The 55935-nt window shown below is 67.5% G+C and carries 50 protein-coding genes, 2 tRNA genes and 1 pseudogene (2 of these 53 cut by a window edge); 28 read left to right on the top strand and 25 right to left on the bottom strand.

Annotated elements, in window-relative coordinates; translation table 11 throughout:
* Positions 1 to 1171, bottom strand: partial view of a signal peptide peptidase SppA gene (gene sppA, locus ASG37_RS13535; protein WP_055761200.1) — the 5' portion only. It extends 716 nt beyond the left edge of the window; the window shows 1171 of its 1887 coding nt (coding positions 1-1171); it begins with the start codon at positions 1169 to 1171; its stop codon lies beyond the left edge, outside the window.
* A gap of 154 nt (positions 1172 to 1325) precedes the next feature.
* Here sppA and ASG37_RS13540 point away from each other — a divergent pair, with 154 nt between their 5' ends.
* The 3 genes from ASG37_RS13540 (at position 1326) to groL (ending at position 4996) form a co-directional block, all read left to right on the top strand.
* Complete coding sequence (locus tag ASG37_RS13540) at positions 1326 to 2717, top strand: MATE family efflux transporter (protein WP_055761203.1); 1392 nt, start codon at positions 1326 to 1328, stop codon at positions 2715 to 2717.
* A gap of 258 nt (positions 2718 to 2975) precedes the next feature.
* Positions 2976 to 3263, top strand: a complete 288-nt coding sequence (gene groES / locus ASG37_RS13545) for a co-chaperone GroES (protein ID WP_055761206.1) — start codon at positions 2976 to 2978, stop codon at positions 3261 to 3263.
* Positions 3264 to 3349: 86 nt separating this feature from the next.
* Positions 3350 to 4996 carry a chaperonin GroEL gene (groL, locus tag ASG37_RS13550; RefSeq protein WP_055761209.1) on the top strand — a complete coding sequence of 549 codons (1647 nt, stop codon included), beginning with the start codon at positions 3350 to 3352 and terminating at the stop codon, positions 4994 to 4996.
* A 190-nt stretch (positions 4997 to 5186) separates the two neighbouring features.
* On the opposite strand, the gene ASG37_RS13555 is transcribed toward groL, so the two are convergent.
* Genes ASG37_RS13555 through ASG37_RS13565 form a run of 3 tightly spaced genes read right to left on the bottom strand, consistent with a single transcriptional unit; the run spans position 5187 to position 6362 of the window.
* Complete coding sequence (locus ASG37_RS13555) at positions 5187 to 5645, bottom strand: hypothetical protein (RefSeq protein WP_055761212.1); 459 nt, start codon at positions 5643 to 5645, stop codon at positions 5187 to 5189.
* Positions 5646 to 5673: 28 nt separating this feature from the next.
* The gene (locus tag ASG37_RS13560; RefSeq protein ID WP_055761215.1) at positions 5674 to 6084 is read right to left on the bottom strand and encodes a DUF2147 domain-containing protein; all 411 of its coding nucleotides are present in this window, start codon (positions 6082 to 6084) and stop codon (positions 5674 to 5676) included.
* Positions 6081 to 6362, bottom strand: a complete 282-nt coding sequence (locus ASG37_RS13565; RefSeq protein ID WP_055761217.1) for an ETC complex I subunit — start codon at positions 6360 to 6362, stop codon at positions 6081 to 6083. The genes ASG37_RS13560 and ASG37_RS13565 overlap by 4 nt, the downstream gene beginning before the upstream one ends.
* 301 nt (positions 6363 to 6663) lie before the next feature.
* Here ASG37_RS13565 and mdh point away from each other — a divergent pair, with 301 nt between their 5' ends.
* The 8 genes from mdh to ASG37_RS13605 all read left to right on the top strand — a co-directional run bounded on the left by mdh (position 6664) and on the right by ASG37_RS13605 (position 16000).
* Positions 6664 to 7626: a malate dehydrogenase gene (gene mdh, locus ASG37_RS13570; protein WP_055761221.1), complete on the top strand. Its 963-nt coding sequence runs from the start codon at positions 6664 to 6666 to the stop codon at positions 7624 to 7626.
* A 100-nt stretch (positions 7627 to 7726) separates the two neighbouring features.
* Positions 7727 to 8014, top strand: coding sequence for a GIY-YIG nuclease family protein (locus tag ASG37_RS13575; RefSeq protein WP_055761225.1), 288 nt, complete (start codon positions 7727 to 7729; stop codon positions 8012 to 8014).
* A 38-nt stretch (positions 8015 to 8052) separates the two neighbouring features.
* Entirely contained in the window at positions 8053 to 8937 is an 885-nt protein-coding gene (sucD, locus tag ASG37_RS13580) for a succinate--CoA ligase subunit alpha (protein ID WP_055761229.1), read from the top strand.
* A 75-nt stretch (positions 8938 to 9012) separates the two neighbouring features.
* Positions 9013 to 11976 carry a 2-oxoglutarate dehydrogenase E1 component gene (locus ASG37_RS13585; RefSeq protein WP_082448477.1) on the top strand — a complete coding sequence of 988 codons (2964 nt, stop codon included), beginning with the start codon at positions 9013 to 9015 and terminating at the stop codon, positions 11974 to 11976.
* A gap of 42 nt (positions 11977 to 12018) precedes the next feature.
* Entirely contained in the window at positions 12019 to 13269 is a 1251-nt protein-coding gene (odhB, locus tag ASG37_RS13590) for a 2-oxoglutarate dehydrogenase complex dihydrolipoyllysine-residue succinyltransferase (RefSeq protein ID WP_055761232.1), read from the top strand.
* Between the two features lie 22 nt (positions 13270 to 13291).
* Positions 13292 to 13783 (top strand): DUF1877 family protein, encoded by a 492-nt coding sequence (locus tag ASG37_RS13595; protein WP_162233477.1) that lies wholly within the window; start codon positions 13292 to 13294, stop codon positions 13781 to 13783.
* A gap of 16 nt (positions 13784 to 13799) precedes the next feature.
* Positions 13800 to 15200 (top strand): dihydrolipoyl dehydrogenase, encoded by a 1401-nt coding sequence (gene lpdA, locus ASG37_RS13600; protein WP_055761237.1) that lies wholly within the window; start codon positions 13800 to 13802, stop codon positions 15198 to 15200.
* Between the two features lie 128 nt (positions 15201 to 15328).
* Positions 15329 to 16000 carry a hypothetical protein gene (locus ASG37_RS13605; protein ID WP_156349209.1) on the top strand — a complete coding sequence of 224 codons (672 nt, stop codon included), beginning with the start codon at positions 15329 to 15331 and terminating at the stop codon, positions 15998 to 16000.
* 63 nt (positions 16001 to 16063) lie between these two features.
* Here the strand turns inward: ASG37_RS13605 and ASG37_RS18095 are convergent, their stop codons facing one another.
* The 5 genes and pseudogenes from ASG37_RS18095 to hisS form a co-directional block, all read right to left on the bottom strand.
* Positions 16064 to 16297, bottom strand: a complete 234-nt coding sequence (locus ASG37_RS18095) for a hypothetical protein (protein ID WP_235514997.1) — start codon at positions 16295 to 16297, stop codon at positions 16064 to 16066.
* 504 nt (positions 16298 to 16801) lie between these two features.
* Positions 16802 to 16984: pseudogene (locus tag ASG37_RS18100) on the bottom strand (DUF4167 domain-containing protein); the annotation flags it as partial.
* A gap of 244 nt (positions 16985 to 17228) precedes the next feature.
* Entirely contained in the window at positions 17229 to 18047 is an 819-nt protein-coding gene (gene prmC, locus ASG37_RS13615; protein WP_055761247.1) for a peptide chain release factor N(5)-glutamine methyltransferase, read from the bottom strand.
* A 246-nt stretch (positions 18048 to 18293) separates the two neighbouring features.
* Positions 18294 to 19367, bottom strand: coding sequence for a peptide chain release factor 1 (gene prfA / locus ASG37_RS13620; protein WP_055761250.1), 1074 nt, complete (start codon positions 19365 to 19367; stop codon positions 18294 to 18296).
* The gene (gene hisS, locus ASG37_RS13625; RefSeq protein WP_055761252.1) at positions 19364 to 20662 is read right to left on the bottom strand and encodes a histidine--tRNA ligase; all 1299 of its coding nucleotides are present in this window, start codon (positions 20660 to 20662) and stop codon (positions 19364 to 19366) included. Before hisS ends, prfA begins: the two co-directional genes overlap by 4 nt.
* A gap of 113 nt (positions 20663 to 20775) precedes the next feature.
* On the opposite strand from hisS, the gene ASG37_RS13630 reads away from it, so the two are divergent.
* A tRNA-Gly gene (locus ASG37_RS13630) sits at positions 20776 to 20849 on the top strand.
* A gap of 10 nt (positions 20850 to 20859) precedes the next feature.
* Here ASG37_RS13630 and ASG37_RS13635 read toward each other — a convergent pair.
* On the bottom strand, positions 20860 to 21213 hold the full coding sequence (locus ASG37_RS13635) for a YnfA family protein (protein WP_162233478.1): 354 nt from the start codon (positions 21211 to 21213) through the stop codon (positions 20860 to 20862).
* Between the two features lie 12 nt (positions 21214 to 21225).
* Positions 21226 to 21312, bottom strand: a tRNA-Tyr gene (locus ASG37_RS13640).
* A 137-nt stretch (positions 21313 to 21449) separates the two neighbouring features.
* Here ASG37_RS13640 and ASG37_RS13645 point away from each other — a divergent pair.
* Entirely contained in the window at positions 21450 to 23045 is a 1596-nt protein-coding gene (locus ASG37_RS13645) for a M20/M25/M40 family metallo-hydrolase (protein ID WP_055761254.1), read from the top strand.
* Between the two features lies 1 nt (position 23046).
* Entirely contained in the window at positions 23047 to 23796 is a 750-nt protein-coding gene (gene rlmB / locus ASG37_RS13650) for a 23S rRNA (guanosine(2251)-2'-O)-methyltransferase RlmB (RefSeq protein WP_055761257.1), read from the top strand.
* A 106-nt stretch (positions 23797 to 23902) separates the two neighbouring features.
* Here rlmB and ASG37_RS13655 read toward each other — a convergent pair whose 3' ends face one another.
* Positions 23903 to 24220: a 2Fe-2S iron-sulfur cluster-binding protein gene (locus tag ASG37_RS13655; protein ID WP_055761261.1), complete on the bottom strand. Its 318-nt coding sequence runs from the start codon at positions 24218 to 24220 to the stop codon at positions 23903 to 23905.
* A 62-nt stretch (positions 24221 to 24282) separates the two neighbouring features.
* Here ASG37_RS13655 and ASG37_RS13660 point away from each other — a divergent pair, with 62 nt between their 5' ends.
* On the top strand, positions 24283 to 24927 hold the full coding sequence (locus tag ASG37_RS13660) for a DNA-3-methyladenine glycosylase family protein (RefSeq protein ID WP_055761592.1): 645 nt from the start codon (positions 24283 to 24285) through the stop codon (positions 24925 to 24927).
* 625 nt (positions 24928 to 25552) lie between these two features.
* The gene (locus tag ASG37_RS13665; protein ID WP_055761594.1) at positions 25553 to 26194 is read left to right on the top strand and encodes a TMEM175 family protein; all 642 of its coding nucleotides are present in this window, start codon (positions 25553 to 25555) and stop codon (positions 26192 to 26194) included.
* A 25-nt stretch (positions 26195 to 26219) separates the two neighbouring features.
* Here the strand turns inward: ASG37_RS13665 and ASG37_RS13670 are convergent, their stop codons facing one another.
* From ASG37_RS13670 to ASG37_RS13680, 3 genes are all read right to left on the bottom strand, one after another.
* Positions 26220 to 26534, bottom strand: coding sequence for a hypothetical protein (locus tag ASG37_RS13670; protein ID WP_055761264.1), 315 nt, complete (start codon positions 26532 to 26534; stop codon positions 26220 to 26222).
* A complete protein-coding gene (gene recN, locus ASG37_RS13675) occupies positions 26531 to 28195 on the bottom strand; it encodes a DNA repair protein RecN (RefSeq protein ID WP_055761267.1) in 1665 nt (554 codons plus the stop codon). Before recN ends, ASG37_RS13670 begins: the two co-directional genes overlap by 4 nt.
* 376 nt (positions 28196 to 28571) lie before the next feature.
* Entirely contained in the window at positions 28572 to 29534 is a 963-nt protein-coding gene (locus tag ASG37_RS13680) for an outer membrane protein assembly factor BamD (protein WP_055761270.1), read from the bottom strand.
* 94 nt (positions 29535 to 29628) lie between these two features.
* On the opposite strand from ASG37_RS13680, the gene ASG37_RS13685 reads away from it, so the two are divergent.
* Together ASG37_RS13685 and ASG37_RS13690 are read left to right on the top strand one after the other, a co-directional pair.
* Positions 29629 to 30453, top strand: a complete 825-nt coding sequence (locus tag ASG37_RS13685) for a class I mannose-6-phosphate isomerase (protein WP_082448481.1) — start codon at positions 29629 to 29631, stop codon at positions 30451 to 30453.
* Between the two features lie 96 nt (positions 30454 to 30549).
* The gene (locus ASG37_RS13690) at positions 30550 to 31125 is read left to right on the top strand and encodes a glycine zipper 2TM domain-containing protein (protein ID WP_055761274.1); all 576 of its coding nucleotides are present in this window, start codon (positions 30550 to 30552) and stop codon (positions 31123 to 31125) included.
* Positions 31126 to 31254: 129 nt separating this feature from the next.
* On the opposite strand, the gene rarD is transcribed toward ASG37_RS13690, so the two are convergent.
* Entirely contained in the window at positions 31255 to 32154 is a 900-nt protein-coding gene (gene rarD / locus ASG37_RS13695; RefSeq protein ID WP_055761277.1) for an EamA family transporter RarD, read from the bottom strand.
* A gap of 4 nt (positions 32155 to 32158) precedes the next feature.
* A complete protein-coding gene (locus ASG37_RS13700) occupies positions 32159 to 32380 on the bottom strand; it encodes a hypothetical protein (protein ID WP_055761280.1) in 222 nt (73 codons plus the stop codon).
* A gap of 132 nt (positions 32381 to 32512) precedes the next feature.
* Between ASG37_RS13700 and ASG37_RS13705 the strand changes: the two genes are divergently transcribed.
* Both ASG37_RS13705 and ASG37_RS13710 read left to right on the top strand, forming a co-directional pair.
* Positions 32513 to 33226: a hypothetical protein gene (locus ASG37_RS13705; RefSeq protein WP_055761284.1), complete on the top strand. Its 714-nt coding sequence runs from the start codon at positions 32513 to 32515 to the stop codon at positions 33224 to 33226.
* Between the two features lie 49 nt (positions 33227 to 33275).
* A complete protein-coding gene (locus tag ASG37_RS13710) occupies positions 33276 to 33797 on the top strand; it encodes a hypothetical protein (RefSeq protein WP_055761287.1) in 522 nt (173 codons plus the stop codon).
* A 480-nt stretch (positions 33798 to 34277) separates the two neighbouring features.
* On the opposite strand, the gene ASG37_RS13715 is transcribed toward ASG37_RS13710, so the two are convergent.
* The 3 genes from ASG37_RS13715 to ASG37_RS13725 are packed head-to-tail and all read right to left on the bottom strand — an operon-like array spanning position 34278 to position 40153.
* On the bottom strand, positions 34278 to 35738 hold the full coding sequence (locus ASG37_RS13715; RefSeq protein WP_055761289.1) for an efflux transporter outer membrane subunit: 1461 nt from the start codon (positions 35736 to 35738) through the stop codon (positions 34278 to 34280).
* The gene (locus tag ASG37_RS13720) at positions 35735 to 38908 is read right to left on the bottom strand and encodes a multidrug efflux RND transporter permease subunit (protein WP_055761291.1); all 3174 of its coding nucleotides are present in this window, start codon (positions 38906 to 38908) and stop codon (positions 35735 to 35737) included. Before ASG37_RS13720 ends, ASG37_RS13715 begins: the two co-directional genes overlap by 4 nt.
* A gap of 45 nt (positions 38909 to 38953) precedes the next feature.
* On the bottom strand, positions 38954 to 40153 hold the full coding sequence (locus tag ASG37_RS13725) for an efflux RND transporter periplasmic adaptor subunit (protein WP_414888231.1): 1200 nt from the start codon (positions 40151 to 40153) through the stop codon (positions 38954 to 38956).
* Between the two features lie 114 nt (positions 40154 to 40267).
* On the opposite strand from ASG37_RS13725, the gene ASG37_RS13730 reads away from it, so the two are divergent.
* Entirely contained in the window at positions 40268 to 40471 is a 204-nt protein-coding gene (locus tag ASG37_RS13730) for a hypothetical protein (protein ID WP_055761294.1), read from the top strand.
* On the opposite strand, the gene ASG37_RS13735 is transcribed toward ASG37_RS13730, so the two are convergent.
* The 4 genes from ASG37_RS13735 to ASG37_RS13750 all read right to left on the bottom strand — a co-directional run bounded on the left by ASG37_RS13735 (position 40432) and on the right by ASG37_RS13750 (position 47571).
* Positions 40432 to 43287, bottom strand: a complete 2856-nt coding sequence (locus tag ASG37_RS13735; protein WP_082448483.1) for a TIM-barrel domain-containing protein — start codon at positions 43285 to 43287, stop codon at positions 40432 to 40434. The genes ASG37_RS13730 and ASG37_RS13735 overlap by 40 nt on opposite strands.
* The gene (locus ASG37_RS13740) at positions 43284 to 44912 is read right to left on the bottom strand and encodes a DUF5597 domain-containing protein (protein WP_235525245.1); all 1629 of its coding nucleotides are present in this window, start codon (positions 44910 to 44912) and stop codon (positions 43284 to 43286) included. The genes ASG37_RS13735 and ASG37_RS13740 overlap by 4 nt, the downstream gene beginning before the upstream one ends.
* A gap of 69 nt (positions 44913 to 44981) precedes the next feature.
* Positions 44982 to 46283 (bottom strand): L-fuconate dehydratase, encoded by a 1302-nt coding sequence (locus ASG37_RS13745; protein WP_055761303.1) that lies wholly within the window; start codon positions 46281 to 46283, stop codon positions 44982 to 44984.
* A gap of 496 nt (positions 46284 to 46779) precedes the next feature.
* Complete coding sequence (locus tag ASG37_RS13750; RefSeq protein ID WP_055761603.1) at positions 46780 to 47571, bottom strand: IclR family transcriptional regulator; 792 nt, start codon at positions 47569 to 47571, stop codon at positions 46780 to 46782.
* A 145-nt stretch (positions 47572 to 47716) separates the two neighbouring features.
* Between ASG37_RS13750 and ASG37_RS13755 the strand changes: the two genes are divergently transcribed.
* The 7 genes from ASG37_RS13755 (at position 47717) to aguB (ending at position 55463) form a co-directional block, all read left to right on the top strand.
* Positions 47717 to 49804, top strand: a complete 2088-nt coding sequence (locus ASG37_RS13755) for a TonB-dependent receptor (RefSeq protein ID WP_055761306.1) — start codon at positions 47717 to 47719, stop codon at positions 49802 to 49804.
* Positions 49805 to 50122: 318 nt separating this feature from the next.
* On the top strand, positions 50123 to 51760 hold the full coding sequence (locus tag ASG37_RS13760; RefSeq protein ID WP_055761308.1) for a M28 family peptidase: 1638 nt from the start codon (positions 50123 to 50125) through the stop codon (positions 51758 to 51760).
* Positions 51761 to 51784: 24 nt separating this feature from the next.
* Positions 51785 to 52915 carry a DUF3667 domain-containing protein gene (locus ASG37_RS13765; protein ID WP_055761312.1) on the top strand — a complete coding sequence of 377 codons (1131 nt, stop codon included), beginning with the start codon at positions 51785 to 51787 and terminating at the stop codon, positions 52913 to 52915.
* Positions 52916 to 52919: 4 nt separating this feature from the next.
* Positions 52920 to 53156: a hypothetical protein gene (locus ASG37_RS13770; RefSeq protein ID WP_055761315.1), complete on the top strand. Its 237-nt coding sequence runs from the start codon at positions 52920 to 52922 to the stop codon at positions 53154 to 53156.
* A 2-nt stretch (positions 53157 to 53158) separates the two neighbouring features.
* A complete protein-coding gene (locus ASG37_RS13775) occupies positions 53159 to 53560 on the top strand; it encodes a hypothetical protein (RefSeq protein WP_055761317.1) in 402 nt (133 codons plus the stop codon).
* 66 nt (positions 53561 to 53626) lie between these two features.
* A complete protein-coding gene (locus ASG37_RS13780) occupies positions 53627 to 54592 on the top strand; it encodes an agmatine deiminase family protein (protein WP_055761320.1) in 966 nt (321 codons plus the stop codon).
* 10 nt (positions 54593 to 54602) lie between these two features.
* Complete coding sequence (gene aguB, locus ASG37_RS13785) at positions 54603 to 55463, top strand: N-carbamoylputrescine amidase (protein ID WP_055761323.1); 861 nt, start codon at positions 54603 to 54605, stop codon at positions 55461 to 55463.
* Positions 55464 to 55723: 260 nt separating this feature from the next.
* Here aguB and ASG37_RS13790 read toward each other — a convergent pair whose 3' ends face one another.
* On the bottom strand, positions 55724 to 55935 hold the end of the coding sequence (locus ASG37_RS13790) for a CorA family divalent cation transporter (RefSeq protein WP_055761327.1). Its footprint extends 742 nt past the window's final position; 212 of the gene's 954 nt are visible here — the last part of the coding sequence; its start codon lies off the right edge, out of view; its stop codon occupies positions 55724 to 55726.

Raw genomic sequence — 55935 nt, forward strand, 5'->3', positions numbered from 1 at the left:
CGGCGAGGCCACCCATCGACACCACGACCGGCAACCCCTTGGCCTTCGCCTGGAGGATTGCCTGCCGGATGCGCTCCGACGCCAGCACCGATCCGCCCGGCGAATCGACCCGGACGACCAGCGCCTTCAGATTTTTGGTGGCGAGGCCGTCGAGCAGCAGCTTGGCGATGGTGTCGCCGCCCGCCGTGCCGGCCTTCGCCTCACCGTCGACGATGGTGCCCGCGACGGTGATGACCCCCACCGCATCGCCCCCGGTCGGCAGCGGGTTGGCCGCCAGCCAGTTGGCGTATTTGATCGTGCGGAAGCTGCCGAGCGGCTTGTTCGCCTCGGCCCCGGCGATTGCCGCCACCCGCTGCCCGAAGGCGATGCGATCGCCCAGCCTGTCGACCAGCCCGCCGCGCAGGTTCGCCTGCGCCACGTCGCCGCCCGCCGCCTGCACCGTCTCGGCGGGGCGGGTCAGGAACGCATCGAGCTGCGCCTTGGGCCGCGCCTTCTGGACGGCCGAGCGCCACTGATCGAAGATCGCGCCATACAGCGCCTGATTGGCGGCGCGCGCCGGCTCCGACTGGTCGGCGCGGGTGAAGGGCTCGACCGCCGACTTGAACTGGCCGACGCGGTAGACATGCGCGTTGACGCCCAGCTTGTCGATCAGCCCCTTGTAATAGAGCTGCGACCCGCCCGGCCCGCGAAACATCGTGCCGCCGAACGGGTTCTGCCAGATCTCGCTGGCGTTGGCAGCGATGCGATAGGCGCCATCGGTATAGAGCGTGGCATAGGCCAGCACCGGCTTGCCGCCGGCGCGCACCCGCGCCACCGCGTCGCCCACTTCGGCCAGCGTGGCGGGATAGCCTCCGGCGAAGCGGTCCATGTCGAGCACCACCGCCTTGACCCGATTGTCACCCTTCGCCGCATCCAGCGCGCGGACCACGTCGCGCAGCCGCAGCTCCTGCGCCACGCCCTGTCCCGACAGTGCGGCAAATGGATCGGCTTCGGCGGGCTGTTCGACGATCGATCCCGACAGGTCGAGTACCAGCGCCCCGTCGGTCACGCGGGTATTGGGCCGCGCCGACAGCGCGGCGAACAATCCCCCGAAGAACAGCAGCATGAGCAGCAGCACCAGCGCGTCCTTGATGCCGACCAGCAATTTCCATGCGCCACGTACCAGCTTCACGCGCGTTCCTTCCGGGGAGTTTATCGTGGATCGATAATTAGCGGCGGATGGCGGCGAGTAAAGCGGAGATGGCTCCACGGCGGGCCGGCACGGTGTCCCGTCGCGGGCACGGGAAGGATGTTCCTGCCCGCCCCGACGTTCTACATGGCGCGCCATGACCGATGCCGCCGCCCCTGCCGCTCCGCCCACCGCCCGCGCGGAACTGGCGGCGACGCTGCGGCTCGCCGCACCGCTGGTCGGTGCGAACCTGCTGCAAATGGCGGTCTATGCGGTCGACGTGGTGTTCGTCGCCCGGCTGGGCACGGTCGAACTCGCCGCCGCGACGCTCGGCGTCTATGCCTACAGCGTCATCCTGTTCGCGCTGTCGGGCCTCGTCGGCGCGGTCGCGCCGATCATCGCCGCCGAACGCGGGGCACGTTCGCATGCGGTACGCGAGGTGCGGCGGTCGTTCCGCATGGCGCTGTGGATCGCGGTGCTGGGCAGCGTGCCGTTCATGGCGCTGCTGGCGCATGGCGATGCGCTGCTGCTGGCCACCGGGCAGGACGCGACCGTCGCCGCGCGCGCCGATGCCTTTCTCGACATATTGCTGTGGGCATTGATCCCCGCGCTGGTCGGCACGGTGATGCGGATCACCGCCTCGGCGCTCGGCCGCCCCGGCTGGGCGATGGTCATCACCGCGCTCGGCCTTGCCGTATCGATCCTCGCCAACTGGCTGCTGGTGTTCGGCAACGCCGGCTTCCCTGCGCTTGGGCTGGAGGGATCGGCGATCGCCAGCCTCGTCACCGCCACCGCGATGATGTTCGCCTATGCGGTCGTGCTGGTCGCCGACCGGCGGCTGCGCCGCTTCCGCCTCTTCGGCCGCTGGTGGCGGATCGAGGCGGGCCGGCTGCGCGAGATCGCGGTCCTCGGCCTGCCGATCGCAGCGACGATGACGTTCGAGGGCGCGCTGTTCGCCGCCGCCGGCTTCCTGATGGGCCGCATCGGCGTGACCGAGGTGGCGGCGCACGCCATCGCGCTCCAGATCGCGGCATTTCTGTTCCAGGTGCCGTTCGGCATCGCGCAGGCCGCGACGATCCGCGTCGGCCTCGCCTATGGCGCCGGCGACCGGACATGGATCGCGCGGGCGGGATGGTCGGCGCTGATCGTCGGCACCGGCTTCATGGGGTTCACCGCGCTGTTGCTCTGGGCGTTTCCGCGTGCGTTCCTGTCGGTCTATGTCGATGTCGACGCGCCGGCCAATGCCGCGATGATCGCGCTGGCGTTGCCCTATCTCGCCATCGCCGCGTTGTTCCAACTGGCCGATGGCGCGCAGGCGGTGGCGGCGGGCGTGCTGCGTGGGGTGCAGGATACGCGGGTGCCGATGTTGATCGCGCTGATCGGCTATTGGCTGGTCGGCTTCGCGACATCGGTAGCACTCGGCTTCTGGACGCCGCTCGCCGGGATCGGCGTGTGGATCGGCCTTGCCCTCGGGCTGTTCGTGGTCGCGGTGCTGCTGGTTCACCGCTGGCACCGGCGCGAGGCGCTGGGACTGGTTCGGACCGTCTGACGCGGCTGTTTGAAAACGCACGATCGCGCGTTCTGCGGTGCCGGCCCGCTCCCCCTCCCGACCACCCACAGCGTATCCTTAATGGGTGGTCGGGAGGGGGAGCGGGCCGGCACCGCTTTATCTGATACAGCGCACGTACCGACCGCAAAATTGTTCCGGCGGCGGTTGACGGCGGGTGGGGGGCTCCACATATCCGGAGCGCTGGCACTCCCCCCGGGTGAGTGCCAAGAAATGTTCAACGTAAATAGGGAACCGCGCATGAACTTCCGTCCGCTGCACGACCGCGTACTCGTCCGTCGCGTCGAGGCCGAGGAAAAGACGCTCGGCGGGATCATCATCCCCGACACCGCCAAGGAAAAGCCGCAGGAAGGCGAAGTCGTCGCCGCCGGCACCGGTGCCCGCACCGAAGCGGGCACGATCACGCCGCTCGACGTCAAGGCCGGCGACCGCATTCTGTTCGGCAAGTGGTCGGGCACCGAGGTCAAGGTCAACGGTGAAGACCTGCTCATCATGAAGGAATCGGACATCTTGGGGATCGTCGGCTGAGCCGACGAGCAACAACCCCGGCGAAGGCCGGGGCCCGGATTCAAGACTCCTGACCCACTCCATCTTATTCTGAAAGGGTAGCCACCATGGCAGCCAAGGACGTAAAATTCGGTCGTGACGCGCGTGAACGCATCCTGCGCGGCGTCGACATCCTCGCCGACGCGGTGAAGGTGACTCTGGGGCCGAAGGGCCGCAACGTCGTCATCGACAAGTCGTTCGGCGCGCCCCGCATCACCAAGGATGGTGTGTCGGTCGCCAAGGAAATCGAACTGAAGGACAAGTTCGAGAACATGGGCGCGCAGATGGTGCGCGAAGTGGCCTCGAAGACCAACGACATCGCGGGCGACGGCACCACCACCGCCACCGTGCTGGCGCAGGCGATCGTCCGCGAAGGCATGAAGTCGGTCGCGGCCGGCATGAACCCGATGGACCTGAAGCGCGGCATCGACATCGCCGTCATCAAGGTGGTCGAGGACATCAAGTCGCGCTCCAAGCCGGTGTCGGGCACCAACGAGATCGCCCAGGTCGGCATCATCTCGGCCAACGGCGACCGTGAAGTCGGCGAGAAGATCGCCGAAGCCATGGAGAAGGTCGGCAAGGAAGGCGTCATCACCGTCGAGGAAGCCAAGGGCCTCGAATTCGAGCTGGACGTCGTCGAGGGCATGCAGTTCGACCGCGGCTATCTGTCGCCGTACTTCATCACCAACCCGGAAAAGATGCAGGTCGAGCTTTCCGACCCGTACATCCTGATCCACGAGAAGAAGCTGTCGTCGCTCCAGGCGATGCTGCCGATCCTCGAAGCGGTGGTGCAGTCGGGCCGTCCGCTGCTCATTATCGCCGAGGACATCGAAGGCGAGGCACTCGCCACGCTGGTGGTCAACAAGCTGCGCGGCGGCCTGAAGGTCGCAGCGGTCAAGGCTCCGGGCTTCGGTGATCGTCGCAAGGCGATGCTGGAAGACATCGCGATCCTGACCAAGGGCGAAGTCATCAGCGAAGACCTCGGCATCAAGCTGGAGTCGGTGACGCTGGGCATGCTCGGCACTGCCAAGCGCGTGACGATCGACAAGGACAACACCATCATCGTCGATGGTGCCGGCGATGCGGACTCGATCAAGGGCCGCACCGACGCGATCCGTCAGCAGATCGAAGTCACCTCGTCGGACTATGACCGTGAGAAGCTGCAGGAGCGGCTGGCGAAGCTCGCCGGTGGCGTCGCGGTCATCAAGGTCGGCGGCGCGACCGAGGTCGAGGTCAAGGAGCGCAAGGACCGCGTCGACGACGCGCTGCACGCAACCCGCGCAGCCGTCGAAGAGGGCATCGTCCCCGGTGGCGGCACGGCGCTGCTGTACGCGACCAAGGCGCTCGAAGGCGTCACCGGCGTCAACGACGACCAGACGCGCGGCGTCGACATCGTCCGCAAGTCGCTGACCTCGCTGGTGCGTCAGATCGCGCAGAATGCCGGCCATGACGGTGCGGTCGTGTCGGGCAAGCTGCTCGACCAGACCGATACCTCGTTCGGCTTCAATGCGTCGACCGACACGTACGAGAACCTCGTCGCGGCTGGCGTGATCGACCCGACCAAGGTCGTCCGCACCGCGCTCCAGAACGCGGCCTCGGTCGCCGGCCTGCTCATCACCACCGAAGCGACCGTTTCGGAACTGCCAGACGACGGCAAGGCCTCGGCGATGCCCGCCGGCGGCGGCATGGGCGGCATGGGCGGCATGGACTTCTGATTTTGGACGGGTGCAGCGATGGCTGCACCCGACACAAAATCGGAACGGCCGGCGCCCCGTGCGGGGCGACCGACGGGCGGCGGCTTTGCCGTCGCCGGGTCCAGACAAGAAAAAAGGCCGAGAGGGGGATACCCTTCCCGGCCTTTTCCTGTTCGTTACAGGCCAACCACCATGCCCGACGGCAATCCCGTCAAGGCTCCGCGCAGACCGTCCCGTTCATCGAAATCAGGGTCGGCAATCCACCAGCACGATGATCCATCAGTGCCCATTCGGGATCGCCCGCTTCCGTCGCAAACGACACGACGCATAGATCGTCCGACAAGACCATCTGCAATTCCGGCAAGCGCCCGAACGTCGTCACATCCAGAACGCGCTTGCCGAGCAGCCGTTTCAACGAAGTCTCGATAACGGCATCCTTGCTCGAGCTACCCGACAATATCCGGTGTTCATGCTCGATCCGCCATGTCCATTCGATCATCAGCGACAATTCGCCATCGGGATTATTGGCTGGCGTTCCGTCGCTGCGCAGCTTCGGCGTGAGCGCGCCGAACTCGAACATGATCGCCGTGCCGTGGCCCCGCCAGACGTGCGAGAGCGGCCGTTCGATCAACGCCACCCGGTACTGCTCCAGTATCTGGTTGCCGTTCATTCCGGCGGTCCGCACCGTATCGATCTCCCTACCTCGCCGGCTTCCACAACTGCGTCTGGCAGAAGAACGCGATGCAGCCCTGCACCTTCAGCGACCCGTCGGCATTCTTCGACACGATCGATTTGTAGCTCTTGCCGTTGCGCGGGTCGTAGATCCGCCCGCGCCAATCGCTGCCGGCATCGGCAAAGCCCGACAGGATCGGCATGCCTAGGATCGGGCGCGACCGCAGCGCGGGATCGCTGTTGTTGACGTCGGTCATCGGCGCGCCGGGCGTCGCCTTGATGATGCGGACCAGTCGCCCGCACACCTTGTCGCCGCAACGCGCGACTTCGATCACGCCTGCGCCGTCCTCGGTCAGATAGCGACCCGCGATCGGCGTCGCGGCGACGGCCGGGGTCGCGACTGCTACCGCGGCGAACACCAGCGCGTGCCGCGTCACTTGAAGTTGTCCGCATAGGCTTGCAGCTTCAGCGTGCGCTCGGGCGTGGGTATGACGTGATATTCGATCCCCTCGCGCCGGGCGTACTCGGTCGCGGCATCGAGCGAGGGGAATTTCAGCTTCACCTGATCGCGCGTATCGCCCGATCCCGCCCAGCCAGTCAGCGGATCGGCCTGCTTCGGCTCTGCCGGCTCGAACTCGAGCATCCAGGTGTGCGTCTTGGCACGCCCCGACTGCATCGCGTTCTTGGGAATCTGGTAGATACGGGCGCTGGGCATCGACGAAACCTTCGTGCAGGACAGGATTTATCCCTGCATAGCAAAGCCGGCGCGCCATGCCAGCAGGAGTCGCGACTTGCCGCGACGCTAAATGCGCAGAGCATGGCAGGAATATCATGCCTGATCGGGCATGGCGTTCGCCACGAATGGCCGCATGATCCGATTTCAGCCGTTTCCCTCGCCTATTGCTCTTGCGACTGGTTATCATTAAAGATTGGTTTTCCCTTGTCTCTTCAATCAAAACCGCTTATTGCCCCGCGCGTCGCGGCAGGACCGCGCGTTTGACTGCACGGAGAGAACCTTGGCTCGCAAGAAGATCGCGCTGATCGGCGCCGGCAACATCGGCGGCACGCTCGCCCATCTCGCAGCGTTGAAGAACCTTGGCGACATCGTCCTGTTCGACGTGGCCGAGGGCATTCCGCAAGGCAAGGCACTCGACCTGTCGCAGTGCGGACCCGTCGAAGGGTTCGACGCGAAGATCATCGGCAGCAACGACTATGCCGACATCGCGGGCGCGGACGTCATCATCGTCACCGCCGGTGTCGCGCGCAAGCCGGGCATGAGCCGCGACGACCTGCTCGGCATCAACCTGAAGGTCATGAAGGCCGTCGGCGAGGGCATCAAGAACAATGCCCCCGACGCTTTCGTCATCTGCATCACCAACCCGCTCGACGCGATGGTGTGGGCGCTGCGCGAATTCAGCGGGCTGCCGCACAACATGGTCGTCGGCATGGCCGGCGTGCTCGACAGCGCGCGCTTCAGCCACTTCCTGGCGGACGAGTTCGAGGTGTCGGTCAAGGACGTGACCAGCTTCGTGCTGGGTGGCCATGGCGACACGATGGTCCCGGTCATCTCCTATTCGACCGTGTCGGGCATCCCCGTTCCCGACCTTATCAAGATGGGCCGCTCGACGCAGGAAAAGATCGACGCGATCGTCAAGCGCACCCGCGGCGGCGGCGGCGAGATCGTCGGGTTGCTCAAGACCGGCTCGGCCTATTACGCGCCCGCGACCAGCGGCATCGCGATGGCCGAGGCGTATCTCTATGACCAAAAGCGCGTGCTGCCCGCCGCTGCCTATGTCGATGGCCAGTACGGCGTGAACGACCTGTATGTCGGCGTGCCGGTGGTGATCGGTGCCGGCGGCGTCGAGCAGATCGTCGAGATCGCGCTGGACGACGAAGCAAAGGCGAACCTCACCGTGTCGGTCGACGCGGTCAAGGAACTGCTGGTCGCCTGCAAGGGCATCGACGAGACGCTGGCGTGACCACGTAACGTACCCCCGCGCAGGCGGGGGTCCAGGGTAATGGAGCGTGACGCTTCTGGCTCTGGATCCCCGCCTGCGCGGGGATACGAAAGGCGGCGGGATGAAAGCGGGTTTTGTCTACATTGTCGCCAGTCGCCGTAACGGAACGATCTATACCGGTTCGACCAGCAATCTGATCCAGCGCATTCACCAGCATCGTAACGGGACGGTTGAGGGATTTACCAGCGAACACGATTGCACGCTGCTGGTCTGGTACGAGTGTCATGACGATCTGCAGGAAGCGCGATTACGCGAACGCCGGATCAAGAAATGGAACCGTGACTGGAAGTTGCGGCTGATCGAAGAGAATAACTCCGGCTGGCACGACCTGTTCGAACAGCTGACCTGATTTTCGCTCCGGCAACGGGGCACGCAAGGGAAACGAAGATGAGCATCCTCGTCAACAAGAACACCAAGGTCATCACCCAGGGGATGACCGGCGAAACCGGCAGCTTCCATACCAAGGCAGCGCTGGAATACGGCACGCAGATGGTCGGCGGCGTGACCCCGGGCAAGGGCGGCAGCGAGCACCTCGGCCTCCCCGTCTACAACACCGTCGCCGAAGCCAAGTCGAAGACCGGTGCCGATGCGTCGGTCATCTACGTTCCGCCGCCCTTCGCCGCCGATTCGATCCTCGAGGCGATCGATGCCGAAATCCCGCTGATCGTCGCGATCACCGAAGGCATTCCGGTGCTCGACATGGTCCGCGTCAAGCGCGCGCTGTCGGGCAGCAAGTCGCGCCTCATCGGCCCGAACTGCCCCGGCGTGCTGACGCCGGGCGAGTGCAAGATCGGCATCATGCCCGGCAGCATCTTCAAGCAGGGTAGCGTCGGTGTCGTCTCGCGCTCCGGCACGCTCACCTATGAAGCGGTGTTCCAGACCTCGAACGCCGGCCTCGGCCAGACCACGGCGGTCGGCATCGGCGGCGATCCGGTCAACGGCACCAACTTCATCGACGTGCTGGAGCTGTTCCTCGCCGACGAGGCCACCCAGTCGATCATCATGATCGGCGAGATCGGCGGCGATGCCGAGGAGCAGGCCGCACAGTTCCTGATCGACGAGGCCAAGCGCGGCCGCAGCAAGCCGATGGCCGGCTTCATCGCGGGCCGCACCGCGCCTCCGGGGCGTCGCATGGGTCATGCCGGCGCGATCGTGTCGGGCGGCAAGGGCGATGCGGAAAGCAAGATCGCGGCGATGGAAGCGGCCGGCATCAAGGTCGCGGCGAGCCCCAGCGAGCTGGGTTCGACGCTGCTCGAAGTGCTGAACGGTTGAACTGACACGCCCCGCGCCACGACGCGCGCGGGGCACCGCCCGGTTCGACCGGGCAACAGCGGACGGGAAACGACCATGGGCTACGAAGGCCAGGATTTCGACATCGCCGCCGGCGTCAGCCCGGCATTCGTGGAAACGCTTTATGGTCGCTACCGCGAGAATCCCTCGTCGGTCGATGCCGGCTGGCGTCAGTGGTTTGACGGGCTGGAGGGCGCGACGCAGCATCCGAGCTGGCAGAGCAAGCGCTGGCCGCTGACCGATACCGACGCGCTGACCGCCGCGCTCGACCCGACGCAGATGGAACCGGCCCCCAAGCCGGCCAAGGGCGGCGGCAAGCCGGCTCCGGCGGCGGCTCCGCCCGCGCCCAAGGTCGATGTGGCCAAGGCGGCGGGCGACGCGATCCGCGCGCAGCTCCTGATCCGCACCTACCGGGTGCGCGGGCATCTTGCCGCCAATCTCGATCCGCTGGGCCTCGCACGCCGCGATCTGCCCGAGGATCTGCGCACCGAATATCACGGCTTTTCGGATGCCGAGATCGACACGCCGGTGTATCTCGGCGGCACGCTGGGGCTGGAATGGGCCACGGTGCGCGAGATCGTCGACATCCTGCGCGCCAATTACTGCGGCAACGTCGGCCTCGAGTATATGCACATCGCGGACGTGGAGGAGCGCAAGTTCCTGCAGGACCGGATGGAGGGCCGCGACAAGGCGATCCAGTTCACCGCCGACGGCAAGAAGGCGATTCTCAGCAAGGTCATTGAGGCCGAGCAGTGGGAGAAGTTCCTCGGCCGCAAATACGTCGGCACGAAGCGCTTCGGCCTCGACGGCGGTGAATCGATGATCCCCGCGCTCGAAGCGGTCATCAAGTACGGCGGCCAGATGGGCGTGCGCGAGATCGTGTACGGCATGGCGCACCGCGGCCGCCTGAACGTGCTGACCAACGTGATGGCCAAGCCGTTCCGCGTGCTGTTCCACGAATTCGCCGGCGGCAGCGCCAACCCGGACGACATCGGCGGGTCGGGCGACGTGAAATATCACCTCGGCACCTCGACCGACCGCACCTTCGACGACGTGTCGGTGCATATGTCGCTGGTCGCCAACCCCAGCCACCTCGAAGCGGTCAACCCGGTGGTGCTGGGCAAGGTGCGCGCGCAGCAGACCTTCCGCAGCGACCTCGAAACGCATGAGCAGGTGCTGCCCGTCCTGATCCACGGCGACGCCGCGTTCGCGGGTCAGGGGATCGTGTGGGAATGCCTCGGCTTCTCCGGCATCCGTGGCTACAACACCGGTGGCTGCGTCCACTTCATCATCAACAACCAGGTCGGTTTCACCACCAGTCCGCAGTTCGCGCGCAGCTCGCCCTATCCGTCGGACGTGGCGAAGGGCGTGCAGGCGCCGATCTTCCACGTGAACGGCGACGATCCCGAAGCCGTGACCTTCGCGACCAAGATGGCGATCGAGTTCCGCCAGAAATTCCACCGCGACGTGGTGGTCGACATGTGGTGCTATCGCCGCTTCGGCCATAACGAAGGCGACGAGCCGTCCTTCACCCAGCCGCTGATGTACGCCAAGATCAAGGGTCATCCCGGCGTCAGCGACATCTATGGCAAGCGGTTGCAGGACGAAGGCGTGATCGACGCCGGGTTCGTGAGCGCCAAGACCGGCGAGTTCACCCAGCACCTCGAAAGCGAGTTCGACGCGGCCAAGAGCTACAAGCCGAACCGTGCCGACTGGTTCGCCGGGCGCTGGTCGGGGCTGCACGCGCCGATGGACGCCGAAGGCGCGCGCCGCTCGGTCGAAACCGGTATCAGCCCGAAGCTGTTCGAGTCGCTCGGCCGCACGCTGACCAGCGTTCCGGACGACCTTCAGGTCCACAAGACGCTCACCCGCGTGCTCGACGCCAAGCGGGCGATGTTCACCAGCGGCGAGGGCTTCGACTGGGCGACCGGTGAGGCGCTGGCGTTCGGATCGCTGCTGTCGGAAGGGTTCGGCGTCCGCCTGTCGGGGCAGGATTCGGGTCGCGGCACCTTCTCGCAGCGGCATGCGGTGTGGGTCGACCAGACCGACGAGCACAAGTTCGTGCCGCTCAAGACCATCGAGCATGGCAGCTTCGAGGTGCTCGACAGCCCGCTGTCCGAATATGGCGTGCTCGGCTTCGAATATGGCTATGCGCTGGCCGACCCCAAGGCGCTGGTCATCTGGGAAGCGCAGTTCGGCGATTTCGCGAACGGCGCGCAGATCATGATCGATCAGTTCATCGCGGCGGGCGAAGCGAAGTGGCTGCGCGCCAACGGCCTCGTCATGATGCTGCCGCACGGCTATGAAGGTCAGGGGCCGGAGCATAGCTCGGCGCGGCTGGAGCGGTTCCTGCAACTGTGCGCGGGCGACAATATGCAGGTGGCCAACGTTACCTCGCCGGCGAACCTGTTCCACCTGCTGCGCCGGCAGATGCACCGCAACTTCCGCAAACCGCTTGTCATCATGACGCCCAAGTCGCTGCTGCGGCACAAGATGGCGACGTCGAGCGCCGCCGAGTTCCTCGGCGACAGCCATTTCAAGCGGCTGCTGTCCGACCCGTCGGCCCCGGCCGATCAGGACACGACGCGGCTGGTGCTGTGTTCGGGCAAGGTCGCGTTCGACCTGATCGAGGCGCGCGACGCGGCGGGCGACACCGCCACGCAGATCGTGCGCGTGGAACAGATTTATCCGTTCCCCACCGATGCGCTGGTCGAACGGCTGAGGCGCCTGCCCAACCTGACCGACGTGGTCTGGGCGCAAGAGGAGCCGAAGAACAACGGTTCGTGGTTCCTCGTCGAACCGGCGATCGAGGAAGCGCTGGCCGAGGCGAACGCGCCGGTGGCGCGTGCCCGCTATGCCGGTCGCACGGCGGCGGCATCGCCCGCTACCGGGCTGATGAAGCGCCACCAGGCCGAACAGGGCGCGCTGGTCGCCGATGCGCTCGGCCACAATGTCCGCGACGAAATCCGCCGTACCCGTCAGGCCGAGGGCGAACGCGCCACCGGCAAGGCCGCATCCTAACCGTGTTATTACCCCCGACACGGGGGAGATGAGGAAAATCCGATGGCAACCGAAGTTCTGGTCCCCACGCTGGGCGAATCGATCACCGAAGCGACGCTGGGCGAATGGTTGAAGCAGCCGGGCGAAGCGGTCGCGGCCGACGAGCCGATCGCCAGCCTCGAAACCGACAAGGTGTCGGTCGAAGTGCCCGCGCCGGTCGCGGGCGTGATGGGCGCGCATGCGGTGCAGCCGGGTGACACCGTGTCGGTCGGCGCGATGATCGCCACGATCGACGCCGGTGGCGCCGGGAGCGCGCCTGCGCCCAAGGCGGATGCGCCGAAGCAGGAAGCGGCCCCCGCTCCTGCCGCTCCGGCGCAGCAGGCACCGGCAGCGGCCGATGCCAATGTCGATGCCGCCGCGCTGTCGCCTTCGGTGCGCCGCGCGATCCTCGAGCACGGCGTCGATCCGGCCAAGGTCAAGGGCACCGGTCGCGACGGTCGCATCACCAAGGAAGACGTGGTCGCCGCCGCCGGTGACAAGTCGGCCGCCGCCGCCCCGGCGGCCGCTCCGGCAACGGCGGCCCCCGCCGCCAGCGCCGCCAGCGCCGCACCGGCGCGCAAGGAGGAGCGCGTCAAGATGACGCGCCTGCGCCAGACGATCGCCCGGCGTCTCAAGGAAGCGCAGGATACCGCCGCGCTGCTCACTACCTTCAACGACGTCGACATGACGGCGGTGATCGAGGCGCGCGCGAAGTACAAGGACCTGTTCGAGAAGAAGCACGGCGTGCGGCTGGGCTTCATGGGCTTCTTCGTGAAGGCCGCGACGATGGCGCTGAAGGACATTCCGTCGGTCAACGCCAGCATCGAGGGCGACGAGATCGTCTATCGCGACTATGCCGACATCTCGGTCGCCGTGTCGGCGCCGGGCGGCCTCGTCGTCCCCGTCATCCGCGATGCCGACAAGCTGTCGGTCGCGGGCGTCGAGAAGACGATCGGCGACTTCGGCAAGCGCGCCAAGGAAGGCACGCTCAAGATGGACGAGATGAAGGGCGGCACGTTCACCATCTCGAACGGCGGCGTGTTCGGCTCGCTGATGTCGACCCCGATCATCAACCCGCCGCAGTCGGCGGTGCTGGGCCTCCACCGCATCGAGGAACGCCCGGTCGTCCGTGACGGTCAGGTCGTGGTGCGCCCGATGATGTATCTGGCACTCAGCTACGACCATCGCCTGATCGACGGTCGTGAGGCGGTGACGTTCCTCGTCGCGCTCAAGAACGCGATCGAGGACCCGACGCGCCTGCTGATCGACCTGTAAGCGGGATCGGGCACCGATGGGCATGGTGATCTATCTGCGGCGGGCCGGCGATGCCGATCTCGACCGGTTGGTCGCCGACCCGTCGGTGTTCGAGACGTTCGTGTTCGACGAGGGGGTCGAGAACCTCGACCTCGTCGATTTCGACATGGGCTGGCATGCACTGCATTACCTGCTGACCGGATCGGCCGACGATGTGGGCCATCCGCTCGGGCTCATCATCGCTGCATTGCCCGAACTGGGCGCGGACGAGAATGGCGAGGGCGGGATCGGATTGATTGCGCCCGAGCGGATGAAGGCGTTCGCCGATGCGCTCGACGCCCAGGACGATGCGACGATCGCCCGCCGGTTCGACCAAAAGGCGATGATGAAAGCCGATGTGTATCTCGCCGACACGTTCGTCGGCGGCGATGCCATCGACTATATACTGCAAGGGCTTCCGGCCCTTCGCCAATTCGCGGCACACTGCCGCCGTACCGGCGACGGCGCGATCCGCGTGATCGCCCACAACGACTAGGACGGGATAGAAACCAATGGCTGACTACGACTTCGACGTCCTCGTGATCGGTGCCGGACCCGGCGGCTATGTCGCGGCGATCCGCGCGGCGCAACTGGGCCTCAAGGTGGCGTGCGCCGAGGGTCGCGCGACGCTGGGCGGGACCTGCCTCAACGTCGGGTGCATCCCGTCGAAGGCGCTGCTGCATGCCTCCGAGCTGTATGAGGAAGCAACCGGCGGGCACCTGGCCAAGTTCGGCGTGAACATCGCGGGCGCGACGCTCGACCTCGATCAGATGCACGCTGAAAAGGCCAAGGCGGTCGGCGAGCTGACCGGCGGCATCGAATATCTGTTCAAGAAGAACAAGGTCGAATGGCTGAAAGGCTATGCCGCGTTCGAGAACGACAACACGGTCAGGGTCGGCGACCGCACCGTCACCGCGCGCGACATCGTGATCGCCACCGGATCGTCGGTGATGCCGCTGCCGGGCGTCGAGGTGGACAATGACGCGGCGATCATCGTCGATTCGACCGGCGCGCTGGCGCTGCCCAAGGTGCCCGAGCATCTAGTGGTGATCGGCGGCGGCGTGATCGGCCTTGAACTGGGCAGCGTGTGGCGTCGCCTCGGCGCCAAGGTCACGGTGGTGGAATATGCCGACCAAATCCTGCCCGGCTTCGACGGCGAGGTCCGCAAGGAATCGGCCAAGCTGTTCAAGAAGCAGGGCTTCGACCTCAAGACCTCGACCAAGGTCACGGCCGCGTCGGTCGATGGCGGCACCGCCACGCTGACGGTCGAACCCGCCGCCGGCGGCGAGGCGACGACGATCAGCGCGGATGCGGTGCTGGTGTCGATCGGCCGCCGTGCGAACACCGAGGGCCTCGCGCTCGACAAGGCGGGCCTTACGGTCAACCAGCGCGGGCAGGTCGACATCGACGAGGAGTTCCGCACCAAGGTCGATGGCATCTGGGCGATCGGCGACGTGGTGCATGGTCCGATGCTGGCGCACAAGGCCGAGGACGAGGGCGTCGCCGTCGCCGAGTTCATCGCCGGACAGACCGGCATCGTGAACCATGACGTGATCCCGAGCGTGGTCTACACCATGCCCGAGATCGCCGGCGTCGGGCTGACCGAGGAAGCGGCCAAGGACAAGGGCGAGATCAAGGTCGGCAAATTCCCCTTCGCCGCCAACAGCCGCGCCAAGACCAATCGCGACACCGATGGCTTCGTGAAGGTCATCGCCGATGCCAAGACCGACCGCGTCGTCGGCGTGTGGATCGTCTCGTCGCTGGCCGGCACGATGATCGCGCAGGCCGCGCAGGCGATGGAATTCGGTGCGACCAGCGAGGACATCGCCTACACCTGCCACGCGCACCCGACGCACGCAGAGGCGCTCAAGGAAGCGGCGATGGCGGTACGGGGCAAGGCGATCCACATCTGATCGTTCGCGTACGGACACGGCTTCATGGGGGCGGGACACGGCAGCGTGTCCCGCCCCTTTTGCGTTGGTGGCTGGCCGTCACACCCTGACGATGGCATGCTCAGCCCCGACAGGGATAGGAGAGCAGGATGCGGGTCGGCCTTGGTTGTCTGATCGCGTTATCGGCTATCGGTAGCGGCTGCGCGGCCGGATCGTCGCCATCCAGCATCGGAACGGCAATCTATGTTCCGCCGGTGCGGCTGGGAGGAACGGGCAGCGTCATGTTCCTGCCGGCTTCGCAGCCGGCCATCGCGAGTGCCGACGAAGCGATCATCCGCGCGGCGTTGAAGCATGTTGCCGCTCTCGGCCAATGCGTCACGCCGATGCTTGCTCTTCCTCCGTTCGGTGAGCTGGGCGATATGGCGCGACAGGCGGCCGCACCGATCGCCCGGATACCGGCCGCAGCCGACCCGGTCCGGTCACGATCAGGATCGTGGTACGACATGGCGGGCAGACCCATCGATCCGCGGACGGCGGCGCGGATCGATCATGGGATCGCCATGATCGTTGCAGCGATACCGGGCGAGAGCGCCAGCGCCCCGCTTCTCATCCTGCCGGCGTGGCTGGGACATGGTCAGTCGATCGGCAACGACACCTGCGACCAGGTCCGGCTGTCACGGCCAGCCCGGTACGGAACGCTTGCGTTCGTCTCTGTCGACCTTCGCCGGGATCGCCGCGACAGTCAGGGAGGGTTGCTGGCGTTCGACGGGACTGGCGGACGATGGCGTGTCATCGCACAACAAACCCTCTGGATCACCTGATACGAAACGGCCCGCACCGCGCGAGCGGTACGGGCCGTTGCCGATAGTCGTGTCGCTCGCGCCTCAGGCGGCGGGCGGCACGACCTCTTCCTTCACGCGGGTGATCCGGCGGCGGCGGGGCCGTTCGGCACCGTCATCAGGCGTCGAGAGTGCTGGCGGCAGGCGATCCGCGTCGATCGATGGCGCGGCTTCGGCCGGAACTGCTTCGAGCGGGGCGGCTTCGGCCCGGACGCGCGGGGTGCGGCGACGGACCGGCTTGGCCTCGTCCGGTTGGGTGGCGACGACGGGTTCGGGCACGACGTTTTCCTGCGTGCCGACCTCGCCCTCTACCGCGCGGACTTCACCCGCACCGGGGATGGTACGCGGCGTATCGCGGCGGATGCGTTCGCGCTGCGGACGCTCCTCACGGGCCGGGCGATCGTCGCGTGCGGCACGCTCTTCGCGCGGCGCACGGTCTTCGCGAGGGGCGCGATCGTCGCGCTGGACGCGCGGCTGGCGCTCTTCGCGCTGGCCGCGATCGTCGCGGTTGCCACGGTCATCGCGCTGGCCGCGTTCCTCACGATTGCCGCGATCGTCACGCTGGCCGCGCTCTTCGCGATTGCCGCGATCGTCGCGCTGGCGATCGTCGCGGCTGCCGCGTTCCTGCTGGCCGCCGTCGGCGTTATCGCCGTCGAACTCGAAATCATCGTCCTCGCCGCCGTCGAAGTCGTCGCGCACGCGGCGCTGTTCCTCGACCCGCGACCGGCCCGCTTCGAGCACGCGAAAATAGTGATCGGCGAACTGGAGATAATATTCGGTGTTCACCCGGTCGCCGGCGCGTTGCGCATCGGCGGCAAGGTTCTTGTATTTCTCGAGCAGTTGCGCGGCATTGCCACGCGCGCGATTGTCGATACGATTGCCGGTTTCACGCGAATTGCCGCCGCCGCTTCCCGGCTGGCGCTGGCCACCGCGACCGCGACGGCGGCCGGCCTGACGATTGTTCATCAAGGGTTGGTTGTCCTGTCCTTACCTGTCCGTCGATCTCGCGATCCCGGGTGCGAGCAAATCCGCGAGGCGATGCGCAAAGGCACCGTCCGCCTGCCATGGCCGCGGGACGGCGGCGCACATGACGATGGAAGGAGCCCTGCCCGCTATCAACGACGTGGTCGATGGTGCCTGCCCCGCCATCGGTCTTAGCGGGTGCAACCTGCTTCTCCAAGCGGAAAGATGGGGCGCGCCGCCGTTCGGTTCAACCCGCAAGGATGCAGCGCGGCCGGCCGCCCAGATCGCGGACCAGCGTCGCCGACAGCCCGGCGGCGCGGACCAGCGTGGCGACCGCCTCGCCTTGGGTATGGCCGATCTCGATCGCAGCGATGCCCCCTTGTGCCAGCAGGCGCGGAAGATCGGGCACGATGCGCCGGTAGTCGTCGAGCCCGTCGTAACCGGCGAACAGCGCCTCGCCCGGTTCGTGACCGACGACCTCGTGCGGAAGCGATTCGCCGGTGCCGATATAGGGCGGGTTGGCGAGGATCAGGTCGTAGCGACCGTCGATGCCGGCGGTCCAGTCGCCCTGTCGCCACTCGGCCCGATCGCTCATGCCCAGCGCCGCGCCGTTGCGCCGGGCATAGTCGAGCGCGGCCGGCGAGGCATCGACGCCGAGGCCGGTGGCGCCCGGCCATTCGGCGAGCGCCGCGAGTAGCAGCGTGCCGGGGCCGGTGCCGAGGTCGAGGATGCGTTGCGGTGTGCGGGTGACGAAGTGGCCCAGCGCCGCCTCGATCAGCGTCTCGCTGTCGGCGCGGGGGACGAGGACGCCGGGGCCGACGAGCAGGTCGATCGTCCAGAACGCGCGGCTGCCGGTGATATAGGCGACCGGTTCATGAGTCAGGCGGCGGTCGACCAAGTCCTCGAACCCCTCGGGGATGGGGTCGTCCAGCCTCGTCAGCAGCATCGCCTCGCGCGTGCAGCCGAGCGCGTGGGCGGCGAGGAGTTCGGCTTCGAGACGGGGGGAGTCGGAGACTTCGGCGATGCGCGCCGTCGCCTGGGTCAGCGCCTGGCGGAGCGTGGTCATGGAATCACGCGAAGGCGCGAAGGCGCAAAGAAGAAAGAGATTGTTCGCGCAGAGGCGCAGAGGCGCGGAGGGGTTGCGCGTCGAGCTACGTTCCGCGCCGTCAGGCACTGTTCCCTTTGGTCAACATGACGGTGGCGGTAGATCGCTGCGCGATCGGCAGGCGCACTCTCTCCGCGCCTCTGCGCCTCTGCGCGAAACCATCCTTCCTTCTTCTTCGCGACCTTCGCGCCTTCGCGTGAACGCAAATCACCCATCCAGCGTCGCCAGCCGCTCCGCCTCGTCCTGCGCGATCAGTGCGCCGAGCAGTTCCTCCATCTCGCCTTCCAGAATTTCGGGCAAACGGTGGAGCGTCAGGTTGATGCGGTGGTCGGTCACGCGCCCCTGCGGGAAATTATAGGTGCGGATGCGCTCCGACCGGTCGCCCGATCCGACCATCGAGCGGCGCGTGCCGGCGCGCTCGTCGGCCAGCCGCGCGCGTTCGGCTTCGTAGAGGCGGGTGCGCAGGACTTTCAGCGCCTTGGCCTTGTTCTTGTGCTGCGATTTTTCGTCCTGCTGGATCACGACGAGGCCGGTGGGCAGATGGGTGATGCGCACCGCCGAATCGGTGGTGTTGACCGACTGGCCGCCCGGCCCCGACGAGCGATAGACGTCGATGCGCAGGTCGCGCGCCTCGTCGATCTGGACGTCGACTTCCTCGGCTTCGGGGAGCACCGCGACGGTCGCGGCGCTGGTGTGGATGCGGCCGCCGCTTTCGGTCGCGGGCACGCGCTGGACACGGTGGACGCCGCTTTCGAACTTCAGGCGCGCGAACACGCCCGCGCCGGTGACACTGGCGACGACTTCCTTATAGCCGCCCGCGTCGGATACCGAGGCCGAGATCAGCTCGATCCGCCAGCCGCGATTGTCGGCATAACGCTGGTACATGCGGAACAGGTCGCCGGCGAACAGCGCGGCTTCGTCGCCGCCGGTGCCGGCGCGGATTTCGAGCATCGCCGCGCGTTCGTCGGCCGCGTCGCGCGGCAGCAGCGCCAGCGCCAGCGCACGTTCGGCCGATTCGAGCTGCCCGCGATTAGCGTGGAGTTCCTCGATCGCCATCGCGCGCATGTCGTCGTCGGCGTCCTGCGTCATGTGCGTCAGGCTCTCGCTCTCGGCGCGCAGCCGGCGTACCTCGCCTGCCGCCGCCGCGACGGGTTCGAGTTCGGCATATTCTTTCGATACCGCGACGAAGCGATCGCCGGGCAGGTCGCCGGTCGCCATCTGCGCGGCGAGTTCGTCACGGCGCGCCTCGATCTGGGCGATGCGTTCGGGGGCGATGGTCATGGGTTATTGAAGCCCGCACTAGCCATGTCCCATCCGAAACGCTCTCCTAGCGCGTCCCGAACGAGAGCGTTAACTCTTCTCTGTTCGTAGTTTCGTGAGTCTGACCGAAAATGGCTTATACTCAAAACCGATTGCACTTCTGAATCATGGCGAATGAACAGCACTGCGCCCGTCTTTTCTCTTTTGGCAACTTCGATCCGACGCTTGGCGGTTCCTCGATACCCGAGAACACTCGAAACTCCTGCTCGGCGCAACATAGCGACTGCTTCAATCGCATCCTTTTCGAGTTCAGGCTTATCCGGTACGACTGTGACGGTGGGGTAAACCTCTTCCGGCTCCTCCAGCAACATCGCCAGTCGCTCGATCCCCGCTGCCCAGCCCACACCCGGCGTCGCCGGACCGCCGAGCGATTCGATCAGACCGTCGTAGCGCCCACCCGCCAAGACGGTCCCCTGCGCGCCCAGCCGGTCGGTGACAAATTCGAACGCGGTGTGGCGGTAATAGTCCAATCCGCGCACCAGCCGGTCGTTGCGGGTCCACTGCACCCCCGCCGCGTCGAGCCCGCCGGTGACGGCGGCGAAGAAGTCCGCTGCCTCCGCCGTCAGGAACGAATCGATCCCCGGCGCCGAATCGGCGATCGGCCGGTCGCGCGGGTCCTTCGAATCGAGGATGCGCATCGGATTCTTGTCGAGGCGTTTCAGGCTGTCTTCGGACAGGTCGGCGCGGTGCCCCTCGAAATGCTCGACCAGTGCGGCGCGCCATGCGTCGCGCGTCTCGGCATCGCCCAGCGTGTTGAGCTGCAACGTCACGCCATCGGCGATACCCAGTTCCTTGAGCAACTGGTCGGCCATCGCCAGCAGCTCGACATCGGCCATCGGCTCGGCCGCGCCGATCACCTCAGCGTCGATCTGGTGGAACTGGCGATAGCGGCCCTTTTGCGGGCGTTCGTAGCGGAACACCGGGCCGTGCGTCGCGAGCTTGAGCGGCGCATATTGCTGCCAGCCTTCGGTCAGGTACGCGCGGGCGATGCCGGCGGTGAATTCGGGGCGCAGCGTCAGCGAATCGCCGCCGCGATCCTCGAACGAATACATCTCCTTCGACACGACGTCGGTCGTCTCGCCGAGCGAGCGGGCGAAGACGGCGGTCGATTCAAATACCGGCACCTCGACCCGCGAAAAGCAATAGAGGCGGCGTACGCGCTCGAAGGTTTGGGCGACATGGGTGAAGCGCCGCTCGAAATTGCCGAAAATGTCCTGGGTGCCCCGGACGGGGCGCGGGGTGGTGATCTTTGCCATTATGCCGCGCGATTTATGGCGTCCGCCGCGCGAACGCCAGCGTTTCCACGCGGCTCTGCGCGCGACCGGTTGACCCCGGCGATATGGGTGTGGCAGGGACAGGTTTCGCGCGGGCGGGTATAGTACAATGGTAGTACAGCAGCCTTCCAAGCTGAATACACGGGTTCGATTCCCGTTACCCGCTCCAGCGCCCTCCCCTATCGTGGTCCGAACAGGATCACCGCGCAGCCGGTGAGGCACAGCCCCGCACCGACTACATCGAACCGGTCGGGCACCAGCCCCTCGACCCACCAACCCCACAGCACCGCGCCCAGCACATAGACACCGCCATAGGCCGCATAGGCGCGCCCCGCCCCGGCGGTGTCGCTCTGCGCCAGCACCCATGCGAAGCCAGCGAGCGCCGCCATGCCGGGTAGCAGCCACCAGACCGACCGGTCGAGCCGCCACCATGCCCACATGGCGAAGCAGCCGCCGATTTCGAGCAGCGCGGCGATAACGAAGAGAATGGGGGTCGGGATTATCTTGCTTCCCGCGAAGCACCGCCGCGCCAAATGCGCGGGCGGTGGTGGACAGGGCTGGATTCGAACCAGCGTACGGGAAACCCGGGCAGATTTACAGTCTGCTGCCTTTAACCACTCGGCCACCTGTCCAGCCGCCACCTGAACGGGTCAGCCGTTCAAGCGAGCGCGCCCATTGCCGTCCCGGCGCGGCGCTGTCAACGGCTTGCGCCATATTCATGGGCAACTTAGCGTCGCCGGCATCTATTTTTCATGAGGGAATCCCGAGTTTGCGCCCCATCCTGCTGGCAAGCTGCCTGATCGCCGCCCCCCTCGCCGCCCAAAGCGTCGACCGCGATGCTGTGAACCGCATCCTCGACGAAGGCACCACCCGGACTCAGGTGATGCCGATCGCCGAGCACCTGACCGATCGCATCGGCCCGCGCCTGCCCAATTCGCCGCAGATGCGCGAGGCGGAGCGCTGGACGCAGGCTAAGTTCCGCGAATGGGGCCTGACCACCACCGCCGAGGGGTTCGAGTTCGGCCGGGGCTGGACGATCGAGCGGTCGAGCGTGCGGATGGTTACGCCGCGCGTGATCGCGCTGACCGCGATCCCGATCGCGTGGACGCCGGGCACCGACGGCCCGGTGGCGGCACCAGTGATCGTCGCGCCGATCGCCGAGGAAAAGGATTTCGCCGACTGGCGCGGCAAGTTGCGCGGCAAGGTGGTGATGGTGTCGCGGCCGGGCACCGGGTCAGAACCGACCGAGCCCGCCTTCCGCCGGCTGACCGGCGAGGATCTGGCCAAGGCCGATAGCTGGCGCGAGCCGGAATATGATCCGGCCGACACCGATCGTCGCGCCAAGCGGCTCGACTTCGCGCAGAAGCTCGATGCGTTTCTGAAGGCCGAAGGGGCAGTGGCGATGGCGACGATGTCGTCGCGCGACGGCAAGCTGCTGCATGGGTCGGGCTATCTCTTCACCCGCGCGGCTGCCCCCACCGTGCCGGCGGTCGAGATCGCGGCGGAGGATTACCGCCGGCTCGCGCGCCTTGCGGTCAGCGGCCCCGCGCCGACGATCGAGATCGACAGCAAGGTCCGCTTCGACGACAGCGATCCCACCGCCTACAACATCATCGCCGATCTGCCGGGTAGCGACGCACAGGCCGGGTACGTCATGGCCGGCGCGCATTTCGATAGCTGGGTCGCGGGCGACGGCGCGGTCGACAATGCGGCGGGCACCGCCGTGGTGATGGAGGCGGCGCGTATCCTGTCGGCGCTCAAGGTCCGGCCGAAGCGCACCATCCGCTTCGCGCTGTGGAATGCCGAGGAACAGGGACTGCTCGGCAGCCTCGCCTATGTCGAACGGCATATCGCGACGCGGCCCGAGCCGGCGGCTGGCCGGGACGGCGGTCTCGCGCGCTTCTATGGCTGGACCAGCCGCTTCCCGATCACGAAGAAGCCCGGCTATGACGCGATGACCGCCTATTTCAACATCGACAATGGATCGGGCAAGATTCGCGGGATCAACGCCGAGAACAATGTCGCCGCCGTGCCGACGCTGCGAGAGTGGCTCAGCCCGTTCGCGTCGATGGGGGCGACGACCGTCGCCAACCGCCGCACCGGCTCCACCGATCATTATTTCTTCCAGTCGGTCGGCCTGCAGGGGTATCAGTTCATTCAGGACCCGCTCGACTATGGCAGCCGCTTGCACCATACGAGCATCGATACCTTCGATCACATCAAGGGGCCGGACATGCGGCAGAACGCGATCATCCTCGCGTCGCTGCTGCTGAGCGCCGCCAATGCCGAGCGGCCGCTGCCGCGCCCGCCGCTCCCCACCCAACCGGTCGCCACCGACCCCTATGCTATTCCTGAGAAAGACTAACATGGCCCGCAAAGGACACCGCCCGAGCAAGGCATCGCCGCAACGCCCGCGTTTCTGGGGCCGCCACGCCGCCTTCGCCGCGCTGGACAATCCCGAACGCACCATCCGCAAGATCTGGTGTACGCACGAGATGGGCGCGAGCCTGGTGCTGCCCGAGGGCGTGCCGGTGGTCTATGCCGAGGTCGCCGATCTGGCCCGCCTCGTCCCCGCCGATGCGCCGCATCAGGGGATCGTGGTAGAGGCCGATCCGCTGGAGGACATCTGGCTCGCCGACCTGATCGAACAGGGGCGCGACGACGACCGGCCGATCCTGTTGCTCGATCAGGTGACGGACCCGCACAATGTCGGCGCGATCCTGCGGTCGGCCGCCGCGTTCGACTGCCTCGGCATCGTCACGCAGGACCGGCATGCCCCGCCCGAATCGGGGACGGTCGCGCGCTCCGCATCGGGCGCGCTGGAAAGCGTGCCATGGGTGCGGGTGGTGAACCTGTCGCGCGCGCTGGTCGAACTGGGCGAGGCGGGATATTGGCGCGTCGGGCTGACCGGCCATACCGAGACGCTGCTGAGCGATGCGCTGGGGCCGAAGCGCATCGCGCTGGTCGTCGGGGCAGAGGGCGAGGGGATGCGGCAGAATACCGAGGCGCACTGCGACATCCTCGCCAAGCTGCCGATTTCGGACCGGGTCGAGAGCCTGAACGTGTCGAACGCGGCGGCGATCGCGTTGTATGCGATGGCGACGCACGGGGGGTGATCCACGCGACGTGGGCAAAGCCCACGTCGTCGGCCGGGGCTTTGCCCCGCCGGCCGCGCTTGGAGGGCTGCGAAATAGCGGCGCTATTTCGTCTGCCTCCGGCGCGTCAGTCCTCCGGGGCGATCTGGACCCGCAGCCCGTCGAGCGCGTCCTCGAACGGGATCTGGCAGGCGAGGCGCGAGGTCGGGCCACGGTCGTCGACCGAATCGAGCAGGTCGTCCTCGTCGCGGGTCATCGGCGGCAGGCGGTCGAGGAACGCCGGGTCGACATGGACGTGGCAGGTCGCGCATGAACAGCACCCGCCGCAGATCGCCAGCATCTCGTCGAAGCCGTGGTCCTTGATGACTTCCATCACCGACAGGCCAGCCTCTCCGTCCACGGTTCGTTCTTCCCCTGCGCGGGTGACGACGGTAAGCCTCGGCATCGTTTCATCTCCTGATCGCACGCCCCATGCCGGGCGCTCCGATCGATTGCAAGGAAGCCGCCATGGGCCTTTCCGCCGAACAGTTGCGGACCTCGCTGGATGCCATGGCCGCGATCGAGCCGGCGTTCGCGAAGGCGTTGGCCTATGCCGGCTATCCCGAGCCGCGCATCCGCGAGCGGGGCTATGCGACGCTGCTGCGCACGATCGTCGGCCAGCAGGTCAGCTACAAGGCGGCCGATTCGGTGTGGGCGAAGCTTTCGGCGATGCTCGGCGACCCTACCGATCCGACGCGGATCGTCGCGGCGAGCGACGAGGAGCTGCGCGCCGCCGGGCTGTCGCGGCAGAAGGCAAGCTATGCCCGCAGTCTGGCCAACGAGGTCATCAGCGGGCAGCTCGACCTCGCCCATCTGCCGGAGGATGACGAGGAAGCGATCGCCGCGCTGGTGCGGGTGAAGGGCATCGGGCGGTGGTCGGCCGAAATCTATTTGTTGTTCGCCGAGGGGCGGACCGATGTGTGGCCGGCGGGCGACCTTGCGGTGCAGGTGGAGATCGGGCGGATCATGGGGTTGCCCGAGCGGCCGAGCGAGAAGGATATTCGGGTGCTGGCAGAGGCTTGGCGGCCGCATCGTAGTGCGGTGACGGTGTTTGCGTGGCATCATTATATGTTCGATCCGGCGACGGGTGACGCGAAGAACAGTGCGATCTGACGCGCCGACCGAGACGTAGCGAAGCTACGTCGAGCGGCCCAAGGCGCGTCCGGCCGGCGGCGCGTAAAGCGCCGTCCGACGACACGGGCTTTGCCCGTGGCGGAGCCTGTTGCAGCGCCCAAATCTCCCCCAAAGTTTACAAAGTTTACACTAACGACGCGCCGGGCAAGGCGTAGCGAAGCTACGTCGAGCGGCCCAAGGCGCGTCCGGCCGGCGGCGCGTAAAGCGCCGTCCGACGACGCGGGCTTTGCCCGTGGCGGGACCTGTTGCAGCGCTCGATTCCCCCCAAAATTGACAAAGTTTACACTCGTGACGTGTTTGTTGCGAACTGTTCTCAACCCGATGCGGACAGGATAAGAAGATTTGGTTCGCGCGGAGGCGCGGAGGGGTCACGCGCTCTGATGGGTTGCGCGCGCCCGCGGCCTGGCGTTCGGTTCGGATGCGGTTGTCAAAGAGCGGCGCACAGCATGGCGGGTCGGCGGCGTGTAGGACACCGGCAATGGCAGACAGTCCGACGAAGCGGTCGCGACCGGCGACGCGCAGGCGACGATCGCCACCCGGATGCTGTCCGATCGCTTGCCTTCGCCGTCGCAACCGGTGAAGGAGAGGCGACCGGGGGGTGACGATGACCAACGACCGTGAACATGCCAAGCTCGAACGACTGACCTTCTTTTCAGATGCCGTGTTCGCCATTGCGATGACGCTGCTGGTGATCGAGGTACGGCTGCCCGAACTGCACGTCGTCAGCGACCACTCGCTCGCGCAGGCGCTGCTGCACCTGCTGCCGAACTATATCGGCTTCATCATCAGTTTCCTCGTCATCGGCCGGTTCTGGACCGGGCATCACCGGTTGATGGGGATGATCGATACCGCCGACCCGGCGCTGGTCCGCGCCAATCTGCTGCTGTTGATGGCAATCGCGTTCATGCCGTTTCCGACCGCCATCCTCAGCGATTATTCGCTGCTGCGCGTCGCGATCGGCTTCTACACCGCCTATCTGTTGGTCGTCGGGCTGGTGAATATCTGGGTCATTCGAACCGCGTTGCGGCACCAGTCGCAGGGAAACCCCGCCGTGGCTGAGGACGCCCGCCTGCTCCGACGGTCGATGTGGTCGCCGCTGGTGATCGCTGCAACGGGATTTGCGGCAGGCATGGTATCGCCGGGGATCGGCCTTGTCGCCATGGTCGTAGTCACGCCATTCGTGCTGCTACTGGTGAACCGGATCGGCAATCGACCTGCCGGACCGGCGCCAGCGGAACAGGCTTGACCGAGATTCCCGCCACCTGGCGCGGCTACTGCCCGGCCCACCACGCGGCATAGGGCGTGTTCTCCACCTTGTGGCGGTTCCAGTCGGGGGCGCCGTCGTTCCACCATGGCTCGCCGCGTTCGCCCAGCGCCACCTTGGCCGCCTGTACTGCGTCGCGGGCCTGCCGCACCGCCGCTTCGTCGCCTGCGCGCTGGCCCGCGCCGACCGCGCGGCGGGCGTTCATCAGGGCTTTCACCAGTTCGGCGCGGCGGTCGTCGGTAAGGTCGGGGCGGGCGGCGCGCCACAGCACGCCCTTTACGACGATGTAGCGGTCGTCTGGCGTGCGTGGCGGTGCGGTCACGCCGGTTCGAGGAGGCGGAGCGCCTGCGCGCGGGCCTCGTCGGTGATCTCGGCGCCCGAGAGCATCCGCGCGATTTCCTCGCGGCGTTCGTCGTTCGACAGCGGGCGGACGCCGGTGCGGGTGACGGTGCCGTCGTGACGCTTGGCGATCAGCAGGTGACGGTTGCCGCGCGCGGCGACCTGCGGGCTGTGCGTCACCACCAGCAATTGCTTGGCGGTGGCGAGGCGGGCGAGGCGCTCGCCGATCGCCGAGGCGACCGCGCCGCCGACACCGCGATCGATCTCGTCGAAGATCATCGTCGCCGCCCCGCCCTCTTCGGCGAGCGCGACCTTCAAGGCGAGGATGAAGCGCGAGAGTTCGCCGCCGGACGCGATCTTGGCGAGCGGAGCGAAGGGCGCGCCGGGGTTGGTCGCGATCTCGAACTCCACCCGGTCGCGGCCCGCCGCCGACCATTGGCCCTCGTCGAGCGAGACGACGACGCTGCGGAACTTCGCCGATCCCAGTTTGAGCGGGTCGAGCTCGCCCGCCACCGCCTTGTCGAGTCGTTTCGCGGCGGCGACGCGGGCATTGCCGACGCGGTCGGCGCGTTTCACATAGGTTTCGCGCGCCTGCGCGACCCGCGCCTCAAGCTTGCCGATCCCGGCCTCGCCCGATTCGAGCAGCGCGAGGCGTGCGGCGAGATCGCCGGCGAGACCGGCCAGATCGTCGGGCTGGACGCGGTGCTTGCGCGCGGCACCACGCAGCGCGAACAGCCGGGCCTCGTCCTCCTCCAGCGCGCCGGCGTCATAGGCGAGCGCGTCGCTCGCTTCGCGCAGCGCTACGGCGGCGGCCTCCGCCTCGATCAGCGCGCGGTCGACGGCGGCGAGCGATTCGCCGAGTGCCGGATGCGCGTCGGCGATGCGTTCGAGGCCGCGCGCCGCTTGCCGGAGGACCGAGAGCGCGCCCTGTGCGCCCTCCAGCCGGTCGTCGACCTGGGTGAGATCGCCCGCGACCTTTTCGGCGCGCTGCATGTCGCGGCGGCGTTCGGCCAGCGTCGCCTCCTCGCCCGATTCGGGGGCCAGCGCGGTCAGTTCGGCGACGGCATGTTCGAGCCAGTCGCGGTCGCGCTGCGCCACCTCGATCTCGGCACGGGCGGCGGCGAGCGCGGCGTCGGCGGTGCGCCAGTCGCGATAGGCCTGCACGACGGAGGCGGTGTCGATCCGGCCGAAGCCGTCGAGCAGCGCGCGGTGGCCACGCGGGTTGAGCAGGCCGCGATCGTCGTGCTGGCCGTGGATCTCGACCAGATGCGGGGCAAGGTCGCGCAACAGCCCGGCGGAGGCCGGCTGGTCGTTGACGAAGGCGCGGCTGCCGCCGTCGGCCTTGACGATGCGGCGGATGATGAGCGGCTCGCCGGCTTCGAGGTCGAGGCCGTTGTCGTCGAACAGTTTGGCGACCGGGCCGCCGGGCGCGGGGACGGCGAAGGTGGCGGTGACGGCGGCCTGTTTCGCGCCGTGGCGGACCAGCGCGGTATCGCCGCGACCGCCGAGCGCCAAGCCGAGCGCGTCGAGCAGGATCGACTTGCCCGCCCCGGTTTCGCCGGTCAGCACGCCAAGGCCGTGCGCGAAATCGAGGTCGAGTGCCTCGATCAGCACCACGTCGCGGATGGAAAGGGCAATCAGCATCGCGCCGCCACCCTTACGCCAAGAACAGTCCAAGAACAAATGGCTTTGTGGGCGGTGGTGAAGCGGTGTGGCCCCGAGCCATCGCGCAGCGCGCGCCGGGCGGGGTCGGCAGATAGTACCACATTACTGGCGGGGGGGGTGGTCGTTTCCGGGCTCGCGGGCCGCCTGCCGATCGTCACCCCGGACTTGTTCCGGGGTCCACCACGCCGCAGACGGTGTCACTTGCGCCTCAAATCGCACCGATCGCCGCACCGTAGACCCCGGAACAAGTCCGGGGTGACGGCAGGGGGTATCGCAGTCGATCGGCCCAAAAACTACCGGGCGGTAGCGTGTGACATGGGCCGCCCGGGATGCCCCGTCCTCCCCCAAGCCGTCGTCAGTTGCCGCTGGTGGGTCCGTTGGGCGAGGGGGTGCTGGCCGGTGGCGTCGCGGGCGGGGTGGTGGTGCCGACCGGCGGGGCGATCGTCGCATCGGGGGCATCGCCCGGTTCGACCGTTACCGTGCCCTTGAGCGGCGGGGGCGGCGGGGCGGTGCGGATCGGGATCGGCTTGGGCGGCGGCGGGGTCTTGTCGCCGATCAGGTCATAGGCGCGCTGATACCAGTCGGTGCCGGGATAGTTGGCGCCGAGTACGGCCGCCGACTTCTTGGCCTCGCCAGGGACGCCCAGCGCGAGATAGGTTTCGGTGAGGCGCATCAGCGCTTCGGGCGCGTGGGTCGTCGTCTGATACTGGTCGACCACCGAGCGGAAGCGGACCTGCGCGGCGAGCCACTGGCCACGCTGCTGATAGAAGCGGCCGATCTCCATTTCCTTGCCCGCCAAGTGATCGCGCACGAGGTCGAGCTTGAGCCGGGCATCGGCGGCGTAGGGCGTGGAGGGATAGCGGCGCGAGAGTTCGCCGAGCGAATCCATCGCCTGCATCGTGATCTTCTGATCGCGGGTCACGTCGCTGATCTGTTCGTAATAGCTCAGCGCGATGAGATAATAGGCATAGGGCGCGTCGCGGTTGCCGGGGTGGACCGACAGGAAGCGCTGCGCGCCGGCGATCGCCTTGGTATAATCGGCGTCGAGATAATAGCTGAACGCGCCCATCAACTGCGCGCGGCGTGCCCAGACCGAATAGGGGTGCTGACGCTCGACCTCGTCGAACAGCGCGGCGGCGACCTTGTACTGCCGCCGGTCGAGCCGGCTCTTGGCGGCGGTGTAGAGCGTGCCCACGTCGCGCGCGACATAGGGCAGGTCGCGCCCGGCGCCGGCCCCGCCCCGGGCACAGCCCGACAGGCCGGCACCGGCGATGGCGACGAGGACGAGCGCGGAGGCGCGGAACGGAACGATACGCATGGGCTAGGCTTCTACTGCGCAAGGGGTAGCGCGAACAGTCCCTTTCGCGCATGGGGCACAGCGACCCATAGCCCCCCTGAAAAGGACGAAATCCGTGCCCGTCACCAAGCTGGAAATGCACCGCGTCGAAAAGCCCTGGGGGCGTCATAAGCTGGGCTTCGGCTTCGCGGATCAGCCCGAAGAGGCCGATCCGGTCGGCGAGATCTGGTACAAGACGCCGGGCGACGACACGCCCGACCTGCTGGTCAAATATCTGTTCACGTCCGAAAAACTGTCGGTGCAGGTCCACCCCGACGACGATCAGGCGCATGCCCGCGGCCTGCCGCGCGGCAAGGACGAATGCTGGACGCTGCTGGCCGCCGAACCCGATTCGACGATCGCGCTGGGCACGCTCGAACCGATGACTGCCGAGCAGTTGAAGGACGCGGCGCTCGACGGGTCGATCGAGCACAAGCTCGACTGGAAGCCGGTGAAGCCGGGCGATTTCTTCTACGCGAAGTCGGGCACGGTCCATGCGATCGGCGCGGGGATCACGCTGATCGAGATCCAGCAGAATTCCGAGACGACGTACCGGCTGTACGATTATGGCCGGCCGCGCGAGCTGCATCTGGACGACGGGGTCGCGGTGTCCGACGCGCGGCCGTTCGTCGCCCCGGACGCGCCGGGCAAGATCGCGGCGGATCGCGCCATTCTGGTCGACGGGCCGAAGTTCGTGCTGGAGCGGTGGAGCGGCGGCGATCGCACCGTGACCGTGCCGGCGGGGACCAAGGGCTGGTTCGTGCCGGTGACGGGGTCGGGCGAGGCGGACGGCACGGCGTGGGCGGCGGGCGACTGCCTGATCTTCGAGGGCGAAGTATCGGTAAGGATTGGCGAAGATGCCGATCTGCTGTTCGCCTATCCGGGCGAACATTACGCCTGACTTCAAAATGAACGGGGTGTAGTTTTCCGTTCACGCAACCTGTCCGGGGGACGCGCCGTTCTTGCTGCCATCATCCATTGTGTTGGAGCGAGAACGATGCGTACCCCGATCCTTGCCGCGCTGGTCGCGGCCGTGACCCTGCCGGTGATGGGCGCCGCCCCGGCGATGGCGCAGACGCCGCGTCAGGAATATCGCGAGGACCTGCGCGATGCGCGGCGCGACTATCGCCGTGACGTCCGCCGGGCGGATTCGCCACGCGACGTGCGCGAGGCACGCCGCGAGTATCGCGACGACGTGCGCGATGCCCGCCGCGACCTGCGCGACGACCGGCGTGATGGGCAGCGCGATTGGCGCCAGTATCGCAACTATAACTACAACCGGTTCGAGGGCGGGCAGAACCGCTATTTCGCCGACCGTTATTATCGCGACGGCCGCTATTATCAGCCGCGTTCGCTGTCGCGCAACGACCGGGTCTATCGCGGGCAGAACGGCCGCTACTACTGCCGCCGCAGCGACGGGACGACCGGCCTCATCATCGGCGGTCTGGGCGGCGGCGTCCTCGGCAACGTGATCGCGGGTGGTGATTCGCGGCTGCTCGGCACGCTGCTCGGCGGGGCGGGCGGAGCGCTGCTCGGCCGGTCGGTCGATCGCCAGCAGGTGGTCTGCCGCTGATGTGCGATCCGGTGTAACCGGATCGGGCGGTGCCGGCCCGCTCCCCCTCCCCGCCACCCAGTCAGGATACGCTGTGGGTGGCGGGGAGGGGGAGCGGGCCGGCACCGCAGCCGCGTGAGCGGCTCAACCCTAAAGGCTTTCCGGGGCGGCCTTGCGCCGCCCCGGCAAACCGCCGACGACATAGACCGCGAGGCCTGCCCAGATCAGTGCGAAACAGGCCATGCGGACCGGGGTCAGCACCTCGCCGAACACGGTGATCGCCAAGGCGAACTGGATCGAGGGGGCGAGGAACTGCAACATGCCCATCGTCGCTAGGCGCAGGCGGCGCGCGGCGGCGGCGAACAGCAGCAGCGGCGCGGTCGTCACCGCGCCCGCCAGCACCAGCAGACCGGCCATGCCCCGACCCGATTCGAACGCCAGCGGTTCGCCGTGCCCGAGCCACAGTAGATAGCCGAGCGCGACGGGGGCGAGCAATGTCGTCTCCACCATCAGCCCTTCCAGTGCGCCGACCGACACCGTTTTGCGGATCAGGCCGTAGAGCGCGAAGCTGACCGCGAGGCTGAGGCTGATGCCGAGTGCCGCCAGCGACGATCCGGCGGCGAACAGCGCGACGCCGGCCCCGGACAGCGCGATCGCCACCGCCTGTACCCGGTTCATCCGTTCGCCGAGCAGCAGGACGCCCAAGAGGACGTTGAGCAGCGGATTGAGAAAATAGGCGAGGCTGGCCGCCAGTACCTGTCCGTGCAGCACCGCCCAGACATAGACCAGCCAGTTGATCGCGATGAAGCCGGCGCTGGCGATGAGGTTGAGCAGCGCGCGGCGGTCGGCGAAGGCGTGGCGGAGGGCCGCGCCGCGCCGGGTGGCGACGACCAGCGCCGCAACGAGCAGCGCCGACCACAGCACGCGCTGCGCGACGATCTCGCCCGCGTCGATCGGTCCCAGCAGCTTGAAATACAGGGGCAGCAGGCCCCACAGCACATAGGCGCCGACGCCGAACGCCAGCCCGCGCCGGTCCGCGCCTTCGGTCATCCGCTCAGATCAGACCGCCGGTCAGGAACAGGCGCAGACCGCTGACGAGCAGGATCACGAGGTTGAGATTGCGTCCCGAAGTGCGCGACGACAGCAGCCCGACGACGAAGCCGACCAGCGCGATCGGAAACACGATCCAGTTGAGCAGCGAGATGACCGGAAGCAGCGCGGGAATGGCGAAGACCAGCGCGATGAGGCCGATGACGATCGAGACGATGTTCAACATGTCCCGGACATGGTCACTTTCGCGCCCGAGAGCAATGGCGCGGGCGTGTTTTCCCGGCCATGACGACCCGGTCGACGCGATCTTAATCCTTCGGGATCAAGGTGCCGCGTCCTGTCCGGGAGCTTGCCGTCGATGATCCGCCCTGCCCTGTTCGTTCCGGCCCTGCTGCTGCTTGCAGGGTGCGGGGGTGCGAAAGACGCGAACCCCAATCTCGACACGCTCGACGCCGAACTGACGCAGGCGAACGCGCCCGACCCGGCGGTGACGGCGGCGTTGCAGGACCAGATCATGGTCGATCCGACGCTGGCGGCGCAGGCCAATGGCGATGCGGTGCGGCCGCCCGACCGGCCCTATGCGGCGCCGATCCCCGCGCCCACCGTCGCGGCGGGCAGCACCGCGACCAATGAAACGCTGCAATCAGCGCCGGCGGCGGGGGATTGCCCGTCGTGCAAGGGCGGGCGCGAGGCGCTGACGCTGGGCGAGCTGGCCGCCGTGCAGCAGGGCGGCAACCGCCAGTGCGCGAGCAAGGTCGGCTATTCGGCGGGATGGGCAACGCGACTGCCCGCCGCCTTCGCGCTGCATCCCGACGCGCGGGTGACGGAGGCGGCGGGGACCGATGCCGATGGCTGCCGGCTGCGCATCGTCAGCTTCGTGATCGCGCAGCCGATCGGGCGGGTGGTCGACTGGTATTACACCCGCGCCAAGGGGGGCGGCTATTCTACCGAGCATCAGGCCGACGGCGAGCAGCATGTGCTGGGCGGCACGCGCGGGCCGGCGGCCTATGCGGTGTTCCTGTCGCCCGAGGGGCGCGGCACGTCGGTCGATCTGGTCGTCGACGGCGGCTGATCTTTACGGGGCGGTCGACGCTCCCCATGTCGTTTCGCAGGGGGAACTTATGCTGACGACGACTGCCGCCTTCTCCATTGGTCTGCTGGTGTTGCTGCGCTGGCCGGGGTTGCCGATCGCCGGGTGGCTGGCGGCGTTGCTGGTCGTGCCAGTCGCGCGGTTCCTGAACGGATTGACGATCGGTCACTGGCTGCTGGCGCTGATGCTGTCGGCCGGGGTCGGGGCGGTGGCGTGGATGGGCGGCGACATGATTATCGTGTCGGCGCTGGCCAGCCCGGAAATCCTCGCCTTCCTTGCGGTGGTCGATACCGCCGCGCTGATCGATGCCGCGCTGGCGGCGATGGCGCTGGCGGGCGCGGCACGGGGGCTGTCGCTGCGCCATTGGGTCGGCCGGCGGTTCGGCGTCCGCCGGCTCCGCGCACGGCGGACGCGGCGGGTGGCGCGCAAGGCCGCCGCCAATGATGACGACCCGGCGGGGGCGGGCGGGGTTCGATCCAGCGACCTTGCAACGAGTGTCATTCCGGCGAAGGCTGGGATCTCGTGGGGCGAGTGCGCGACGAGAGCCGCTTGAGGCTCCAGCCTTCGTTGGGGCGACGTTCCCGGTTAGGCGGATGAAGTCCTAGGGCCGATCGACATTTAGCCAGACGATGGCGCTTGGCGGCTCCCCTCCCTGACAAGGGAGGGGTTTGGGGGTGGGTGGGCCGGTTGTGGAGCGCTACCGTTTCCTCTCGGGCCGACCCACCCCCAGCCCAGTTTCGGGTGAACAGTGCCCCGCACTGTTCAGGTCATGCCGGGGGCATGACCGACCCGAAACTCTTGTCAGGGAGGGGAGCAGATTGGGAAGCCATTTCGTTGAATGTCGATCGGCCCTAGAGTGGATCGACCTTCGGCCGATGCCATGCCTTTTGTCGTTCCCGCGCGGGCGGGAACCCATAGACGCAGCGGGCTTGGCTCGATCACCGGCGTCGGCGTGTATGGATCCCCGCCTGCGCGGGGATGACGCAGGGATTTGATGGTATATTCCCCTGCCAGAGCCCAATTTCGATCCCGCCTAACGCGGCGGCGTGACTGGCACCGGGCCATTGGCGCCCGCTTTGAGCAACTGGTCGCCGCCCAAGGTGCGGTAGAGCGTCACCCGGTTCTGCGCCGTGACCAGTTGCGTCGCGACCAGCCGGCGTTGCGCGGTGTAATAGGACCGCTGCGCATCGAGGCTGGTGAGAAAGGTGTCGATCCCGCCGCGATAGCGCGCTTCGGTCAGGCGGAACGTGTCCTGCGCCGCCGATACGTTGACGCGGTCGGCGCGGGTCTGTTCGGCGATCGTGCCTTGGCGGGCGAGCGCGTCGGACACTTCCTGAAACGCGGTCTGGATGGTGCGTTCGTAGGTGGCGAGGAGCGCGTCGCGCTGTGCGGTGCTGAACTCTACGCCGGCGCGGGCCGCCCCTGCCCGGAAGATCGGGTAGCTGAGCGAGGGGGCCGCCGAATAGCTGAACGCGCCGCCGGTAAACAGCGTGCGCAGCGCGTCGCTGGCGAAGCCGACGAGGCCGGTCAGCGACAGGCGCGGGAACAGCGCGGCGCGCGCCGCGCCGATGTCGGCATTGGCGGCGAGCAGTTCGTACTCGGCCTGCACCACATCGGGGCGGCGCAGCAAGATCCCCGAATCGATGCCGGCGGGCAGATCGGCGATGGTCGGCAGGACGGCATCGATCGACGGCGGGAGCAGCGCGGGATCGACCGGGCTGCCGAGCAGCAGTTGCAGCGCGTTGACGTCCTGCGCCAGTTGCGTGCGCTGTTCGGCGAGGTCGCTCTGCGCGGTGGCGAGGATCTGTTCGGCCTGGCGCAGATCGGTGCGCGGGGCGACGCCGCCCTGCAACCGGGCGCGGGTGAGCGTGACGCTGCGCGTGGCGCTGGCCGCCGTCGCCTCGGCGATGGTCATCAGGCTGCGGTCGGCGCCATAGGATGCCCATGCCTCGGCGATGTCGCCGACAAGGGTCAGGCGGGTAGCGCGGGCGCCGGCTTCGGTCGCGAAATAGCGGTTCTGTTCGGCCTGCGTCAGCGAACGGATGCGGCCGAACAGGTCGAGTTCGAACGCGGTCGCGCCGAGGTCGAGCGCGAAGCTGCTGGGCGAACCGCCGCCGTTGACGACGGTGCCGGTGCCCGACGTGGTCGTGGCCCCCGCGCCGGTGCCGCGATAGCTGTAACGCGCCGAGGCATCGACCTGTGGGAACAGGTCGGCGCGCTGGATGCGATATTGCGCGCGGGCAGCGCGGATGTTGGCGGCGGCGATGCGAAGATCGCGGTTGTTGACCAGCGCCTGTTCCACCAGCGTCCGCAGGCGGCGATCGGTGAACACCTGCTGGAAGTTCAGCGCGGGCAGGCCCGCCTCGCGCTGGCGCAGATAGGCGTCGCCGACCGGCCATGACGGCGGCACGACGGCGGTCGGCCGTTCATAGGCCGGGGTCATCGAACAGCCGGCGAGGCATGCCGCAATCAACGGCAGGGCGGGGCGCTTCATGCCGTGGCCTCCTTGCGCCCGAACCCGCGCAAACCGCGCCGCACCAGCACGAAGAACAGCGGGATGTAGAAGATGGCGAAGATGGTCGCGGTCAGCATGCCGCCGATGACGGCGGTGCCGATCGCGATGCGGCTGTTGGCCCCCGCCCCGGTCGAAAGTGCCAGCGGCAGCACGCCGAAGATGAAGGCGAGGCTGGTCATCAGGATCGGGCGCAGGCGGATGCGCGCCGCCTGCATTGCCGCATCGAACACGCTCGCGCCCTTGCGTTCGGCCTGTTCGGCGAATTCGATCATCAGGATCGCGTTCTTGGCGGCCAGCCCCATCGTCGTCAGCAATCCGATCTGGAGATACACGTCGTTCTCGAGGCCCCGGAGCGTGACGAAGGCGATCGCGCCGATCAGCCCGAGCGGGATGACGAGCAGCACCGCGACCGGGATCGACCAGCTTTCATACAACGCCGCCAGACACAGGAACACGACGAGGATCGACAGGCCGTAGAGCAACGGCGCCTGTCCCGACGACAGCCGTTCCTGAAACGACAGGCCCGACCATGCGACGCTGGTGCCCGGGATCTGCCCGGCGAGTTCGGCAATGCGCTCCATCGCCTCGCCCGAGCTGACGCCCGAGGCCGCCTGTCCCTGGAATTCGAACGAGGGCAGTCCCTGAAAGCGCGACAATGTGGTCGGCGCGACGGTCCAGCCGGTGCGCGAGAAGGAGGAGAAGGGCACCATCTGCCCGTCGCTGCCGCGCACGAACCATTGCGACAGGTCGGCGGGTTCGGAGCGATAGGGCGCGTCGCCCTGCACGAACACGCGCTTCACCCGGCCACGATCGATGAAGTCGTTGACGTAGCGTCCGCCCCATGCGGTCGACAGCGTGTTGTTGACGTCGCCCTGGGTCAGCCCGAGTGTGGACAAGCGCTGCTGGTCGATGTCGACGTTCAGCGTCGCGATGTCGGGCAATTCGGACAGGCGCACCCCGGTCAGCATCGGATCGGCGCTGGCGGCGGCGAGCAGATTGTCGCGCGCCTCGGCGAACTGCGCCGCGCTCATGCCGCCGGCGTTCTGGAGCTGCATGGTGAAGCCGTTGGCCTGCCCCAGACCGCGTACGGCGGGGGGCAGCAGCGCGAAGACCTGCGCGTCGCGGAAACCGCGGAAGGCGGCGGAAGCGCGGTCGACGATCGCGTCGGCGCCATTGTCCTTGCCCTTGCGCTGCGACCAGTCGGTGAAGTTGATGAACCCCTGCCCCGTGTTCTGCCCCGACGCGCCGCCCCCGCCACCCCCGGCCACGACCAGCAGGGTGCGGACATTGTTCTTTTCATAGGTCAGGAAATATTTCTCGACCTCGCGCTGCACCGCTTCGGTGCGGCCGCGGGTGGAGCCTGCGGGCAACTGGAACCGGATCGACGCCGCGCCCTGATCCTCGGTCGGCAGGAACGACGTCGGCAGGCGGAAGAACAGCAGCGCGAGGATGGCGAGGACGCCGGCATAGATCAGCAGATAGAGCCATTTGCGGTCGATGACGTGGACCACGCCGCGTTCGTATTTGTCGATGCCCTTGTCGAAGCGGCTGTTGAAGCCGTTGCGCAGGCGTTCGCCGACATGCGCGACGCGCGGCAATTTGCGCTCCAGCCAGCCGCCCTCAAAGCTGCCGTCCTCGCCGCGTTTCTTCTGCTTGAGCAACGTCGCGGTGAGCGCGGGGCTGAGGATCAGCGCGACGAACACCGACAGCACCATCGCCGCGACGATCGTGACCGAGAATTGCCGGTAGATCACGCCGGTCGACCCGCCGAAGAACGCCATCGGCAGGAACACCGCCGACAGCACGATCCCGATCGCGACCAGCGCGACCTGGATCTCCTGCATCGACTGGATCGTCGCCTCGCGCGGGGTGAGGTCGGGGTTTTCCTCCATCAGCCGCTCGACGTTCTCGACCACGACGATCGCGTCGTCGACCAGCAGGCCGATGGCGAGGACGAGGCCGAACAGCGTCAGCGTGTTGATCGAGAAGCCGGCGAGATAGAACACCGCGAAGGTGCCGAGCAGCACCACCGGCACCGCGATCGTCGGAATGAGCGTCGCGCGCCAGCTTTGCAGGAACACGAACATGACGATGACGACGAGGATCACCGCCTCGACCAGCGTCTTGACCACTTCCTCGATCGACAGTTCGATGAAGGCGGTGGTGTCATTGGCATAAGCGAAGGTCAGGCCGGTGGGGAATTTGGCCGATTGCCGCTCGACCTCGGCCTTGACCAGTTCCGCCGTCTCCAGCGCGTCGGCACCCGGCGCGAGGCTGATGGCGAGGCCCGCGCCGGGGTGGGCGTTGACCCGGCTCAAGGCCGCGTAATTCTCCTGCCCCAGCTCGATCCGGCCGACGTCGGACAGGCGCACGGTCGCACCGTCGGGCAACGTTTTCAGGATGATCGCCCGGAACTGCGCCGGGGTCTGGAGGCGCGACTGGGCGGTGACAGTGGCGTTCAGTTGCTGTTCGGGGCCGGAGGGCTGGCCGCCCAGCTCGCCTGCCGCCACTTCCGTATTCTGGTTCTGGATCGCGGTGATGACGTCGCCGGGCATCAGCGCATAGGAGGCGAGCCGCGACGGATCGAGCCAGATGCGCATCGCATATTGCGACCCGAACACGTTGGTCTCCCCCACCCCGTTGATCCGCGCGAGCGGCTCGACGAGGTTCGCCTCCATGAAATCCGACACGTCGCCGTTGGTGCGTTGATCGGTTTCGTCGAAGATGCCGACGATCATCAGGAAGTCGGGGTTCGATTTGGTGACGCGGATGCCCTGTTGCTGCACCTGTTGCGGCAACCGCGACAGCGCCTGCTGCACCTGATTCTGGACCTGCACCTGCGCGATGTCGGGGTCGACGCCCTTGTCGAAAGTGGCGCTGATCGTCACCTGTCCGCGCGACGAGCTTTGCGAGCTGAAATAGAGCAGCCCGTCGATGCCGGTGAGCTGTTGTTCGATGATCTGCGTCACCGAATTCTGGATCGTATCGGCGTTTGCGCCGGGATAGGTCGCGCGGATGTTGACCTGCGGCGGGGCGACGTCGGGATATTGCGCGATGGGGAGCGACAGGATCGCGCCGATCCCGGCGAGCATCGTGATGATCGCGATCACCCATGCGAAGATCGGGCGGTCGATGAAGATGCGTGACATGCGTCAGGCGATCCGGGCCAAGGCGATGAAGATGCGTGACATGGGTTATCCGGCTTTCGCAGGGGCGGACGTATTGCCATCCTGATCGCCCTGCGGCGGCGCGATGCGTTGTGCGGCGCTGGCCGGGACCGGCTTGATCTTCGCATTGGGGCGCAGGTTCGCGGTGCCCTGCACGATCACCTTGTCGCCCGGATTGAGGCCGCCGGTCACGACCCAATATTCGCCCTGGGTGCGTTCGGCCTGCACGACCTTTTGTACCGCCGTGTCGTTCGGGCCGACAACGAACACCGTCGCCTGCCCCTTGGGATCGCGTTTCAACCCCTGTTGCGGCACAAGGAGCGCGCGCTGGTTGATCGCGGGGGCGAACTGTGCGCGCACGAACATGCCGGGCAGCAGGATGCCGTTCGGATTGGGGAAACGCGCGCGCAGCGTGACGGTGCCGGTCTGGGCGTTCACCATCACCTCGGCGAACTGGACGGTGCCGGTGGCGCCATAGGTGCTGCCGTCCTCCAGTTGCAGGCGGACCGCCGCCGATCCGGGAACGACCCCGCCGCCGGCCAGCGAGCGGCGCAGCGCCAGCAGGTCGGCGCTCGATTGCTGGATGTCGACGAAGATCGGGTCGAGCCGCTGGATCACCGCCAGCGGATCGGCCTGTCCGGTAGTGACGAGCGCACCCTGCGTGAAATAGCTGCGACCAATGCGGCCGGTGATCGGCGCGGGCACGCGGGTGAACGACAGGTTGACCCGCGCCGTTTCCAACTGCGCGCGACCCTGTTCGACCGCCGCTGCCGCCTGCCGCGCCTGGGCGGCGGCGTCGGTATAATCCTGGCGGCTGACCGCCTCGATCTCCGCCAGCGGGCGGTATCGCTCGGCGCGGATGCGACTCGCCTCGGCATTGGCGCGGGCGCTGTTGAGGTTCGCGAGCGCCTCGTTGGTCTGCGCGCGATAGAGGCGCGGGTCGATCTCGTAGAGCGTCTGCCCGGCGCGGACCAGCGCGCCTTCGGTGAAGAAGCGGCGGCGGATGATGCCGGCGACCTGCGGGCGGACTTCGGATTGCTGATAGGCAACGACGCGCGCGGCAAGGTCGGTGGTCTGCGCGACGCTGGTCGGACGCACGACGACGAAGCCGACCGTCGTCGGGCCGCGGTTGCCCTTCTTGTCGGCCGACTCTTCCTTGGCGCCACAGGCGGCGAGCGACAGCAACAGCAACAGTCCGGCGACGGGCGGACACGCGGGCAGTCGGATCAAGGCGGGCACCTTCAGGAGAACAGGTCGGCGCGGACGCGCCGGGCGTCAAACCGTCCGGTCGTCCGAAAGTTGCATTGGCCGCCTGTCTTACGCCCGATCGGTTCCCGCGCAATGCGGGAGTTGTCGCAAATTGTCGCGTGGGGCGTACCGTTCCCGAAGGCCGCTTTCGTCATCCCGGCGCAGGCCGGGATCCACCGTGCCGCTGGAACCGAAGCCTTCGGCGCTTGCGGAACCATGGATCCCGGCCTGCGCCGGGATGACGAATATCGGCAGGGTCAGCGCTTCAACGGCACCGTGACCGGCTGGCCGGTGTAGGTGATGGTCGTCGCCGGGTTCATCGCGAAGCTCGGCGCAACGGCCTTGCCTGGGGTGTGGAAGCGGACCGATACCTGCCGGGTGGGTGCCATGCCGGGGAAGCTGCCGGCGCGCGCGCCGATCGTCAGGGTCCGGGCGGCCTCGTTCCACGTCACCGGGATGCGCGCCAACTGGCCCTGCTGATAGCCGTCGGTCTTGCCGTCGTCGTCGTACAGTTCGAACGCGGCGTCCTTGCCGGTGAAGACGTGGAGGACGAGCGGGCCGTTCGGTTGCTCGCCGGTATATTGCACGTCGGGGCCGGTCGGTACGATCGATCCGGCGCGGACGTAGAGCGGCATCCGCGCCAGCGGTGCGGCGGCGGTGACGCTCTGTCCGCCACGCGCGAACGCACCGGTGGCGAAGTCGTACCAGTCGGCCCCGGCGGGGAGATACACCTGCCGGCTGCGCGCCCTGAACTGGGTGACGGGGGCGACGAGGAACGCCGGGCCGAACATATATTCGTCGTCGACATTCCATCCGCGCCGGTCGGCGGGGAAGTCCATCGCAAGGCCGCGCATCATCGTGCCGTCCTTGGCATAGCTGTCGGCGGCCAGCGTGTAGACATAGGGCAGCAGGCGATAGCGCAGCTTCGTATAGTCGACGAGCGCGGCGTAGAGCGCGGGATCGCTCTTGCCGAGTTCGTAGATCTCGCGCTTGGGCGTTTCGCCATGGCTGCGGAACAACGGGCTGAACGCGCCGAACTGGAACCAGCGCAGGTTCAGTTCCTTCCATTCGGCGAGATGTTGCGGATCGGCCTTGGAATAGCGATCCTCGACCGCGAAGCCGCCGATGTCGTGGGTCCAGTTGGGGACGCCGGTCATCGACAAATTGGTGCCCGCCGAAATCTGGTCGCGCAGATCGTCCCAGCGTGCCGCGACATCGCCCGACCAAAGCGCCGAGGAGGTGCGCTGCTGTCCGCCGAAGCCCGAGCGGGTCAGGATGAACGGCCGCCGGCCGGCTTGTGCGGTGCGCAGGCCGTTCGCCACGCCTTCGGCATGGACCAGCGGGAAGCTGTTGAAGAAGCTGGCCGCCGGTCCCTGCGCGGTCGGGCCCATCCGGTCGATGCGCTGTTCGATCGACAGATTGGAGTGGATGTCGGGTTCGGTCGCGTCCATCCACCATGCGTCGAAGCCCTTGGCGACGAGCTTCTCGCGCATCTGCCGGAAATAGATTGCACGCGCTTCGGGGGCATAGGGGTCGTAGTCGGTGTTGCGATAGCCCTTGCCGACCCAGTCGACCTCGTTCGCGTCGAGGTTGCCGCGATAGAGATAGCCCTTGGCCGCCAGTTCCTTGGCATTGTCGGTGTTGGGATAGAATTTCGGCCAGACCGAGATCATGATCTGCGCGTTGTTCGCATGGACCTCGTTCACCATCGCCACCGGATCGGGGAAGCGCGCCTTGTCGAAATCGTGGCTGCCCCACTGGTCCTCGGGCCAGTAGAACCAGTCGAGCACGATGTTGTCGAGCGGGATGCGGCGCTTGCGATATTCGCGCACGACGCCCAGCAACTGGTCCTGCGTTTCGTAGCGCTGGCGGCTCTGCCAAAAGCCATAGGCCCATTTGGGCATCATGACGGCCTTGCCGGTGAGCGCGCGATAGCCGGCGACCACGCCGTCGAGGTTGGCGCCGCCGACATAGTAATAATCGACCGCGCGGCCGACGTCCGATGACCACCACAGCGAGTTGCGGTCCTGGGCCTCCAGCGGATCATTGCCGTAGAGCGCGATATAGCCGGCGTTGGGTTCCCATTCGATCCGCACGTCGGCGGCCTTGCCGGCGGTGAGCGGCAGATCGAAATTGTGGAACCACGGGTTCCAGTTCTGCCGCCAGCGGTTCAGCACCTCTTTGCCGTCGACGAACACCTTCACATAGCTCGACGAATAGAGGCGGAATTTGTGGACGCCGGTCCTGTCCGGCAGGACCTGTCCGGTCCACACGACGCGCTGCGACTGCACCGCATTGCCCGCCGTGTTCTGACCGGTGGTGGCGGCGACGGTCTGCGCCTTGGCCTCCGCCGGATAGTTCGCCTGATCCTTGATGAACTGGTAGTTGATCGTGGGTTCGCTGCGCGTGACCTTCAGCGTGTCGCCGAGGTAATATTGCGCGGTCCAGCCGGGCTTGCCGCCGCTCGTCACCTTCAACCGGTCGCCGACCAGCGCATAGCCGCGCGGATCGCCGAAGCGGGTGATGCCGTTATTGTCCCACAGCACGCCGTAATTGCTGGTCGACAGGACGAACGGGATACCGATGTCCATGTTGTGCTGGGCAAGCTCCACGTCCTGCCCGCGATAGTCCATCTGCCGGTTCTGGTGCTGGCCAAGGCCGAAGAAGCCTTCGGTCGTGCCGCGATTGAACTGCTGGCGGGTCGCGACGAACGGCTTGCCGTCGGCGGTGGTGGCCACGAAGGCGGCGCGCGGGGCCTCGGCCAGCGTCACCTTGCCGGTGGCGTCGCGAAAGCGCACCTCGCCATCGGCCAGATCGATCTCGGCCGATCCGCGCGCGGCGGTGATGGTGACGATGCCGTTCGCCTGCGCGACCTTGTAGCTGCCGGTGGGCTTCGCGACGACCATCAGGCTGTCGGGCAGGTCGGTGTCGGTGCCGGGAAAGGCGGTGACGCGGAACCGGTCATCGCCGTACACCAGCACGCGCACCCGCTTCGCGGGGCCGGCATCGGGGGTGACGACGACGCCGTTGGGCACCTGTTTGACGTCCGACGCGAACGCCGGAGCAGCGCACGCCGACGCCGCCAGCAGCGCGGCTTTCCACAAGGTCTTCATCCGCGAAACGTCCCCATCGTGATGCGCAGCATGGTCGGCTGCGTGAAGTTCAGGCCATAATCGGTCTGGTCGCCGTTCCACACCCGGATCGGGGTGAAGCGGCCGGTGTCGTCGATGCTGCCCTCCTCGACGCGCAGGATCGTGCCCTGCTCGCTGCCCTTCGGAGCGGCGAGCGACACCTTCAGGCGGGCGTCGCTGCCGACCGCGAGGAACTGGTCGGGCGCGATCTGAATGACGGCGAGGCCGCCGACCGGCTGGCCGGCGGTGGGCACCGGATCGCTCTTGAGCCATGGCGAGGTGCGATCGCCGAACTGCCATTCCTCATAGATCGCATCGACCTGCCAACGGCCCATCACCTGTCGCTGTTGCGCGGGCTCCAGCCCCTTGGTCGAGCCCCATGTCGGGTTGGCATAGGCGAGCCGCGCCCAGCCGCGCGCTTGGGGGGCCATCAGCGCATATTTGACGGCGAAGGCGTCGAGCGTCGCGTCGTCGAGCGCCTTGGCGCCCAATGGATAATTGGCATAGCCGGTATCGTCGAAGCCGAACGGCGCCCAGCCGATCGCGCCCTTGCCCAACGCCGGCCACAGGAAGCGCGCGAAATCGGCGGCGTTGCCCGTTTCCGGCACCATCAGCGCGTTGTCGGGACGCGCATAATGGTCGAGGAACTTCACATAGCCCTTGGGATCGCGGCCGTAGAGGTCGGGCGCCATCAGGTCGATATGCGGGGCGGCGACCTTCCACACGTCCATCACGCCCCAGTCGGGGCCGCCGCTGGCCCCGCCGCTGAGCGCGGGCGTGCCGAACGGGTCACCGACCGCCGCGTTGACGTACATCGGCAGGTCCTTCTCGCGCTGGCCCGCCGCCGCGATCTGATCGATGTAGCGCGCGGTGTACCATGCGTTGAAGAAGGTGTCGGCGGCCTTGCCGAACGCCTGCGCCCAGCTTCCCGATTTACCGGTACGCTTCGCGAGGTCGGCCGGGATCGCTTGCGCGAACAGCCGGTTGGCTTCGCCTGAGAAATCGCGGTTCTGTTGGTAGACGCCGACCTCGTTCTCGGGCTGGACCATGATGACGGTGTGCTGCGGGTCCTTTTCCCGCAGATAGCGCATCAGCGCGACGAACGCCTTGCGGTCGGCCGCCAGCGTATTGGCCCCGTGCGGCGACAGCGCGTAATGCGCCTTGCCGTCGGGGGTGCGCATCCGGGGGAAACGGGCGTTGTCGGTCTTGACCCATGCCGGCACATAGCCCGGCGAGGTGTTCTTCCACGTCCCGAACCACAGCAGCACCAGCCGCACGCCGGCCTGCCGCGCCTGTGGCAGCAGCGCGTCGAGATAGGAGAAGTCGAAGCGGCCTTCCGCCGGTTCGATCTGTTCCCATGCCACCGGGATTTCGACGGTATTGGCATGGAGCCGCCGCACCATCGGCCACAGCCGGGGCAGCATCGCGGGATAGTTGGTCGAATTGTTCGCCTGAATGCCGAGCATCAGATAGGGCGCGCCGTCGACCATCAGCGCGTGGCGCCCGTCGCGGCTGGCCATCGTCGGCAGCGGCGCCGGTTGTGCCGCCGCCGTGCCGATGCACGCTGCGACGGCACAGGCCGCCGCCATGAATCGTTGCCGTTGCATCGCTCTCCCCCGACCGTATTGTCCTACGGTGTCAGACGAACCTTGGCCGAGTGCGCCGGCCAATACAAGTCACTTGTCGGAGGTTTGGGGCATGCCGCCGGTCCAGCGATGCGCGTCCATCGAGGCGCGCTTCATCTCGATCGAATAGCCCGGCAAGGTCGGGGCGCGGTATGCGCCGTTCTCGACGACGCACGGGTCGACGAAATGTTCGTGGAGGTGATCGACGAACTCGGCGGCGCGACCGTCCTTGGTGCCGGCGAAGCAGAGGTAGTCGATCATCGAGAGGTGCTGGACATATTCGCACAGGCCGACGCCGCCGGCATGCGGCCATACCGCGAGGTCGTATTTCGCGGCCATCAGCAGCACCGCCAGCACCTCGTTCACGCCGCCCAGCCGACAGGCGTCGATCTGCACCACGTCCAGCGCCTCGCGCATGATGAGCTGTTTGAACACGATGCGGTTCTGGCACATCTCGCCGGTCGCGACCTGGATGGGGGCAACGCCGTGGCGGATGGCGCGGTGGCCCTCGACATCGTCGGGCGAGGTCGGCTCCTCGATGAAGCGGGGGCGCGCGAAGGCGAGCGCGTTGACCCAGTCGATCGCCTCACCCACTTCCCACACCTGATTGGCGTCGATCATCAGGTCGCGGTCGGGGCCGATCGCCTCGCGCGCCAGTCCCACGCGGCGGCGATCGTCGGCGAGGTTCGCGCCGACCTTCAGCTTGATGTGGGTGAAGCCGTCGGCCACCGCTTCATGGCACAGCCGGACCAGCTTTTCGTCCGAATAGCCGAGCCAGCCGGCCGAGGTGGTATAGGCGGGATAGCCCTCCGCCAGCAGGGTGGCGCGGCGCTCCGCCTTGTCCTCGGCGCGCGCGGTGAGCAGCGCCAGCGCCTCGTCGGGGGTGATGCAGTCGGTGATGTAGCGGAAATCGATCAGGCCGACCAGTTCGGCCGGGGTCATGCCCGCGACATAGTCCCACAGCGGCAACCCGGCGGCCTTCGCGAGCAGATCCCAGACCGCGTTGACGACCGCGCCGGTGGCCAAGTGGATGATGCCCTTTTCGGGGCCGACCCAGCGGAGCTGGCTGTCGCCGGTCATCCGCCGCCAGAAGCCCGCGCCGTCGGCGGCGATCGCTTCCAGGGATAGCCCCTCGACCAGCGGGGCGAGCGTGGCGATGGCGGCGCAGCACAGGTCGTTGCCGCGGCCGATGGTGAAGGTGAGGCCATGCCCCTCCAGCCCGGCCACATCGGTTTCGAGGATGCAGTAGGCCGCCGAATAATCCGGTTCCGGGTTCATCGCGTCCGACCCGTCGAGGAAGGCCGAGGTCGGGAAACGGATGTCGTGTACCGACATCCGGGTAATGATCGTCATGCGCCGCGCTCTCCCCTAGCCCCCAAGCGGAACGGGCTGGTCGGCACCGGTCGATCCACCCCTGAAATCTGCTGCCGACAGCGTTTACCGCCGTCGCATCATTTTCATATGTGAAGCTGGTTTTTTCGCAACTGTCAAATCGGGTGCGTCTGGTACGGTTCGTCGTCCATCATGTGGTCAAAGTTTACAAAGTTTACACTTGCCACGTCATGTTTGTCGGGCCGCCTTGCGCCGATCCGGGCGGGACAGCCGGGCGCACAATCGCGGCGCGGGGCGGAGGTTGCAGGATGGACGGGTTGTAGGACAGCCCCCCTCCAGGTCCGATCGACCATCACGTGGAACACAGACAAGATTGCTCCCCTCCCTGACAAGGGAGGGGCTGGGGGTGGGTTGGCCCGTGAGGAAAAGGAGCCGTTCCACAACCGGCCGACCCACCCCGGCCCCTCCCTTGTCAGGGAGGGGAGAAGTCAAGCGCCTCGCCGATCGCTGTTCCGTCCTACGGGTGATGATCGCCGTCGACGAGGCCGGCCGAGATGCGCGCCGCCGTCGCCTGCACCGCCGCCGCCGCCGCGTCGATGCCGTCAGGTTCGCCGAGCTTGGCGAGATAGGGCATGGTCAGTGCCGCCGCCGCCGCGCCGCCGCGCAGGATCGGGGCCGAAAGATCGGTGACGCCGGCCACGAAGCGGCTGGGCGTGCGTTCGACGGCGCGGGCGCGCACCTCGTCGGCATGGACGCGGAAGGCGGCGAGCGTCGCGGCATCGGGAACGGGGTCGAGCAGCGCTTCCCAGCGTTCGCGCACGTCGCCGGGCTGAAACGCATAGAGTACCGCGCCCGACGCCGCCTGCAACAGCGGCCGGCGATAGCCGACGCGGACCGAGAAGCCGAGCTGCTCGCCCGATTCCATCCGCGCCACCACCACCATGTCGCCCATGGTGTGCATCGCGAGATGGCACGACTGGCCGGTATCCTGCGCCAGTTGCCGCATTTCGGGCAGCGCCACCTCGATCAGATAGCGGGTGCGCGGCTGGTTCATGCCGAGCGAGAACAGCCGGTCGCTCAGGCTATAGCCCTCCCCGCCCGGTTCGGCGGTCAGGTATCCGCGATATTCCAGCACCTGCACCATGCGGAACAGCTCGCCGTGCGAACGGCCGAGGCGCTGGACGATCTGCGTCAGGGTGAGCGGCGTCGCGACCCCGGCGAGCAGTTCGAGAATATCGAGCCCCTTTTCGAGCGCGGGCGCGCGATAGCGGCGATCGTCCTCGCCCTCCTCGATCGGTTCGGTCGTCATGCCGCCGACGGTGGCCGCAAACGCCGGCCCGCGCAAGGCCGGGGGATGCGACGAGGCGAGGTTGCCGCAGCGCACAATGTTGTTGATACGTTGTATCATCTTACGCTAGGCAGGCATGTCCCCCTGTTCCCCGGAGTATCGCCCCATGAATCGTTCCGCCCTGTGGCTGTCCAGCGTCGCGCTGATCCTGCCCGCCGCCGCGCAGGCCCAGACGGCCGCCGCGCAGGCCGCCGTGCCGCGGGGCGATGCCTATCATGACGAGGCCCCGGCCGAGATCGTCGTGACCGCGCCGTTCGCGCGCAACCAGGCCGACATCCTGTCGGGCACCAGCGTGCTGACCGGACAGGAACTGACCCGCGAACTCAGGCCCACGATCGGCGAGACGCTGGCGCGCCAGCCCGGCGTCTCGGCGACCAGCTTCGGCCCCAACGCCTCGCGCCCGGTGCTGCGCGGGCTTCAGGGCGAGCGGGTGCGCGTGCTGACCGACGGGATCGGCAGCTTCGACGTGTCGAACACCTCGGTCGACCATGCGGTGGCGATCAACCCGCTGACCGCCGACCGGATCGAGGTGCTGCGCGGGCCATCGGCCCTCCTGTTCGGATCGTCGGCGATCGGCGGCGTGGTGAACGTGATCGACAGCCGCATCCCGCGCCGCGTGCCGACCGAGCCGGTGCATGTCGAGGCGCTGGCCACCTATGGATCGGCGGCGAACGAGCGTAGCGGATCGGCGGCGCTCGACGTGCCGGTCGGCGACAAGGTCGTGCTCCACGTCGATGGCACCTATGGCAAGACCGACGACCTCGACACCGGCGGCTACATCCTGTCGCGCCCGCTTCGCGCGCAGGCGGCGGCGAGCGCCGACCCCGAAGTGCGCGAGCTGGCCGACCTCAAGGGCAAGCTGCCCAATTCGGCCTCGGAGATGTGGGAGGTCGCCGGCGGTGCGTCGGTCATCACCGATACCGGCAATCTGGGCTTTTCGGTCAGCCACCTCGACAACCGGTACGGGGTGCCGGTGCGCTATGCGATCGCCGGCGGCGAGGCGGAGGAAGTGACGCTGCACGTCCAGCAGACCCGCGCCGACCTGCGGGCCGAGGTGGAGACCGGCGGCAGCGTGCTGGAGAAGATCCGGCTGCGCGCCGGCTTCGCGGATTATCGCCATGACGAGATCGAGGACACCGGCGAGATCGGCACCACCTTCTACAATCAGGGGATGGAAGCGCGGCTGGAGCTGGTGCAGGCGGCGCGCGGCGGGTGGCGTGGCGCGGTGGGCGGACAGATGTTCATCCGCGACCTGAACATCGTCGGCGAGGAGAAATTCCTGCCCAGAAGCGAGACGCAGCAGTTCGGCGTGTTCACGCTCCAGTCGGTCGATCTGGGCGCGGTGCGCGCCGAGGCGGGCGGGCGCTATGAATATACCGTCGCGCGGGCCGCCGCCGATGCGACGCTGGGCAACGACAATATCCGGCGCGGCTTCGACAGCTTCTCGGGCTCGCTCGGGGCGAGCGTCGGGGTGGCGGGCAGCGTCCGCTTCGGCGTCAACGCCAGCCATACCGAGCGCGCGCCATCGGCCGAGGAGCTGTTCGCCAACGGCCCGCACGCCGGAACGCAGGCGTTCGAGGTCGGCGATCCCGGCTTCGTCAAGGAGATCAGCGACGGGATCGAGGCGACGCTGAAGGGATCAGGCGACGGCTACAGCTTCGGCGTGTCGGCCTATCACAACTGGTTCCGCAACTTCATCTACGAGAACCCGACCGGGGACATCGAGGACGACCTGCCCGTGTTCCAGTATTCGCAGGCCGATGCCCGGCTGTGGGGGTTCGAGGCGGAAGCGTCGGCCCGCCTCGCCCGGTTCGGCGAGACGGCGATCGTCGTCGACGGTGTCGCCGACTATACCCGCGCGACGATCGTCGACACCGGACCCGCGCCGCGCATCCCGCCGCTGCGCCTGCTGGGTGGCGTCGAGGCGCAGGGACGGCTGGTGCAGGTGCGCGGCGAAGTGGAGCATGTGACCGCGCAGGACCGGGTCGCGGTGCTGGAAACCACGACGCCCGCCTATACGATGGTCAACGCCTCGGTCGCGCTGCGGCCGTTCGGCAAGGGCAATTCGACGAGCATCACGCTGTCGGCGAACAACCTGTTCGACGTGGAGGCGCGGCGCCATGCCAGCTTCCTGAAGGACTTCGCGCCGCTGGCCGGACGCGACGTGCGGGTGACGGCGCGGTTGACGTTCTGAGGTTGATCTTCGTCATTCCCGCGCAGGCGGGAATCCATAGCCGTCGGCGCCTCGGCAGGATCGCTACGGTCGCGTGTATGGATTCCCGCCTTCGCGGGAATGACGAGGGCTTGGGTGATGCTCCACCGTCCTTCCGGCGAAGGCCGGAATCCATGGACACGGGCGGCTTCGATGGAGCCGCGACCGTCACCCCATCCATGGATTCCGGCTTTCGCCGGAATGACGGTGAGGGGCGAAGGAATGTGATTCCTCAAGGCGTTGCCCCCGCTTCTCGCACATGCAACAACCGGCGCACCCTGCTTCCCCCACGGAGGTTCGATGCGTTCGTTGTTGCTTGCCGCCTGCCTGACCGCCGCCCTGCCCGCGCTGGCGCAAACCACGGCCGCGCCGGTTTCGGTCGAGACGATGAAGGAAGCGACCCGCGTCCTGTCGTCGGACGCTTTCGAGGGGCGCGCGCCGGGGACGCCGGGCGAGGACAAGACGCTCGCCTATTTGGCGCAGCAGTTCGCCAAGGTCGGCCTCAAGCCCGGCAACAAGGGAAGCTGGTTCCAGGACGTGCCGCTGGTGGAGATCACCAGCCGCAACGTGACCCCGCTGACCTTCACCGGGGCGGGCGACCGACTCGCGCTGAACTACGGCCCCGACATGGTCGTCGCGACCTATCAGGTGACGCCCAAGTCGGTGGTCGCCAACAGCGACGTGGTGTTCGTCGGCTATGGCATCAACGCGCCTGAAAAGGGGTGGAACGACTATGCCGGCACCGACGTGCGCGGCAAGACGGTGCTGATCCTCGTCAACGATCCCGATTATGCCAGCCCCACGCTGACCGGCACGTTCGGCGGCAAGGCGATGACCTATTACGGGCGCTGGACCTACAAGTTCGAGGAGGCGGCGCGGCAGGGCGCGGCCGCTGCGATCATCGTCCATGATACGGTGCCCGCCGCCTATGGCTGGAACGTCGTCCAGTCGAGCTGGACGGGGGCGCAGCAGGTGGCCGATGCCGCGAACAACCACATGGACCAGAGCAGGGCGATCGGCTGGATGCAGCTCGCCGCCGCCAAGAAGCTGCTGGCGGGCGCGGGCAAGAATTACGACCAGTTGGTCGGGGCCGCGCAGACGAAGGGGTTCCGCGCGGTGCCGCTCGCCGGGGTGAAGGCGAGCGTGGCGTTCGACAATCAGGTCCGCCGCCATGCGTCGAAGAACGTCGTCGGCATCCTGCCCGGCACGAAGCGTCCGGGCGAGGTCGTGCTGTTCACCGGGCATTGGGATCATCTCGGCCGCTGCGAGGCGGCACCCGACGGCGATGACATCTGCAACGGCGCGGTCGACAATGCCACCGGCACCGCCGCGCTGATCGCGCTGGCGGAAGCCAATGCCAAGGCGGGCGCGACCGAGCGGAGTCAGGTGTATCTGGCGGTGACGGGCGAGGAATCGGGGCTGCTGGGCTCGGCCTATTACGGCGATCACCCGCTCTATCCGCTGAACCGCACGGTCGGCGGCATCAACATGGACGCGCTGTCGGTGGCGGGGCCGGCGAGGAACGTGGTGGTGGTGGGCAAGGGCAAGTCCGGGCTCGATGCCTATCTCGACCGGGCGTTGACGGCACAGGGTCGGGTGGCAGAGGCCGATCCGTCCCCGCAGAACGGCTATTATTACCGATCGGACCATTTCAGCCTCGCGAAGCACGGCGTGCCGATGCTGTATGTCGATTCGGGCGACGATCTGGTGCAGGGCGGCAAGGCGGCGGGCGCGGCGGCGGCGAAGGACTATACCGACAACCGCTATCACGGTCCCAAGGACGAATATGATCCGAACTGGAACTGGGCCGGGGTCGCGCAGGACCTGAGCCTGTTCTACACGATCGGGCGCGCGCTGGGGAACGCCACCGCATGGCCGAACTGGGTAGCGGGCGACGAATTCCGCGGCATCCGCGACCGGAGCCGCGCGGCGAAATAACCACCGACCGGGGGGACGGGGCATATGGACGGAATCGAGGATGCCGGGGCGTTCGTCACCGGCGGCATGGCGGCCCGCGCGATCGAACGCGAGAGGCACGGCGCGCACGGGCATGCCGATGCGCATCACCTGCACGGCAGCGCCTGCGCCAATTGCGGGACGGTGCTGACCGGCGAGTTCTGTCAGGCATGCGGACAGGCGGCGCATCTCCACCGCGACATTACCGGCTTCGCGCATGACGTGCTGCACGGGGTGTTCCATTTCGACGGCAAGTTCTGGACGACGCTGCCGATGCTGGCGTTTAGGCCGGGGCGGCTGACGCGGCGCTATGTCGATGGCGAGCGCGCGAAGTTCGTGACGCCGATGGCGATGTTCCTGTTCTCGGTGTTCCTGATGTTCCTCGTCGTCGGCAACGTGCCGGGATGGTTCGCGCCGGGCGACAAGACGGCCGATACCGCCACGCTCGCCGCACCCCGCCACGAAATCGACCTGTCGATCGGCAAGGCGCGCGAGGAACTGGCGCGGCTGGAAGCGAACCGGGCGACCGTCGCGAAGGCCAATGGCGATACCGCGCCGGTCGATCGCAAGATCCGCCAGATGCGCGGTGAACTCAACGGCCTTCAGACGGCAGCGCGCTTCCTGCCCGGTGGCGACGCCATGCCCGCACGGGTCCGGGTGCGATCGCGGCTGCTGGAGCGGCAGGACACCGCCGCGATGGGCAACTGGATCGAACGCAAGATCGCGCTGGCCCGTGCCAATCCCAAACTGTTGTTTTACAAGATGAAAAGCAGCGGATATAAATATAGCTGGGCGCTGATCCCGATGGCGCTGCCGTTCCTGTGGGCGATGTTCGCGTGGCGGCGGCGCTTCGGCCTGTACGATCATGCGGTGTTCGCGACCTATTCGATCGCGTTCATGTCGCTGCTGGTAGTGGTGCTGACGCTGGTCGGCTGGGCATTGGGCGGCTTCGGGCGGACGATCGCGTGGACGGCGCTGTTCCTCGTGCCGCCGGTGCATATGTATAAGCAGCTCCGCCATGGCTATGAACTGCGCCGGTTCAGCGCGCTGTGGCGGACGGTGGCACTGGTCCACGTCGTATCGCTGACGTCGCTGGCGTTCTTCCTGCTGCTGCTGTCGATGGGGCTGGCGGATTAAGGCGATGGCGGAGGAGCGCAACCGCGTCTCGATGTGGCTGCTCTGGCTGGTCGGTATCCTGTGGTTCGCTGTTGCCGCCCCGATCGTGATCCTGAGCATCTTCCTCCTCGAAGTGCCGTTGTGGCCGTCGTTCAGCGAGGAACGCACCGTTGAAGGGACCATGGTCTGGGCGGTGCTGACGGTGTGGGTCTATGTCACGCCCGTTGTCCTGTTCGTCGTCGTCCGGCGGCGCCGCCGGTAGCGATGCGCGGCATCGCGCTGCCGTTGGTGTGTATGGCGCTGGCGGGCTGTTCGGGGCCGCCGCAGGAGTCCTGCATCGCGCGCGAGCGTGACTGGCCGCTTCGATCCGGGCTGATGCGGGGGATCGATCCGGTGCTGGTCCGTATCCGGGTGGAGCGCGACGGGCGGATCGTCTTCAACGGCCAGACCAGCACGCCGGCGCAGGTCGCGCGCTACGTCCGGCTGCTGGACCGGCAACGCCCGCCGCCGGCCGTGCGGCTCGACGTCGACGGGCGCGCGCCGTGCGAGGCGGGCGAGAGGGTTCGCCGGATGCTGGACGGCGTGGCGATGTGCCGCGACGGCTATTGCGGCGAGCGTGGCGCATGGGAGCGGGGGTATGGCCCGCCGGTCGCGCCGCCGGGATAGGGCGGGTCGGCGCCAACGCCGCGAATCACCTTGGCCCTGCCCGCGCGAACCCTTATCTGCGCGCGCATGACACCGCCGAAACCCGAATGGGCCCCGCACGCCGCCGTCTGGATCGGCTATCCCAGCCACCCCGAGCTGTGGCTCGACGACCTCGATCCGGCGCGCGATGAAGTGGTCGCCTTTGCCCGCGCGGTCGATGCCGATGGCGCGGGCGAGCGCGTGATCCTCGTCGCCGCCGACGATGCCGCCGCCGCCGATGCCCGCGCGCGTGCGCCGTTCGCCGACGTCACGGTGCAGCGGTTCGGCGATATCTGGCTGCGCGATACCGGGGCGATCGTCGGCGGCGACGGCACCGCGCATCATTTCCGCTTCAACGGCTGGGGCGGGAAATACGACCTGCCCGGCGACGACGACGTCGGCGCGCGACTGGCCGCCGAGCGGGGCATGGCTGTTGCCGAACACGACTGGATCGTCGAGGGCGGCGCGATCGACGGCGATGGCACCGGCCTTGTCGTCACCACCCAGCAGTGCCTGCTCAACGCCAACCGCAACCCCGATTTCTCGCAGGCGGCGGCGGAGACGCGGTTGCGCGAGGACCTCGGCTACGATCGGGTGCTGTGGCTGGGCGACGGGCTGCTCAACGACCATACCGACGGCCATGTCGACAATCTGGCGCGCTTCGTGGGACCCAACCGGCTGGCGCTGCCCGAACCGGCGGAGAACGATCCCAACTGGCGCGTGTATCAGGACGCGGCCGAGCGCGCGGAGGCGTTCGGCGTCGAGGTGGTGCGCGTGCCCTCCCCCGGCCGGGTGCTGTCCGACGAGGAAGAGATCATCCCCGGCAGCCACATGAACTTCTATATCGGCAATGCCACCGTGGTCGTGCCGCTCTATGGCACCGGCAGCGACGAGGCGGCGGTCGCGGCGTTTCAGGCGATCTTTCCGAACCACCGTGTCGTCGGGCTGCGCGCCGACCATATCCTGACCGGCGGCGGCAGCTTCCACTGCATCAGCCAGCAGATTCCGGCTTGAAGGAAGACCCATGACCCAGATTTCCGTCGCCGCGATCCAGGCGGGCTTCACGCCCGACATCGACCGTAACATCGCCCATGTCGGCGCGCTGGTGCGCGAGGCCGCCGCGAGGGGGGCGCAGGTGATCCTGCCACCCGAATTGTTCGAGGGCGAATATTTCTGCCGCGTCGAGGACGAGGGGCTGTTCGCCAATGCCAAGCCCACCGCCGACCACAAGGCGGTTCGGGCGATGCAGGCACTGGCCGCCGAGCTGAAGGTCTATATCCCGACCAGCTTCTTCGAGGCGGACGGGCCGCATCATTACAACAGCCTGGCGATGATCGACCCCGACGGCCGCATCCAGGGCGTGTATCGCAAGAGCCATATCCCCGACGGGCCGGGCTATGAGGAGAAATTCTATTTCCGCCCCGGCAACACCGGCTTCAAGGTGTGGGACGGGCCGGCCGAGAGCGATCGCGCGAAGATCGGCGTCGGCATCTGCTGGGACCAATGGTATCCCGAAACGGCGCGGGCGATGATGCTGATGGGCGCGCAGGTGCTGTTCTATCCGACCGCGATCGGCAGCGAGCCGCACGACACCAGCCTCGACACCGCGCGGCTATGGCGGCGGGCGATGGTCGGCCATGCGGTGTCGAACGTCGTGCCGGTGGTGGCGGCGAACCGCATCGGCGTCGAGCACGACCAGACCTTCTACGGCACGTCGTTCATCGTCGACGAGCGTGGCGACGTGCTGGCCGAGCTGGACCGCGAGGAAGAGGGGGTCATCACCGCGACGATCGACCTCGATCGGGTCAAGCGTCACCGCGCGGCGTTCGGCTTCTTCCGCGACCGGCGGCCCGAGCTGTACGGGCGGCTGGTGCAGGATATTTGAAAGGGTGTCTGAAAATTCGTGGAAGCGCAAAATGCGTTTCAGCGCATTTTCGAACAATCCAAGCGGGATCGACCTTCAGCCAATGCTACGGCTTCTCGTCGTTCCCGCGCAGGCGGGAACCCATAGACGCAACGGACTCGGTTCGATCGCTGGCGTCGGCGTGTATGGATCCCCGCCTGCGCGGTGATGACGCCGGGAGGGGTTAGAGGCCAAATTCCCCCGCCAAAGCTGAATGTCCATCCGTCCGAAGTCGCGGAGCGCTACCGCCCGATCCACTGCCGGCGGCGGAACCATGCGACGATGCCGGCGCTCATGCCCGCGCACAGCGCGACGACGCCGGCGAACGCCCAGGGTTCTTTCGCGAAGGGGATGCCCTCCACGTTCATGCCGAGCAGGCCGGTGACGAAGGTGAGCGGCAGGAACACCATCGCGACGATCGCGATCTGCAAGGATCGCTGGTCGAGCTGTTCGG

It is taken from the genome of Sphingomonas sp. Leaf407 (genome assembly GCF_001425385.1).
In the GTDB taxonomy this organism is placed as follows: Bacteria; Pseudomonadota; Alphaproteobacteria; order Sphingomonadales; family Sphingomonadaceae; genus Sphingomonas.

Excerpts from the sequence above, each read along its gene's own strand:
- ASG37_RS13565 (WP_055761217.1), bottom strand. The coding sequence starts at position 6,362 with ATGCCCAGCGCCCGTATCTACCAGATTCCCAAGAACGCGATGCAGTCG.
- ASG37_RS13700 (WP_055761280.1), bottom strand. The coding sequence starts at position 32,380 with ATGTTGAACATCGTCTCGATCGTCATCGGCCTCATCGCGCTGGTCTTC.
- ASG37_RS13660 (WP_055761592.1), top strand. The coding sequence starts at position 24,283 with ATGGGCCTTTCCGCCGAACAGTTGCGGACCTCGCTGGATGCCATGGCC.
- hisS (WP_055761252.1), bottom strand. The coding sequence starts at position 20,662 with ATGGCAAAGATCACCACCCCGCGCCCCGTCCGGGGCACCCAGGACATT.
- ASG37_RS13540 (WP_055761203.1), top strand. The coding sequence starts at position 1,326 with ATGACCGATGCCGCCGCCCCTGCCGCTCCGCCCACCGCCCGCGCGGAA.
- ASG37_RS13705 (WP_055761284.1), top strand. The coding sequence starts at position 32,513 with ATGATCCGCCCTGCCCTGTTCGTTCCGGCCCTGCTGCTGCTTGCAGGG.
- ASG37_RS13755 (WP_055761306.1), top strand. The coding sequence starts at position 47,717 with ATGAATCGTTCCGCCCTGTGGCTGTCCAGCGTCGCGCTGATCCTGCCC.
- recN (WP_055761267.1), bottom strand. The coding sequence starts at position 28,195 with ATGCTGATTGCCCTTTCCATCCGCGACGTGGTGCTGATCGAGGCACTC.
- ASG37_RS13680 (WP_055761270.1), bottom strand. The coding sequence starts at position 29,534 with ATGCGTATCGTTCCGTTCCGCGCCTCCGCGCTCGTCCTCGTCGCCATC.
- ASG37_RS13585 (WP_082448477.1), top strand. The coding sequence starts at position 9,013 with ATGGGCTACGAAGGCCAGGATTTCGACATCGCCGCCGGCGTCAGCCCG.
- ASG37_RS13760 (WP_055761308.1), top strand. The coding sequence starts at position 50,123 with ATGCGTTCGTTGTTGCTTGCCGCCTGCCTGACCGCCGCCCTGCCCGCG.
- ASG37_RS13720 (WP_055761291.1), bottom strand. The coding sequence starts at position 38,908 with ATGTCACGCATCTTCATCGACCGCCCGATCTTCGCATGGGTGATCGCG.
- ASG37_RS13765 (WP_055761312.1), top strand. The coding sequence starts at position 51,785 with ATGGACGGAATCGAGGATGCCGGGGCGTTCGTCACCGGCGGCATGGCG.
- rlmB (WP_055761257.1), top strand. The coding sequence starts at position 23,047 with ATGGCCCGCAAAGGACACCGCCCGAGCAAGGCATCGCCGCAACGCCCG.
- odhB (WP_055761232.1), top strand. The coding sequence starts at position 12,019 with ATGGCAACCGAAGTTCTGGTCCCCACGCTGGGCGAATCGATCACCGAA.
- ASG37_RS13605 (WP_156349209.1), top strand. The coding sequence starts at position 15,329 with ATGCGGGTCGGCCTTGGTTGTCTGATCGCGTTATCGGCTATCGGTAGC.
- prfA (WP_055761250.1), bottom strand. The coding sequence starts at position 19,367 with ATGACCATCGCCCCCGAACGCATCGCCCAGATCGAGGCGCGCCGTGAC.
- ASG37_RS13775 (WP_055761317.1), top strand. The coding sequence starts at position 53,159 with ATGCGCGGCATCGCGCTGCCGTTGGTGTGTATGGCGCTGGCGGGCTGT.
- ASG37_RS13690 (WP_055761274.1), top strand. The coding sequence starts at position 30,550 with ATGCGTACCCCGATCCTTGCCGCGCTGGTCGCGGCCGTGACCCTGCCG.
- prmC (WP_055761247.1), bottom strand. The coding sequence starts at position 18,047 with ATGACCACGCTCCGCCAGGCGCTGACCCAGGCGACGGCGCGCATCGCC.
- groL (WP_055761209.1), top strand. The coding sequence starts at position 3,350 with ATGGCAGCCAAGGACGTAAAATTCGGTCGTGACGCGCGTGAACGCATC.
- ASG37_RS13740 (WP_235525245.1), bottom strand. The coding sequence starts at position 44,912 with ATGCAACGGCAACGATTCATGGCGGCGGCCTGTGCCGTCGCAGCGTGC.
- ASG37_RS13730 (WP_055761294.1), top strand. The coding sequence starts at position 40,268 with ATGCGGGAGTTGTCGCAAATTGTCGCGTGGGGCGTACCGTTCCCGAAG.
- ASG37_RS13555 (WP_055761212.1), bottom strand. The coding sequence starts at position 5,645 with ATGAACGGCAACCAGATACTGGAGCAGTACCGGGTGGCGTTGATCGAA.
- rarD (WP_055761277.1), bottom strand. The coding sequence starts at position 32,154 with ATGACCGAAGGCGCGGACCGGCGCGGGCTGGCGTTCGGCGTCGGCGCC.
- ASG37_RS13780 (WP_055761320.1), top strand. The coding sequence starts at position 53,627 with ATGACACCGCCGAAACCCGAATGGGCCCCGCACGCCGCCGTCTGGATC.
- lpdA (WP_055761237.1), top strand. The coding sequence starts at position 13,800 with ATGGCTGACTACGACTTCGACGTCCTCGTGATCGGTGCCGGACCCGGC.
- aguB (WP_055761323.1), top strand. The coding sequence starts at position 54,603 with ATGACCCAGATTTCCGTCGCCGCGATCCAGGCGGGCTTCACGCCCGAC.
- ASG37_RS13715 (WP_055761289.1), bottom strand. The coding sequence starts at position 35,738 with ATGAAGCGCCCCGCCCTGCCGTTGATTGCGGCATGCCTCGCCGGCTGT.
- groES (WP_055761206.1), top strand. The coding sequence starts at position 2,976 with ATGAACTTCCGTCCGCTGCACGACCGCGTACTCGTCCGTCGCGTCGAG.
- ASG37_RS13745 (WP_055761303.1), bottom strand. The coding sequence starts at position 46,283 with ATGACGATCATTACCCGGATGTCGGTACACGACATCCGTTTCCCGACC.
- ASG37_RS13750 (WP_055761603.1), bottom strand. The coding sequence starts at position 47,571 with ATGACGACCGAACCGATCGAGGAGGGCGAGGACGATCGCCGCTATCGC.
- ASG37_RS13595 (WP_162233477.1), top strand. The coding sequence starts at position 13,292 with ATGGTGATCTATCTGCGGCGGGCCGGCGATGCCGATCTCGACCGGTTG.
- ASG37_RS13770 (WP_055761315.1), top strand. The coding sequence starts at position 52,920 with ATGGCGGAGGAGCGCAACCGCGTCTCGATGTGGCTGCTCTGGCTGGTC.
- ASG37_RS13665 (WP_055761594.1), top strand. The coding sequence starts at position 25,553 with ATGACCAACGACCGTGAACATGCCAAGCTCGAACGACTGACCTTCTTT.
- sucD (WP_055761229.1), top strand. The coding sequence starts at position 8,053 with ATGAGCATCCTCGTCAACAAGAACACCAAGGTCATCACCCAGGGGATG.
- ASG37_RS13735 (WP_082448483.1), bottom strand. The coding sequence starts at position 43,287 with ATGAAGACCTTGTGGAAAGCCGCGCTGCTGGCGGCGTCGGCGTGCGCT.
- ASG37_RS13655 (WP_055761261.1), bottom strand. The coding sequence starts at position 24,220 with ATGCCGAGGCTTACCGTCGTCACCCGCGCAGGGGAAGAACGAACCGTG.
- ASG37_RS13710 (WP_055761287.1), top strand. The coding sequence starts at position 33,276 with ATGCTGACGACGACTGCCGCCTTCTCCATTGGTCTGCTGGTGTTGCTG.
- ASG37_RS13575 (WP_055761225.1), top strand. The coding sequence starts at position 7,727 with ATGAAAGCGGGTTTTGTCTACATTGTCGCCAGTCGCCGTAACGGAACG.